This window comes from Kouleothrix sp., from assembly GCF_046328425.1.
Taxonomy (GTDB): Bacteria; Chloroflexota; Chloroflexia; order Chloroflexales; family Roseiflexaceae; genus Kouleothrix.
Window position 1 is genome coordinate 1 of record NZ_JAXLWP010000036.1, and the last position, 57,274, is coordinate 57,274.

Consider the following 57,274-nt stretch of genomic DNA (forward strand, 5'->3'; position numbering starts at 1 on the left):
TGCTGATCCTCGAGCTTGAGCTGGCCCGGCCGCGCGCCGAGCCCGCGCCCGACTTCTACCGCATGATCAAGCTGATCATCGCCAAGATCCAGCGCACCTCCGGCATCACGCCTTTCTGCGACGCGGTCGCGCGCGAGACGCGCGCGCTGACTGGCTTTGACCGCGTGATGATCTACCGCTTCGACACCGACGGCCATGGCACGGTGGTGGCCGAGGCGCTTGCCGATGGCCTGACGCCCTACCTGGGCCTGCACTACCCGGCCTCGGATATCCCCAAGCAGGCCCGCGCGCTGTACCTGTACAACTGGCTGCGCCTCATCCCCGACGCGAGCTACACGCCAGTCGATATCGTGCCAACGCTCACGCCGGGCAGCGGCGCCCCGATCGACCTGAGCTACTCGGTGCTGCGCAGCGTGTCGCCGGTGCACCTCGAGTACCTGGCGAATATGGGCGTCGCCGCGTCGATGTCGATCTCGCTGGTGAAGGACGGCGAGCTGTGGGGCCTGATCGCGTGCCACCACGGCGCGCCGCGCTATGTGCCCTACGAGGTGCGCGCCGCCTGCGAGTTCCTCGGCCAGGCGGTGTCGCTGCAGCTCGCAGCCAAGGAGAACGACGAGAGCTACGCCTACAGCATCCAGATCAAGGACTTGACTGCCCAGCTCATCCAGCGCATGCTCCAGGCAAACCCCTGGCACAGCGCGCTGCTGGCCGAGCCGCCGAACCTGCTCAACCTCATCGACGCGACCGGCGCGGCGCTGTGCTTTGAGGATCGGATCGAGCGGATCGGCGCCACGCCCGACGCGCACGACATCCGCGCGCTCGTCGACTGGCTGGCGGTGCGGCCGGAGTTTGATATCTACGCGACCAGCAGCCTCGGCGCCGACAACCCGGCCCTGGCGCACTGCAAGGACACCGCCAGCGGCGTGCTGGCCATCCCGATCTCGCGCGCGCAGAACGAGTACCTGCTGTGGTTCCGGCCCGAGGTCATCCAGACAGTCAGCTGGGGCGGCGAGCCGGCCAAGGCGGTCAGCCGCAGCGAAGACGGCCTGCGCGTGAGCCCGCGCAAGTCGTTCGCCGCCTGGCAGCAGGTGGTGGCGCAGCGCTCGCCGCCGTGGCAGCCGGCCGAGATCGGCGCGGCCGTGGAGCTGCGCAACACCATCCTGACGATCGTGCTGCGGCGCATGTCCGAGCTGGCGCAGATCAACGCCAACCTCGAGCGCAGCAACGCCGAGCTGGACGCGTTTGCCTATATTGCGTCGCACGATCTCAAGGAGCCGCTGCGCGGCCTGCACAACTACGCCTACTTTCTGCTCGAAGATTACCACGAGCAGCTCGACGAAGGCGGGCGGGCCAAGCTCGAAACAATGATCCGCCTGGTGCAGCGCATGGATACGCTGATCGACTCGCTGCTGCACTACTCGCGGGTTGGGCGCGTCGACCTGGCGGTGCAGCCGACCGACATGACCGAGCTTGTGCACGAGATCCTCGACACGCTCTCGCCAAGCCTCGCTCGCGCCGAGGTGCGGATCGCCAGCCCCTTGCCGGTGGTGCGCTGCGACCGGGTGCGCATCCGCGAGGTGTTTCAGAACTTGATCGTCAACGCGATCAAGTACAACACCCAGGACACTAAGCTGGTCGAGATTGGCTACCTTCCGCCTGCCAGCGGCGCGGCGCGCCAGCCGCGCTGGCACACGTTCTACGTGCGCGATAACGGTATTGGCATCCGCGAGAAGCACTTCGAGACGATCTTCCGAATTTTCAAGCGCCTGCACGGGCGCGACCAGTTCGGCGGCGGCACTGGCGCCGGCCTGACGATCGCGAAAAAGATTGTCGAGCGGCACGGCGGCGGCATTTGGGTCGAGTCGCAAGTGGGGGTCGGGTCGACATTTTTCTTCACGCTGCAGGAAGAAGAGTAGCGCCCGGCGCAGCTCGTTTCCGGCGGCCGCCTTGCCGCCGGAGACCACATCTGGTGTTGTCAATATGATCGAGCAGCGCCCCACATCTCGGTTGCTGGTGGTCGAGGATAGCGATGAAGATTTCGAGGCGATCGTGCGCTCGCTGAACAAGGTTGGCCCGGTGCCCGAGATCTCGCGCTGCGTCGATGGCGACGACGCGCTCGATCATCTGAACGGCCGCGGCGCCTACGCCGGGGCGCCGGTTTGGAAGCCGCCCAGCCTGATTCTGCTCGATCTTAATCTGCCGGCCACCGATGGCCGCGAGGTGCTGGCCGAGATCAAGCACGACACGCGCCTGAGCACCATCCCGGTGGTGGTGCTGACAACCTCTGCCAACCCCAAGGATATCGAGGCGTGCTACCGCGCCGGCGCCAACAGCTACATGATCAAGCCGGTGAACATGAACGAGCTGAACCGGATCCTGCATCTGCTGTGCGAGTACTGGTTCACCAGCGTCGTGCTGCCCCGCCCGGCAAGCTAGCACCCTATGCTTTATCGTGGGGGTTCGCGGCGGCATTGCCGCCGCGAAGTTTCTGTGTGACCGCCCCAAACCCCCGCCAAAGTGTAAGCGATCATTGGCGCTATTCTATGGGCGTGGGCCGCCGGTGAGCCTCGATCGTGGCGAGCAGCGCGCTAAGGCCGATCGGCTTGGTCAGGTAGTCGTCGGCGCCGGCCTCGATGCAGCGCTCGCGGTCGCCGGGCATCGCCAGCGCGGTCAGCGCGATCACCGGGATCTCGTGCAGCGCCGGGTCGGCGCGGATGCGGCGGGTGGCCTCGAGCCCGTTAATGCCCGGCAGGTGGATGTCCATCAGGATCAGCTCGGGCCGCAGCTCCTGCGTGCGCGCAATCGCCTCGCTGCCGTCGCGCGCCAGCGCCACGCGGTAGCCGCGCACGCTCAGGTACTCGGACAGCATGCTGGCGTTCTGCGCGTTGTCTTCGGCCAGCAATATCAGCGAGCCTGCGGCCGGCGGCCTGGGGTTCGCCGCTGCGGCAGGCTGGGCCGGGTGCGCCGCCGCTAGCACCGTATGGCCGTGCGGCAACTGCGGCGCGCGCATCAGCGTGACCGAGAAGCGGCTGCCGTGGCCGGGCGTGCTTTCAACGCGGATGCTGCCGCCGTGGGCCTGAACCAGCTGGTGCACCAGCGCCAGCCCGAGCCCGCTGCCGTCGAACTGGCGGCTCAGGCCACTGTCGAGCTGGGTGAATGGCTGAAACAGCCGCGGCAGATCCTCGGCCTTGATGCCGATCCCCGTATCCCACACGCTAAACGTCACGGTGTCGAGCTCGGCGTCGGCGCGCACGTCGAGCCCGACGCTGCCGCGCGCCGGCGTAAACTTCACCGCGTTGGAGAGCAGGTTGACGAGGATCTGCTTGAGGCGGCGCGCGTCGGCCCGAATAAGCTCGACGGCGCCGTCGACGCTTGAGTTGAGCACGATCTGTTTGCTGAGGGCGATCTGCGACACCATGCGCAGCGACTGGCGGCAGATCATCTCGATCGGCGTCGCTTCCAGCTCGAGCGTGAGCTTGCCGGCCTCGATCTTCGAGAGATCAAGGATGTCGTTGATCAGCGAGAGCAGGTGGCGGCCGCTCTCCTCGACGCTCTGGAGCGCCGCGTGCTGCCGCTCGGACAGCGCGCCGTAGATCTCCTCGCGCAGCGCCTCGGTTCGGCCCAGGACGGCGTGCAGCGGCGTGCGCAGCTCGTGGCTCATATTCGCCAGAAATTCGTCCTTCAGGCGCAGCGCGCGCGCGAGCGCGGCGTTGGTGAACCGCAGGTCGGCGGTGCGCTCTTCGACCCGGCGCGCCAGCAGGGCGCGCTCCTCGGCCAGCGTCGCCACCGTCTGGCGTAGCTGCTCGTTGCTGGCCTCAAGGTCGCGGCGCTGCTGCTCGACCTGGCGCTGCAGGCTGGCCTTCTCGATCGCGCTGGTGAGCGCGAGGCTCAGGTGCTGCTCGAGCTGCAAGCCCTTGACCAGGTAATCCTGCGCGCCAAGCTTCATGGCCGCGGCGGCCACCGCTACGTCGCCGATGCCGGTGATCATCACCACGGCGAACACGTGCGGGCCGTGCTCGGCGATCAGCTCGACCAGAAACTCGAGCCCGTCGTCGTCGGGCAGGTGGTAGTCGAGCAAGACGGCGTCGAAGCGGCGGGCGCGGCAGAGCGCAAGGCCCTCGGCTACGCTGCTGGCGCTGTAGCACTGGTAGTCTGCCTCGGGGTCGCGCCGCAGAAAGCGCTCGAAGCTGGTACAATCCTCAAGGCAGTCGTCGACAATTAAGATCGAGCGCTGTAGGGTGCTCATGGCGCTATCATACGCTTGCTATGGGGCCGAGGCTGGGTGCCGCCAGGGGTGTGCAGCCGTAGCGCGGGCGTCCTCTGGCGCATTTTCGCAGCCGGCCGGGGTTCGCGCGGGCTGGCGCGCACCCTCGCCTCACTCTGCAACCTGCACGCGGCGCTTCCTGCGCGTGCTGCTTGGCGGGCGCTGCCGGCTAGCGTACGGCCGGCGGCGCTTTTGACAAACCGCCCGTGCAAGCAAGCGGCCGCCCGCCCGAAATGCACAGGCATGCTTCGCGTAGCAGCCGAAGTGTACCATATCCCCTAGCCTGCTGCAACCACCCTGATGTAGCGCATCACGCTTCGGCCCAACCTGGGGCGCGCGCCTGCTCGCCCAGATGTATTTCGCCGACGACGCGCTGTTCTTCCAGGATCCGATCTACAATAGACTTTATTGGAAATAACAATCGTGGGGATCTGAGGGCCGCAGGCCCCACAATCTCCTCTCGGTGGGGGCGGGGCGGCTTTGGCGCCCCCGCAGATGCTGTTTCGCGCTCTGGCAAAGCGCGAAACGGATACCTTTGGCGGGTCGCAGACCCTCCAAGCCTTCTGTTGCATAATGACCAATTTCCAAGTCCCTAAGAGCCTGTTTGAAAAGGGGGTGCGCGAGGAGCTATGCCCCTCGCACTTCCCTTCTGGCAGGTGGCGGCCACATTCGTGGCCGCCGCCCGCCAGAAGATGGAAACTTGGAGGGACGGGGTCTAAAACCACCCTTTTCAAACAGCTTCTAAAGTCTGATAGTGTGCCCGAGTGGGCGCTCGGCTGGCGCTGGGATAGTGTGCTGGGTGGCCCGGCCGCCGCGCCATTCGAGAACGACGCGGAGAATAGCATGACCGAAGTGTTATCGCTGCCCGAGGCGATCGGCAGGTATGTTCACGACGGCATGAGCGTGGCGCTTGAGGGCTTCACCCACCTCATTCCGTTCGCGGCAGGCCACGAGATCATTCGCCAGCAGCGGCGTGACCTGACGCTCATACGCATGACGCCTGACCTGATCTACGACCAGCTGATCGGCATGGGCTGCGCGCGCAAGCTGATCTTCTCGTGGGGCGGCAACCCTGGCGTCGGCTCGCTGCACCGACTGCGCGACGCAGTTGAAAACCGCTGGCCGCGGCCGATCGAGCTCGAGGAGCACAGCCACGCGGCGATGGCGAATGCCTACCACGCCGGCGCGGCCGGGCTGCCCTGCGCCATCCTGCGCGGCTACCTTGGCTCCGACCTGGTGGGCGTAAACCCGAATATTCGCTTCATCACCTGCCCGTTCAGCGGCGAGCAGCTCGCGGCGGTGCCGGCGCTGCGCCCCGACCTGGCGATCGTCCACGCTCAGCGCGCCGACCGCCAGGGCAATGTGCTGATCGAAGGCATCACCGGCGTGCAGAAAGAGGTGGTGCTGGCGGCCGGCCGGGCGCTCGTCACCGTCGAGGAGATTGCCGACGACCTGCGCGCGCCCAGCCCGAACAGCTGTATCCTGCCGCACTGGGCGGTGAGCGCGATCGCCCTGGCGTCGGGCGGCGCGCGGCCATCCTACGCCCACGGCTACTATACGCGCGACAACGCCTTCTACACCGCGTGGGATGCAATCGCCCGCGAGCGCGAGACGTTCCTGGCCTGGATGCAGGAACATGTCTTGATGAAAGACGAGGAGCTAAGCGCCAAGAACGCCCGCTAGTCATTTGTTCTAGAACGTACGCGGTTCGCGCGCTCAGCCTTCGGCAGAGCGGCATTTGTATCCATTTTCCGCGCGAAGCGCGGAAAATGGATACACAACAATCAATGGCTTGGTCAAGCATACGATAGGCGACTATGATGAGCTACACCACCAGCGAAATGATGGCCGTCGCGGCAGCGCGCGCGCTCACGAGCGACGACGTGTGCTTCGTGGGCATCGGCGCGCCCAGCCTGGCCTGCAACCTGGCGCGGCTCACCCACGCCCCCGGCATCACGCTGATCTACGAGTCGGGGACGATCGGCGCCCAGCCCGACGTGCTGCCGCTCTCGATCGGCGACCCCGAGCTGTGCGAGACGGCGCGCACGACCGTGTCGGTGCCCGAGATGTTCCAGTACTGGCTGCAGGGCGGCCGTATCTCCGTCGGCTTTCTCGGCGGCGCGCAGCTCGACAAGTTCGCCAACATTAACTCCAGCGTGATCGGCGGCTACGCCGCGCCGCAGGTGCGGCTGCCTGGCGGCGGCGGGGCGCCCGAGATCGCCAGCAGCTGCCGGCAGGTGTATATCGTGATGCCGCAGACGCGCCGCTCGTTTGTCGAGAAGGTCGATTTCGTCACCTCGTTCGGCCACGGCGCGGGCGGCGACCACCGCCAGCGCCTGGGCATCCGCACGCTCGGGCCAACGCTGGTGATCACCGATCTGTGCATCATGCGGCCCGACCCGGCTACCAAGGAGCTGGTGGTGGCCGCGCTGCACCCAGGCGCGACGCGCGAGCAGGTGCAGGCCAACACCGGCTGGGCGATTCGCTTCGCCGCCACGCTGGCCGAGACGCCGCCGCCAGGCGAGCGCGAGCTGGCGGTGCTGCGCGATGTTCAGGCGCGCACCGCGCGCGCCCACGCCGGCGAGGCCGCCAATCGCTAAGCTGTGCGCCCGCAAGGCGCGGGGCGGCGTTGGCCTGCGCGCTCGCTTTTCCTACAGCTTCTCAGGAGGAAATTATGGCTACACCGCACGAGGCGTGGATCATCGAGGCCGTGCGCACGCCGATAGGCAGGCACGGCGGCGCGCTCAGCGCCGTGCGCCCCGACGACCTGGCGGCGCTTGCGCTGCGCGCGCTGATGGAGCGTGCCGCCGTGCCGCCCTCCGAGGTTGAGGATGTGTACATGGGCTGCGCCAACCAGGCCGGCGAAGATAACCGCAATGTCGCGCGTATGGCGCTGCTGCTGGCGGGTTTTCCGGCCGAGACCGGCGGCACCACGATCAACCGGCTGTGCGGCTCGGGGCTCGACGCGGTGATGGGCGCGGCGCGCGCGATTATGCTTGGCGAGGCCCACGTCTACATCGGCGCGGGCGTCGAGTCGATGAGCCGCGCGCCCTGGGCGCTGCCCAAAGCCGAGCGCGCCTTCGCGACCGGCCACCAGACGCTGTACGACACGACGCTGGGCTGGCGCTTCGTCAACCCTGCCATGGAGGCGCTAGGCCACACCGACGCGCTCGGCGTCACCGCCGAGCATATCGCGCGCGGGCAGCACCTGGCCCCGCCCGGCGAGCATGCGCCCGACGCAGTGGCGGCCGAGTACCAGATCAGCCGCGCGGCCCAGGATCGCTTCGCGCTCGCGAGCCACCAGAAAGCCATCGGCGCGATCGACGCCGGGCGCTTCGCCGCCGAGATCGCGCCGGTGACGGTGCAGGGCCGCAAAGGCCCGGCGCTGGTGGTCGACGACGAGGGGCCGCGCCGCGATACCACGCTCGAGCAGCTGGCCGCGCTCCGGCCGGCGTTCCTCAAGGGCGGCACCGTCACGGCCGGCAACTCCAGCAGCCTGAACGACGGCGCGGCGGCGGTGCTGCTGGTGTCGAAGGAGTACGCGCTGGCCCACGGGCTCAGGCCGCTCGCGGCGATCCGCGCCATGGCCGTGGCGGGCGTGCCGCCGCGCGTGATGGGCATCGGGCCGCTGCCGGCGACGCAAAAGGCGCTGCAGCGCGCCGGGCTGGCGCTCGACGCGATCGGCCTGATCGAGCTGAACGAGGCCTTCGCCGCCCAGGCGCTGGGCGTGCTGCGCGCCTGGCAGATCGACGAAGACGACCCGCGCGTGAATGTCAACGGCGGCGCGATTGCGCTGGGGCATCCGCTGGGCTGCTCGGGCGTGCGGATCCTCACCACGCTGCTGCACGAGCTGCGGCGCCGCGCCGATGTGCAGTTTGGCCTGGCGACGATGTGCATCGGCGTGGGCCAGGGCATCGCCGTGGTGCTCGAGCGCGTCGATTGATCCGGCCTTCCGCGCCGCCGCTCTCAAAGCTCAGGCGCAATCAGGGCCGATTACGGCCGCATTTGGTGCGATACTTTTAGAAAGTGTCTGAGAAGTCACCACCAAGACACGAAGACACCAAGATCGTGTATGTCGTGTTGGTGCTTCTCCGCAGAGTACCGCTTGGTGCCTTGGTGCCTTGGTGGTACATAGGCTTTTCAGACAGCCTCTTAGCGACTCGGAAAGCGATTCGATGCTCCGTATCGTGTGCGGTTGTTTCGCGCTCCGCGCGGAGCGCGAAACAACCGCACACAGAGTACCATGCTGCCGCAGGCTCAATCGCGTACCTGCAGGAAGCCGAGGCACGCAAGTGCGTAACTCCTATGAATATCGAATTTAGTGGCGCAATCTGGTTCTGGCGCGGCCCGGCGCCCTGGTATTTCGTTTCTGTTCCGGCGCAGCAGTGCCGCGAGATCAAGGCGATATCCCAGGCGGTGACGTATGGCTGGGGAATGATACCGGTGCGCGCGCGGATTGGCGGCACCGAGTGGCAGACGTCGCTGTTCCCCAAGGATGGCCGCTACATCGTGCCGATCAACGCGCGCGTGCGCAAAGCCGAGGGCCTTGCGGAAGGCGACGACGTGAGAGTCCGGCTTGAAGTTCGTTGAGGAGGTTGCGTATGGATTTTGGCGAAGCGATCGCCTCGCAATATCGCGCCGCGCTCGAAATGCTCGAGCAGGCGATCATTGCCTGCCCCGAAGCGCTCTGGCATCGCCAGGATGATCCGAACCCATTCTGGCAGGTCGCGTATCACGCGCTGTTTTTTACGCACCTGTACGCCCAGGGGTCTCAGCAGACTTTTCGCCCCTGGCCGGGGCACCGCGAAGAGTACCGCTTCGAGCATAGCACACCGGCGGCGCCGGCCGAGCCGGCGACAAAAGCGGTTGTGCTCGAGTACCTGGCCTTCTGCCGGCAGCAGGTCGCGGTACACGTGCCGGCTATCGCGCTCGACGCGCCGTCGGGCTTCGCATGGCTGCCTTTTACCAGGTTCGAGCTGCACCTCTACTCGATCCGCCATCTTCAGCAGCACGTTGGCGAGCTTATGGAGCGCCTGGGCGCGCTAGCGGGCGAGCTCGCCTGGATCAGCTCGGCGCCTGCGGGGCGCGCGCCCCAGCCGCCAGGCGCGTAGCCCGCGCCGCGCGATCATTGCCCGCCGGCACGCTCTTCGCGCCGGGCCACGCGCTGGGCGATCAGATCGCGCGTCAGCTCGCGCAGCACGTCGCTGCCCACCCAGCGCGCCGCCCGCGCATCCGACTCCTCGAGGCGCTGCGCGGCCGCGATCGCCGCCGCGTTGAGCGCGGCGCCGCGCTGCCCGATCTCGCGCATCGCCCAGCTGACCGCCTTCTTCACGAAGTTGCGCTCGTCGCCGGCCGCCTGCTCGGCGCGGGCAAGGTAGCGCAGCAGCAGCTCGGCGCCGGCGCCCCGATCCTTGCTGGCCACCTGCGCCATCAGCACAAAGCCGGCGCGCTTCACGAACTCCTCGCTGCGGTCGCTCCAGGCGAGCGCCTGCTCGCGGGCGAATGGCGTGCGCACCCACAGGTTCGTGCAGCACTGGTCGCAAAGATCCCACGAGTCGAGGTCGATCGCCCAGCGCTCCATCTGCGCGAGATCGATGCGCTTTGGCTCGGCGATGATGCTGGCGAGGATGCGCGCCTCGTGGATGCCCGAGGCCCAGAGCGCCTCGGCCAGCACGTGGCTGCGCCCGGTCTCGCGCGCGATCGTGCGCAGTGTCTTCACTGGAACGCCGAGCACACGCGCGCCGTGGATGCCGAAGCGCGCCATGCCGGCGGCATCGGCGGGGCTCGCCAGCGCCTCCAGGCGCGCGACGATCGCCGCCGCGTCGGGTGATTCGGTTGCCATGTGCCTGCTCCTTGCTCTGCAGTGTGTGCTTCTTGCTGCTAGTGTAGCACAGCGGTGTGATACGAAATCCGGCTGATCGCTTGGATTATGGTGGGGGTTCGGGGGGGGGGGGGCCGCCCCCCCCCAAATTCTTTTCTTGTGCGGCGCCCGGCACAAGCCGGGCCCGAAAACACAAGTAATCAAACGGAGTTGGTATGAGCCGGCTGCGCTGCGGTTGTGCGCAAAGCGCGCCGCCGCGTGCCGTATTGCCAGTGGCGCATGCCTCGTGGCGCCGAATGAAGTTGTGGGATGCCCTGAGGCATGCGCGCATGGCGCTAAGGCTGGCACGGCTGCATGTTTGCCGCCATCGGCAAAGGCGTTTGAAGCAGCCATTGCACGAAAGGAATCAGCCGCCGCTCGAAGCGTGCAGCAGCTGCACGAACGGAATCAGCCGCCGCTCGAAGCGTGCACGCGCTGCAGGAAGCGTGCACGCGCTGCAGGAAAGGAATCAGCCGCTGCTCGAAGCGTGCACGCGCTGCACGAACGGAATCAGCCGGCGCACGAAGCGTGCAGCCGCTGCACGAGGCCTGATTTCGGTGAAAACCACATATTGGTGCTACGCTGGTAGATGGTACAATGGGCGGCGGCACTGATCGTGCGAGCGCAATGGCCGAGCTTCATCGACACAAAGAGCAGGTTACGGCAGGTTCGATTCATGTTTTCAAGACGAAGGACGAAAGACAGAAGACAATCAGCGCTGTCTTTCGTCTTTCGTCTTTCGTCAAACCCGGTTCGGATGTGTGATAGCCTGCAAGAGGGCGATACGGCTCGATAACCACCTCGTGATGTTTCGACGTGGCAAGGCATGTGCGCCAGGCAGCGCAAATTGATGAAAGGACAGGAAACCATGTTGAAGGCGATGCAGCTCGCGATCACGCGCACGCCCACGCGCCGCTATGGGCCGCTCGTGCTGCTCAGCGCCACGGTGATTGTGCTCGGCCTGGGGTTGCTGCTCAGCGGCGGCGCGGTGCGTACGTGGTGGGAAGTTGTGACGCTCGGCGTCGTCGAGGGGGTCACCGAGTTTCTGCCGATCTCTTCGACCGCGCACCTGCTGATCGGCGCGCGGCTGCTGCACTTCTCGCAAGATATCGGCGGCACGTTTGAGATCTTCATTCAGCTAGGCGCGATCCTGGCGCTGGTGGTGTACTACGCGCGCGATCTGCTGGCCCAGGCGCGCGCGCTGCCGACCCGCGCGCCCACTCGGCGCTTCTGGCTGAATATTCTGCTGGCCTTTTTGCCGGCAGCGATCGTCGGGCTGGCGCTGCGCAAGTGGATCAAGGCGGTGCTGTTCGCGGCGCCGGCGCTGATCGCCACCTCGCTGATTGTCGGTGGCCTGGTGCTGATTGTGGTCGAGCTGCGGCTGCGCCGCCGCGTTACGGCCAGCAAGCTCGAAGATGTGTCGTCGCGCCAGGCGCTGGCGATCGGCGCGGCGCAGATCTTCGCGCTGGTGCCGGGCGTGTCGCGCTCGGCCGCATCGATCGTCGGCGGCCTGCTCGGCGGCCTCGACCGCTCGACGGCGACGATGTTCTCGTTCTACCTGGCGATCCCCACGCTCGGCGCCGCCACGATCGTCGATCTGCTCGGCAGCATACACCTGGTGACGGCCGACGACCTCGGGCGGCTGGTGGTTGGCACGCTGGTGGCGTTTGTGGTCGCGTGGCTGAGCATTGGCTGGCTGCTGCGCTATGTCGCCAGCCACAGCTTTCTGGCGTTTGGCGTCTACCGTGTTATCGCGGGGCTGCTGATCCTCGGGCTGCTCGGCGCCGGCCTGCTGGCATAGCCGCGCGGCCTTTAGCATGGCGCTAGCTCGATCTTGCCGTGGCCGAACACGCAAGCCTTGCCGGCGTGCGCCAGGCTGCCGGCCAGCAGCAGCGCGCGCACATCCGGCGGCACGCCGCGCAGCACGGCCCCGCCCACCAGCCCGCCCAGCGTCATCGTTCGCGGCTCGCCGCCGCGCGTCGACGTGCGCTCCCAGTCGATCCACGTCAGCCGCGGCTGCTCGACCACAATCGCGCGCGCCTGCTCGGCGAGCTGCCGGTGCTCGATTGCCCACGGCCCGCCGCCGTGGAACGTCGCCAATGCGTTCAGCCGCCAGCACAGCGCCTGCGCCAGCGCCGGCACGTCGAGCTGCGTCAGGAATGCCCCGCGCGCCTTGACCCGCAGCGGCGTCGGGAACTGCACCCGCAGGTCGGGCGGCAGCTGTGCGGCGCGCGCGGCGATCACGCTGGCGTCGTAGCGCGAGCCGGCCGCGTCGGTCTCGAGCTGCGCGGCCTCGGCGGTCACCCGCCCGTCGAGGTAGATCGCCACGCCGGTGGGCTGCCAGTGGCGCAGCGCCTCGACGCGCTCGAGCCGCGCGCGCGCCTGTGCGCGCCCCAAGCCCATGCGCCCAAGCTGCTCGAAGCTGGAGAGAAAGTACGGCAGGTGGTCGATCGCGCTGCCGAGCAGGATGAGGCCGAACTCCAGCGCGTCGCCGGCGGCGTACTGGCGCTTGTGGTCGAGCGGCGGCTCGATCACGAAGGGCCGGGGGATGTCCTGCAGGTCGTGCAGGTGCGCGACGCCGCGCGGGTGCGGTGGTTCGAAGATCGCGCGGTAGGGGCAGAGCGCGCCGACAGCGCAGGTGTCGGCGTGGCCCCAGCAGGGCTGGGGGCAGGCGGCGCGCTGAAAGGCGTAGCCAAAGCCGCCGCGCAGCAGCGCGCCCTTGTACGCGGGCAGGGTGGTGGCGTCGAGCAGGCGCAGCGTCACGCGTGTGCGCAGGATCGGCAGATCCAGCCCCGCCAGCACCCCATCCGCCGCCCGGTGCGTCTCGGTCATTCGATGCCTCGCTTTCGCGCGCCCCCTTAGCCACTATCTGGCCGGCGGCTCGCCACGCCTGCCGCGCGGCAGGCCACCGCATTCGCTTGATGACTGACACTTGGTGGGGGTTCGGGGGCGGCTTCGCCGCCCCTGCTCTTTGTGTTGCACCGTGCGGCGAAGCCACGCAGTGCAACACAATCGAATAAGTGATCAAGCGGAAGATCGTATCACTTATAGAACGGAGCTGGCGGCATTTTTCGTACGCGCGCCGGGCGAAGTCGCAGCGCGCGGCAAAAACGCGCCAGAAAGTCTCGTGACAAACGCCACTTTCTCACAAGCTGCTGGAAATTGAGCCTGCAACCCGCATTATGGGCTTTCCGTGTCGGCGTCAGTGGTGGACATTGTCAGGGCTCGTGCAACGTCTGTCGACCCTTCCCCCTACCCCTTCCCCTGTCAGGGGAGGGGTGAAGACATTCGGTTAGGGCGACCGCCGCCGCGACCGCACCACACAGCCAACAATACCTCTCCCCTCCCTCGCGGGAGAGGGGAAGGGGGGGTGAGGGCCGACATTGCACGAGCCCTGCAGTGGCGGAAAACGTTCTTGACAAAGTACTAAGAAGTATGATCAGATATAGCTTCAGTCAGCAGAGAGGAACAGGATGCCAGTTGACGCGCCGCTCACCCTCAGTCTCAGGCGCTTCAGCGCCCTGCTCGCAGCACTGCGTGATGGGCCGCTCAATCGGCACGCGCTGCTGGAGCGGCTTGGTGACGCCTACCCGCGCACTGCGAGCGCTCGCCCAATGGTCGATCGCGATGTCAAGCACCTAGCGGAGCTGGGGATTGTGATTGAGATCAGCCGCACTCGCCCACCGATCTACACCCTGCGCGGCGGCGCGCCAGCATTCGATAGCGCGGATCTGCGCGCACTCGCGCTCATCCGCGATACATTTGGCGAGCGGCACCCACAGGCCGGGCAGATCCGCGCGCTGCTTGAGCGCCTGACCAGCCAGCTTGGCGCAGCTGACCGGCACACATACCAGCGCCATCAGGCACTACGCGCCCCGGTGCAGCCGGCGATTGACTACACACCATACGGCGCGCTGATCGCCGAGCTGGAAGATGCGATCGGCAAGGGCCAAATGGTGACGTTCGCCTACCATGCCGGCGGCGGCGCACGCGCGACACTTCATCACAAAGTCGAGCTGTACGAGATCGAGTTCTACGAGCGCCATTTCTACCTGGTCGCCTACACGCACAATAGCCGCCAGATGCTCGACTTTCGCATTGATCGCATTCAGCGCGAGACGTTTCAGCGCCTAGAGCGCCTGCCGCCCGACATGGCGCATGCGCGCCAGGGCGTCAGCTTCCGCTATCGGCTTGCCGCCGTGCTGGCGCGTGGCGAGATCAGCCAGCGCTTCGAGCAGCAGCGGATCGTTGAGCGCCTGCCCAGCGGCGACGTGATCATTGAGGCCGAGGGCCGCAGCGACTTCTTCATCGTCCAGACGCTGCTGCGCTACCGAGGCAACGCCGAGCTGCTGGAGCCGGCGTGGCTGCGCGCGAAGATGATCGAGGAGGTACGGCGGCTCGGCGCAGTGTACGGCATCGCCGCAGAAGGCGGCGTTTGAACGGCGCATCGCGCAGGCGCGCAGCATGGCAATCATTGGCGCGTATAGAGCCATCCAGGAGGATCGCAAGCTGATCATCACGCTGTTCGACAACGGCGGGTACAAGAGCATCGGCGCGCTGAGCCGCTCGCTGGGGCAGGCGGGCTTCGGCACGCGCTACGCATACCCGCAGAATGGCGTGCTGCCGGGCGACGAGGCCGAGGAGATCGCGCCGCTGCCGGCGGATCTCGCGGCGAACGCGGCCAGCCTGGGGGCGCGGGTGATCCGCTGCGCAACCTACGAGGAGTTTGTGGCCGCGCTGCGGGCCGCGCGCGATGCCGACCGCACCACGGTGATCTACATCCAGAACGACCGGCTGCACGGCGTGCCAGGCTACGAGAGCTGGTGGGACGTGCCGGTGGCCGAGGTGAGCGATAGCCCGGCGGTGCGCGAGAAGCGCGCCGAGTGGGAGACCATGCGCGCCAAAGAGCGCGATTTTCTCTAGGGCGCAGGGGCGCGAGCCATACCGCATACAATTCACCCGGCTCGGATTTGTGATAGCCTATGCCTAGCGTCGGTCTTTAGCCAATCTTCATACACATGGCGCAGATCTTGGTGTAGCATACGCTGGTTGTTGTTCGGCTTCGGCGCCAGCACGGCGTATGCCCTAGCATCAAGGAGCACCCTATGTGCAAGCAACCAGGCCAGTGCCACGGGATCTTCTGCATTCTGCCGCCGCATATTCTTCACGCGATCGCGCTGAATGGCTCGCCCGAGGAGCGCGCCGCCGCAATACGCACCATCGCCACCGACCAGTCGCTGCGCGCGCTGCGCGCCGAGCATCGCTGGGCCGGCGCGCCGCCGCAGCGCCCGTCGTCGCTGCTGGCGGCCGAGGGCCACAAGCAGCGCGCGATCTACGATGCGCGGCACCAGCAAAGCCTGCCGGGCGCGCTGGTTCGCGCGGAGGGCGCCAAGCCCACCGGCGACGCGGCGGCCGACGAAGCCTACGAGGGCCTGGGCGCCACGTTCGACTTCTACTGGAATGTCTTTCAGCGCAACTCGATCGACGACGCCGGGCTCGCGCTCGACGCGACGGTGCACTTCGGCCAGAACTACGACAACGCCTTCTGGAACGGCGAGCGTATGGTGTTCGGCGACGGCGACGGCAAGCTGTTCAACCGCTTCACGATCGCGCTCGACGTGATCGGCCACGAGCTAACCCACGGCGTGACGCAGGACGAGGCGCGCCTGGCGTACTCGGGCCAATCCGGCGCGCTGAACGAGTCGGTGTCGGACGTGTTTGGCTCGCTGATCAAGCAGCGCGCGAGCAAGCAGAGCGCCGCGCAGGCCGACTGGCTGATCGGCGCGGGCCTGCTGGCGCGCGGCGTCAAGGGCGTGGCGCTGCGCTCGATGAAGGCCCCCGGCACCGCCTACGACGACCCGGTGCTGGGCAAGGATCCGCAGCCGGCGCACATGCGCGACTACGTGCACACGCTCGAGGACAACGGCGGGGTGCATATTAACTCCGGCATCCCCAACCATGCCTTCTACCTTGCCGCCAGCACGATCGGCGGGTTCGCGTGGGAGAAGGCCGGCCGGATCTGGTACGAGACGCTGCGCGACTCGAACCTGCGCCCGACCTCGGGCTTCCGGCGCTTCGCGCGCCTGACGGTGGTGAACGCGGGGCACCTGTTTGGCGAGGGCGGCGCCGAGGAGCAGGCGGTGCGCGCCGCGTGGAACGCCGTCGGCGTGGCAGTGCCACCCTCGGCCAAAGCCCATAGCGGAGCGCAGAGCGATTGAGCGCTTGGAGCGAGGAGCGGGAGAGCGTTGGAGCGGAGAGCGAGTGAGCGCATTGCCCCATCCATGTAGGGCGCGCATCGTGCGCGCCGCCGCCGTTAAAGCAGGCCAGGCCACCATCAACGCCGTACGCTCATGCCTCAGGCCAAACCCACACCTGTGTCCACGCCACGAGGCATGCGCCACCGGCGTCGCGAGAGCGAAGGCATTCATTACGGGGTCTCGGGCAGCGCCGCAGCGGGGGAGTGCAGAGGGCGGGAGCGCGAAGCCCGCGAACGCCCTCGCAGGGCGAGAGCATGGCGCGCACGATGCGCGCCCTACGGGAAGGCCGTGCCAGCGGCAACGTCAGGCGCGTAGGCCCTGTGGTGCGGGGGGGCGCGAAGCCCGCGAACGCCCTCGCAGAGGGGGAGAAGGCGCGCAGGATGCGCGCCCTACGGGAAGGCCGTGCCAGCGGCAACGTCAGGCGCGGATGCGTGGTGGCGCGGAGCCGGGAACGAAGGCCGTGCCAGCGGCAAAGTCAGGCGCGTAGGCCCTGTGGTGCGGGGGGCGCGAAGCCCGCGAACGCCCTCGCAGAGGGGGAGAAGGCGCGCAGGATGCGCGCCCTACGGGAAGGCCGTGCCAGCGGCAACGCCAGGCGCGCATGCCCCGTGGTGCGGAGTGATGTGTCGGTTTGCCACGAGGCATGCGCCACCGACGTCGCGAGAGCGAAGGCATTCATTATGGGGTCTGGGGCAGCGCCGGGTACCCTCGTATAATGAAAGTGTTCCGGGTGGTGGTGAGGCAGTGGGTACCCGTGCGGCTTTGACCGCGTCCCAGAGATTGTGCCCCCACCACCTTGGATAGCCTCACTCAGAACCGTATCGTGTGGCTCTGACCACGTATCACGAGGAACGAGGGCGCTATCCGTGGAATTGATTTCCTTTTCAGCTTTGGTGACCTATGAATGCATCTGCTTCTGACTATTGCCTGTTTGTCGGCGTCGACATTGCTGCCGCCTCCTTCGCCGCGACCTGGAGCCCAGCTGGCTCGCCGCCTCAGCGTGCGCGTACCTTTCCCCAAACTCCTGAGGGCTTTGCCGCCTTCAAGCCGCACTCGCCAGCACGGCTGTCCCGCCAGCCCAGACGCTGATTGTGCTCGAAGCCACTGGCAGCTACTGGATCACGCTGGCGGTCACGCTTCACCAAGCTGGCTATGCGGTCAGTGTCGTCAATCCCGCCCACGTCCACGCTTTCGGCCGCTCTCTGCCCCGGCGCGCCAAAACCGATGCGCTTGATGCTCAGCTGTTGACCCTGTTTGCTGTTGAACGTCAACCGTCGCGCTGGACACCGCCTGAGCAGGTCTATCACGAGTTGCGCCAGCGGCTGCTGGTGCGCGATGGCTTGCTGACGATGCGTCAGCAGGCACGCAATCAGGGCCATGCGCTTGAGCAGTGGCCAGTGACGATCCCAGCCGCACTCGCGGCTTTGGACACGGTTGTGACAGAATGTGAGCGGCAACTGGAGACGCTGGAGACGGAGATTGCGACGGTGTTGCAGGAGGGTGCTTGGGCAGAGAGTGCCGCATTGCTGGGGAGCATCAAAGGTATCGGGCTGATCACAAGCGCCTGGCTGCTGGTCGGCACGCTGAACTTTACGGCCTGTGTGTCGGCCGAAGCGGCAGCCGCCTACGCCGGGGTGGTGCCGCTGGCGCGAAGTCGGGCACAAGTGTGCGCGGACGACGGCAGATTGGGCACGCTGGAAACGCGCGCTTGCGAACCGCCTTGTATATGGCAACGTTGAGTGCTGCACGGCACAATCCAGTGATACGTGGGCAGTATGAGCGATTGCGAGCAGCGGGCAAGCCGACGAAAGTGGCGCGCTGTGCTTGTGCGCACAAGCTGCTGCGACTGGCGTATGCGGTAGTGACGAAAGGACAGGCGTTTGACCCGCACTACGGGAGGCAAAGCGGGTGAAGCGAGCGGATGAGGTGAGCGCGGCAGAGCAACGCCTGCGCGGAGCTGTCCACAACCCAATGGCACAGCACTGAAGGCGTGCCGAGCGATTGCTCGCTGGGAGAGCTGGTTGTGGTCAGGTCGGCGCGGGCTGCCGCAGGCAAAATGGAAAAGCATCTCAAAATTCCTACTTGACAAACAATACCGTATCTCTGGGTGTCGCGGAGGTGCAGGAGGCCGGCGGGGGCCTCCTGCCGCGGGGCACGGGGGCGGGTAGCCCTCAAAGGGTTTCACTTGACAAAAGGAGGTGGTCAGGACGCCAACTTTTGGTATGATCACGCGTGCCAAGACCTGATCAGCCAAAGGAGGAATCCATGCCCACCTCACCGCTGTATGATAGCACGTCCCAGCAGTTGACCGCGCAGCTGCCAAATGCGCTCGCCAGCCAGATCGAAACCCTGGCGTTGCTGGTGGTCGCGAGTAGCCAAAGTGTCTCGGCCCAAATTGGGAAACTTGCCCGAGCGATGCCGCTGGACACCACCCAAGCCGCCAAAGAACAACGCATTCGGCGCTTGCTCGATAACGAGCGTATCACGCAGGAGGAACACTATCAGCCGGTCGCCAAACTGGCGCTCCACGGCTTGAAAGGGCAGCGGGTGCAACTGCTGATCGACCGCGTCCTGCTGCGCGATATCCACAACATTCTGGTGGTAAGCATCGGTTTTCGCCGACGCTCGCTCCCATTGGCCTGGCTTGCGTTGCCCCATCGCGGACAGAGTGGATTGGCTGACCAAAAGAAGCTTCTGGGCTCCGCGCTGGCGCTGTTGCCCGAACGGGTGCGCGTGAGCATCCACGGCGATAGTGAGTTCCGCAGCCAGGAGCTGTTTGCCTGGGTGCGCGAGCGCGGCCATGATGGTTTGTTGGGCATCCTGGGCACACGCTGCTCGCGCTCACCCCAGATGGTGATGCGACGGCGCTTTCGAAGTGGCTGCCCAATCGCGACACGGTTGCCTATCTCAATGGCGTGTATCTGACCGAGGAACGCATTGGGCCGGTGAATATCCTGGCTTGGTGGGCCAAAGATACCGAGGGCAAACCAATCGTGCATGCGGTGATGACAAACCTGCCGGCGAATTGGCAGACCTACCGGCTTGGCAGTCGGCGCATGTGGATCGAGACGGTCTTTCGTGACTGGCAGAGCGGGGGCTTTCACCTGGATGAGAGCGGCGTCACTGACCGCGAGCGGTTTGCGCGATTGTTGCTGCCACTGGTGATTGCATATGTGTGGCTGGTCGCAGTCGGGCGCTGGGTCGTAAAGCGTGGCTACCGTCATTTGGTCGATGATGGTGCGGCGCGCAGCTGGAAGTACAGCCTGTTTCAGATTGGTGTGGCCTGGAAGGAGCGCTTGGGGAGTTACACCCAAGCGCTGCCAATGGTCTGGATTCTGTACCGGTAATCCTCCCATGGACTGATACCCTTTGAGGGCGGGTAGCCCCCGAAAGCCCTCGCAGGGCGAGAGCATGGCGCGGGGGCGCGTAGCCCCCGAAAGCCCTCGCAGGGCGAGAGCATGGCGCGGGTGCGCGAAGCCCGCGAACGCCCTCGCAGAGGAGAAGGCGCGCAGGATGCGCGCCCTACGGAAGGCCGTGCCAGCGGCAACGTCAGGCGCGTAGGCCCCGTGGTGCGGAGTGATGTGTCGGTTTGCCACGAGGCATGCGCCACCGACGTCGCGAGAGCGAAGGCATTCATTATGGGGTCTGGGGCAGCGCCCCAGCGGGGGAGTGCAGAGGGCGGGCGGCCGCCCTCTGCCGCAGGGCACGGGGGCGCGTAGCCCCCGAAAGCCGCTCAGGGCAGGAGTGGGCACAGGGGCGCGAAGCCCCGGAAGCCCTCGCAGAGGAAGCAAACAATGCGCGTACAGCTGAGCAGCGACGGCGGGCTAGCCTATTTCCCCGGCCTGCGCCGCTCCCAGGTGGTCGATACCGCCGACCTGAGCGACGAGGCGGCGGCGGCGCTGCGCCGGCTGGTGGCCGAGGCCGGCCTGTTCCAGCGGCCGGCCAGCAGGCCCGCGCTGCCAAAGGGCGCGGCCGACGCGCGGCAGTACACGCTCACGGTGGAGGATGGGCGGCGCCGCCGCGCCATCCGCCTGGCCGACCCGATCGACGACGCGCGGCTGGCGGCGCTGGTGGAGTTTGTGCGCGCGCACGCCGCGCCCGGCGCCGGCGGAGTGTAGCTGCGCACTTCGGAAGGGCTAGCCGCCGTGTAGCTGCAGCCATTCGGCGGCCTGCTGGCGCGTGTCGAACACGCCGAAGTACGGGCCGCGCCGCTCGTCGGCTACCAGCTCGCCGAAGCGGTGGCTGAGCTTCACGCTGCCGGGCGGGCAGACCACGGCCAGGCGGATGCGGTAGGTGCGCAGCTTCTGAAGGATCGCGCCGGCATCGCCCGAGCTAATATCGAAAAAGCTGGCGGGTAGGTTGGGCGCGTACAGCAGCGCGGCGCTGGCAGCCTTGGCGAAACACGCCTCGATCAGCCGGTCGACATCCTGGGCGCGCGCCAGGAGCGGCGCGCCGGGCGGGCCTTCGACGCAGCGTACCCCGGCGGCGTCGCTCAGTGTCAGCTCCATCTCCCCTCTCTTGCCACGTCAGGTGGCGTGCTCGTCGAGCCATACGCGCGCCGAGTTCCACACCGCCGCGCGCTCGGCCTCGCGCGGCAGCTGGTGGCCGCTGCGCTCGAACCAGACCAGGCGCGTATCGCGCGCGGCGACGCCACTCGCCACCAGATCGGCGCTGCGTGGGTCGACGGTGGTGTCGAGGCGGCCCTGCATGATCAAGGTTGGCGCGGCGACGCGGGCCATGTCGCGCCGGGCGGCGCGCTGCAGCCGCGCCAGCTGGTAAAGCGAGCCGATCGGCACGCGCGCCTCGCGGCGGAGCGCCTCGACCACCGCCGGGTCGTCGAGGTTGGCGTCGGGGGCGCGCTCAAGCACCGCCGCGCGCACCGCAGGGTCGGCGAAGTTGGCGCGCGCGAGCGGGTAGTACCACGGCACCACGTACTGCAGCAGCCCGGCCAGCGGCAGCAGAGCGCCGCCGCGCAGCCGCAGCGCCGGGGCCAGCAGGATGATCCCGGCCAGCGGCTCGCGCGCCGCCAGCCGCAGCGCCAGCAGGCCGCCGGCCGAGAAGCCGCAGACAAACAGCGTGCGGCAATGCGCGCGCAGCCGGTCGAGCCCCTCCGCGGCCGAGGCCAGCCAGTCGTCGCTGGTGGCGCCGAGCAGGTCGCTGGGTGGCCCGCCGTGCCCGGCCAGCAGGGGGCCGTGGGTGGTGTAGCCGGCGCTGGCGAGGGCCTGGGCCATGGGCAGCAGCTCGGCCGGGGTGCCGCTGTAGCCGTGCAGCATCAGCACGCCCACCGGGCCGCGCCGCTCGAAAAATGTGCCGGCGGTTTGTTCAGCCATTACGCAATCACCACGTTGCCAAAGAACTCAGGGCAGCGGCAGCACCAGCGTAAACGTGCTGCCCTGGCCGAACACGCTCTGCAGCTCGATCTCGCCGCCGAGCAGCCCGGCCAGCCTGCGCGACAGCCGCAGCCCCAGCCCGGTGCCCTCGCGGTCGCGCGCCGCGAGCGAGTGCACGCGGCCGAACTCCTCGAACAGCCTGGCCTGATCCTCGGCGCGGATGCCAATGCCGGTGTCGTGCACGCGCACGATCACAGCGCTGCCCTGGCCCGCCGGCGGCAGTCGCGCGGCAAGCTCGATCCGCACCTCGCCGGTGTCGGTGAACTTGATCGCATTGTTCACCAGGTTGATCAGGATCTGGCCGAGCACGCGCGCGTCGCTGGTGATCGTCAGCCGCTCGTCGGGGGCGTCGACGGCGAAGCCCAGGCCCTTTTGTGCGGCCAGCGGGCGCAGGCTGGCGGCCACCTCGTCGATCACTGCCTGGCACTCGATCGGCTCGAGCCGCAGCTCGACCTTGCCGGCCTCGATGCGCGCCAGGTCGAGAATATCGTTGATCAGCGCGAGCAGGTGCTTGGCGCTGCGCTGCACAGTCGTGAGCTGGCGCTCCTGGTCGGCGGTGAGCGGGCCGGGCAGGCGCATGAGCATCGTGCCGGTGAAGCCAAGGATGGCGTTGAGCGGCGTGCGCAGCTCGTGCGAGATGCTTGCCAGGAACTCGCTCTTGGCGCGGTTGGCGCGGTCGGCCTCGGCGCGGGCCTGGCGCGCCGCCGCGAACAGCTGCGCGTTCTCGATGGCGAGGCCGGCGCGGTCGGCGAGGTCTTGCAGAAACGCCACATCCTCGGCGCAGTACGGGTGGCCGGGCCGGTCGCGCGAGACGCCGAGGGTGCCGAGGATGCGCCCACGCGCACGCAGCGGCACGATCAGCAAGCTGTGCAGGCCGTAGCGCTCGAGGTAGGGCAGGTACGCCGGCGTGAGCCACTCGTTGGCCTGCTCGGCGCTGATGCTTGGCAGCAGCAGCGGCTCGCCGCTCTGTACCACCTTGACAGCCACGCCCTGGCTTGCGGGATACCACGAGCTAAACAGGGTACGTATAAACACAATGGCCTGCGGGTCCGGGTGGCTGATCCCCACGGCCTGCATCGACTGGCGATCTTCGGAAAGCACCGTGAGGATCGTCGCGTCGCCGATCAGCAGCGCGACGTGCTCGGCGACGGTGTCGAACAGCGGCTGGAGCTCGTGGCCGGCTTCGGCCAGCGCCTTCGACAGCGTGGCGAGCGCGGTGGCGCGGCCGGCGCTGGCCTGCACCTGCTGCTGCAGCTGCAGCCGCTCGGCGATCTGGATCTGCAGCGTATCGTGCGAGCGCGCCAGGTCGGAGGTGCGCGCGGCCACGCGCCGCTCGAGGTCGGTGTTGAGCTGGTGCAGCTGGGCCTCTGCGTGCTTGCGCGCGGTGATGTCGAGGATAATGCCCTGCAGCAGCAGTGGCTGGCCGCTCTCGCTGCGCACCAGCACCGCTTCGTCGGCGAGCCATACCGCCTTGCCGTCGGGCGCCAGTATCCGAAACTCCGAGAGCTGCGGCGTATCGCTTGTGGCGCGCGCCATATCGGCGATCGTCTGGTCGATATCGCGCGGGTACACCTGGGCCAGCCAGCGGCGCGGCTCGGCCACCCACTCCGCCGAGGCGAAGCCGAGCGCCTGGGCGATCTGTTTGCTCACATACAGCAGGCTGTCGTAGCCATCAATGCCGATCTGGTAGACAATCGCCGGAATATGCTCGATCAGCGTACGGTACTTCGTATCGGCCTCGTGCAGCGCCTGCTCGGCCTGGCGGCGCTCGGTAATATCGCGATAGTTAAACACCATCGCGCCGATGCCGGGCTCGGCCAGCAGGTTGCTGATCGTGCTTTCGATCCAGCGCCAGCTGCCGTCTTTATGGCGGAAGCGGTACTGCGTGGTGATGTTCTGGCCGGGCTGGCGCATCAGCCCGATCAGCGCCTCAAGCAGCGCCGGCAGGTCTTCCGGGTGGGTCAGCTCGGACGGGTCGCGGCCGAGCATCTCGTGGGCCGGGTATCCGGTGATGCGCTCGGTCGAAGCGCTCACGTACAGTACCAGGCCGCGCGCATTGATCATGGTAATGCCGTCGGGCGCGTGCTCGATCAGCGCGCGAAAGCGCTGCTCGCTCTGGCGCAGCTGCTGCTCGGCGTAGCGCTGCGCGCGGCGCAGGCGGCGCTGCTCGATCGCCTGGGCCACGGCAGTGCCGAGGCGCGCCAGCCGATCTTTGAGCAGGTAGTCGGTCGCGCCCTGGCGCAGGGCGTGCACGGCCAGGTCCTCGCCGAGCGTGCTCGACAGCACAATAAAAGGAATATCGAGGCCGCGCGCGCGCAGCAGCTCAAGCGCGCGCAGCGCGCTGAACCCCGGCAGGGCATAGCTCGCCAGGATCACGTCGAGCGCCGGGTTGAGCGCATCCATATATTCGGCTTCGCCCTCGACCACGCGGTAATTGGCGGTAAAGCCGGCCTGGCGCAGCTCGTGTGCGATCCGCTCGGTGTCGGCGGGATGATCTTCGAGAATGAGGGCGTGGAGCGGTGTATGCATCGAAGCCTCCGGCACTGGCATGGTGTGGATCGGTCGCCGATACGAATCTTGATGCGGCAGCTAGCCCGCATGGTGTACCGAACGGTGCAGCGAACATCCAGGGCCGCTGGGGGATGTCTGGTGCCGTGCACTGCCGCGCATTGCACGGCGGTAGCTGTTCGCCAAAGGCGGGCATGAGCGCAGAGCGCAGAGCGATGGAGCGTAGAACATTCGGCCGTCCTGGGGCGTGTTAGGGTGACCTCACGATCAGCATCTCCGCTCTTGTAGCATAGGGTATAAGTATAAACCATTCTTTGCGTGCTGTACATTGCGTTACAAAACCATTACAGCCGGGCTGGTTTGGCGGGAAATCCGGCGGTTGGCAATTGACAAGCACCTATGCGGCGGCTACGATCAGGTATATCGCGCTGATAGACCAGCGCCATCCCTGCGAAGCAACGGCGCCGCACACCTCTGAGGGTGTACAATTCACACCAATCGTTGGCGTAGACGCTATCACCCTCTGTGCATCTGCGGATGATCGCTCTATGAGAAGCCGATGTCGCTGCGCTTTCAGCAAAAACTGATCATCCCGGCCGATCGGCGCCCGCTAATCGAGCGCCCGCGCCTGCTCGGCGAGCTCGAACAGGCGATCAGCGCGCGCCGCGTGGTGGCGCTGGCCGCGCCGGCCGGCTGGGGCAAAACCACGACGCTGGCGCAGTGGGCGGCGGTGAGCAGCCTGCCGGTGGCGTGGTACACGCTCGACGCGAGCGACCGCGACCCGAAGCTGTTTCTCGACTACCTGCTGCACAGCGTGGCGGAGTTTGTGCCGGGCGCGGCCGACCTGCTGGCGCGCCTGGCCGCCGCGCCGCCGCAGGGTCTGCCCGAGCTGATCCACGCCGCCGCGCTGGCGATCTCGGCGGCGCGCGCGCCGTTCGCGCTGATCCTCGACGACTTCCACGTATTCGACGACGCGCCGCCGCAGGGGCTGCCGGGCGCGGTGCTGATCTTCGACCTGCTGGCCTCGGTGGCGCAGTACGCCGCCAACTGCCACCTGGTGCTGGTGTCGCGCACGCTGCCGGCGCTGCACGGCCTGGTACGCATGGTGGCGCAGCAGCGCGCGGCGGTGTTCGACTATACCGCGCTGCAGTTCAGCGCGGCCGAGATCCAGCAGCTGGCCGGCCAATCGTACGCGCTGACGCTTTCCGACGCGCACGCCGAGCAGCTGCTCGACCGGCTGGGCGGCTGGGTCACCGGCATTGTGCTGTCGCTCGACCGTGTATCCCGGCCGGGCGCGGTGCAGCCCGGCGTGCCGCTGGCGGCGGTGCCGATCGAGGCCGACACCGGGCAGGTCTACGCGTTTTTCGCCGAGCAGATCATCGCGCCGCTGGCGCCCGAGCTGCGGCGCTTCCTCGAAGACACCAGCGTGCTCGAAGATCTCTCGCCGCAGCGCTGCGAGGCGCTCTGCCGCAGCGGCGACGCCGCCGACCTGTTCGACGAAGTCAAGCGCTACGGGCTGTTTGTGTCGAGCCGCGCCGGCTGGCTCTCGTACCACAGCCTGTTTCGCGAGTTTCTGCGCTCGCGGCTGGCGCGCGACCCGCAGCGCGAGCGCCGGCTGCTGCTGCACGCCGCCGAGCTGTACCGCGAGGAAGACGACCTCGAGCGCGCGATCGGCTGCTTTCTGGCCGCCGGCGCCGACGAGCAGGCTTTTGCGCTGCTGCGGCTCTCCATCCCGCGCTTCCGCCAGCGCTCGCGCCAGATGACGCTGCTGGCCTGTTTCGAGCGCCTCGGGCAGGGGCTGGGCGAGGGCGCATGGGAACTGGCGCGCCAGGTTGCCGGCAATCCGCCGCTTGTAAACCCTGGCGCCACGCTGCTGCCTGCCGATCTGCTGCTGGCCCAGGCGCGGGTCTATAGCGACCTGGCGCTGTGGGAGCGGGCCTACCTGGCGATCGAGATGGTCGAGGCCACCGGCGACGCGGCCACGCGCTGGGAGGCGCTGATGCTGCGCGCCGATTTCCTGAACCTGCAGGGCGACTACGCGCGCGCGCGCGCGGCGCTGGCCGAGCTGGACCCCACCGATCTGCCGCCGCGCCTGCAGCTCGAGTTTCATATCATCGACGGGCGCGTGCGCATTCTCAGCGGCGAGCTGCCTGGCGCAATCGCGGCGCTCGAGCAGGCGCGCGTGCTAGCGCCGCTCGACGACCCGGCCGTGCTCGCCGATATTCACGACAACCTGGGCTGGGCCTATGCCACGCAGGGCGACCGGCCGGCGGCGCTGCGGCACTTGAAGCAGGCCGACGCGTGCTGGCAGGCCTCGGGCAACCAGGGCCGCCGTGCGCTAACGCTGAATAACCTCGGCGCGCTGGCTACCGAAGAGGGCCGCTACGACGAAGCCCGCGACGCGATCGAGGCCGGGCTGCTGATCGCGCGCCAGACCTCGCGCCGCCGCGAGGAAACGTTGCTGCGCTGCAGCGTGGCCGATATCGACCTGGCCGAGGGCGATCTCGACCAGGCGCTGGCGCGCTTCACCGAGGCGCACACCCTGAGCATGCGCATGGATGTGAGCAGCAGCGTCGAGGCCGCTGCCGTGGGCGCGCTGTGGGCCGCTGCGCTGCAGGGCGATGTGGCGGTGGCGCAGGCCTGGCTCGATATTGCCTCGTCGCTTGGCTTGCCCGGCCAGCCCGAGACGCGCGGCCGCCTGGCGCTGGGGCACGCGCTGCTGTGCATGCGCCAGCGCCGCCCGAGCATAGCGCAGGTGGCCGAGCTGGCGGCCGATGCGGCGGCTACCAGCACGTTTCTCAGCGCGGCCGAGCTGGCCTACCTCGCGCTGCTGCAGGCGGCGCTGCGCTTCGAGGCCGAGGGATGGCCGGCGGCGGGGCAGCTGTGGGCGCTGTTCGCCGAGCGCGCGCGCCGCGTGCCCGAGCTGCTGCTGGTGCGGATGGGTAGCGCGCACCTGCCGCTGCTGGCCACCGCCGCCAGCGGCGACGCGCTGGCGCGCCGGCTGCTGGGGCTGCTGCGCCAGCCCAGCCCTACGCGCTGGCGCGTCGGCGCGCTCGGATCGTTTGTGTGCATGGTCGACGGCCAGGAGTGCGAGCTTTCGTCGCTGCACCGCGCGCTGCTGGTGCGGCTGCTCGACGCCGGCCCCGGCGGGCTGGCGGTCGAGCGGCTGTGGGAGGCGGTGTGGGGCGAGGGCGAGCTGTCGATGCCGGCGCTGCACCAGGCGCTGCGTCGCCTGCGGGTGCAGACGGGGCTGGCGGTGGCGGCGCGCGACGGGCACTGCGCCATCCGCAGCCCGTGGGAGGCGATCGACTACGACGTGCGCCGCTTCGAGCAGGCGCTCGCGCCGCCGATCGAGCGCGAGGCCGTGCAGCGTGCAATCACGCTGTATCGCGGCGAATTTCTGCCTGGCGCGCCGCTCAGCGCCGCGCTGTGGGTCGAGCCGCGCCGGGCGCACCTGCAGGAGCGCTACCTCGACGCGCTTGAGCAGCTGGCGCGCGCCGTCGAGCGCGACGCGCCGCAGCTGGCGATCCACTACTACCAGCAGGTGCTCCAGGTCGACGGCTGCCGCGAGCAGACGGCGGCGCAGCTGATGCGGCTGGCCGCGCGCTTCGGCAACCGCTCGCTGGTGAACGCGACGTTTGAGCACCTGAAAGGCGCGCTGCGTAGCCTCGGCGCCGCGCCCGAGCCGGCCACCGCCGCGCTGTACCAGCAGCTGCACTAGGGCTTGGAAGCCCGGCGGCTATGGCCCGGCGGCCGGCAGCGTAAAGTAGAACAGGCTGCCGTGGCCCGGCGCGCTCTCGACGCCGGCAGTGCCGCCGAGCTTGTCGACCACGCGCTGCACGATCGCCAGGCCCAGCCCGTGGCCCTCGGATGGCGAGGCGTACAGCCGGCTGAACGGCACAAACAGCTTCTTCAAGTCGTCGGGCGCGATGCCCGGGCCGCTGTCGCGCACCCAGAAGCGCACCATCCCACCGGCGGCGCGGTCGGCGCCCAGCGTAACCCGTGGCGCGCTGCCGCCATACTTCAGCGCATTGCTGAGGTAGTTATCCCAGATCTGCTCAACCCACGGCGCGTAGCCGATCGTCTCGGGCCAGGCGTCGGGCAGCGCGACCGTGGCCCCGGTGGCGGCGATCAGCGGAGCCTGGTGCTCGAGCACGGCCGCGACGATCGCCGTCATCGGCACCGGGCCGAGCGGAATATCGCGGCGCGCGCGCACATTCGCCAGCAGCATAAAATCGTTGATAATCGCCGCCATCTTGTCGCTCAGGCGCGCGATATCGGCCAGGAAGCCCTGCACCTCCGCGCCGCTCAGCGTGGCGTAGTCGGTCTGCAAGATCTCGTTGTAGCCGATCAGGCCAGTGAGCGGGGTTTTCAGGTCGTGGGCAACCATGTAGGCAAATGCGTCGAGCTCGGCGTTGTGGTTTTGCAGTGCCAGCTCGGCCTGCTTGCGCTCGGCGATCTCGTGAAGCGCGGTGGCGTAGAGGTTGGCGTTGTCGAGCACCAGCGCGGCCAGGTGCGAGAAAGCCATGCCCTTGCGCACGTCGTCGGCCGTGAAGTGCTGGCCGGGGCGGGTGCGGCCCATGGCCAGTACGCCCAGGCACTCGCTGCCGATTAGGATCGGGAAATCGGCTACCGCGCGCAGGCCGATCGCGTCGTAGATCGAGCGGTGGCTGGCCCAGGCTGAGTAATCCTCGAGCACGGCGGGCTGGTGCGTATCGTAGGCCTGCCACGAGAGCCGCGCCTGGCTGCGCGAGACGCGATCGCCGGCGAGAAACGCCTGGTTTGCAGTGAACGCCTGAACCGCAAGCTCGTCGCCCTCTCTGAGCAGCAGCTCGCCATACGGCGCGTCGAGCACAATCGCGGCGCGGTCGACAACCGCCTGCAGCAGGTCGGCGAGCGTGCGCCGGTCGAGCAGCTCGAGGGTCGTCTGGTGCAGCAGCGTGAGGAACTCTTTCTGCTCGGCCTCGTAGCGGCTGGCCGCCAGCGCCTGCGCGTGAGCCTGCGCCAGCGCGGCGGTGCGCTCGGCCACGCGCCGCTCAAGATCGGCGCGCGCGGCAGCTTCGAGCTGCCAGGCTGCTTGGAGGTGGCGAAGCAGCACGGCGACGCCAACCTGCATCGAGCCGACGGTGAGTATAAACACCAGGCAGGTGGTGAGCACCGACGAGTGCGAGAGCGGGCGCAGCGCGCCGCTGATCGGGCTGAACAGGCCGAGCACGAACAGCTCGCCGACGGCGACCAGCGACAGGATGGTCAGCGCCAGCGCAACCGCGCCGATCTTCCAATCGAAGAACAGCAGCCCCGAGAGCGCGAAGGCGAACAGAAAGGCGTGCGCGTCTTCGCTGTAGCCGAAGTTCAGCAGCTCGTTCAGGCCCAGCAGGTAGATACCGGCCAGCACCACCCCGGCGCGCACGCGGTAGTCGAGCCCGCGCCACAGCGCCAGGCAGCCGATCAGCGCGAGGATGAAGGACTGCAGCACGATCAGGCTATACAGGCGGGCGTTGTAGAGTGTGGCTGCGGTGAGCAGAAATGTCAGCAGGCCGAACAGCGCCTCGGCGCGCAGCAGCAGCGTGAGCAGCTGCTCGCGGGCCTGCCAGAAGCTTGCTGGCAGGCCCGGCAAGGCCAGCCCTGGCAGCGGATTTGGCATGAGAACATCGCGCAGGTGTATGCGCGGTGCGGAGCGAGTGGCGCCAACATCCTCCGGCGTCGCGGGCGAAGGCATAGTTTCTTCCTCGTCAGCAGTGCAAGGAAACGCATTATACATCGGGCCGGGGGCGCTCAAACAAACGCGCCGCCGTCGAGCGTCCACTCGGCGCGGCGCAGCCACTCGGCGAAGGCTGCGGGCTGATCGGCGACGCGCGCCAGGATGCAGCCAATCTGGCCGATCGCCAGCGCCCGCGCGTCGGCCGGGCTGACGTGCGGGGCGGTGGGGTTGCCGGCGCGGTAGCGCTCGGCGAAGTGCGGCCACAGCTCGCCGGCCGCGCGCCAGCGCAGCGTCCATCCAACCCATGCCAGGTCGATCAGCGGGCTGCCCCACCCGGCCCACTCCCAGTCGAGCAGCGTCGCGCTATGGGGATGCCAGAGCAAGTTGTGGGCCCCGGCGTCGCCGTGCACCAGCGCCGCGCCCGCGTACCAGGCCGGGTGGCTCAGGCCGGCGGCCAGCGCGTCGCGCAGCGCGGCGGGCAGCCCCAGCTCCGGCAGGCGTAGCAGCGCCTGGCGCGCGCGCGCGGCCAGCAGGAGATCGGGCGTGGGCGGCGGCAGCGCGGCCTGGTGCACCTGGGCGAGCAGCTCGGCCAGCGCGCCCACGGCGGCGTAGCGCTCGGCCAGCGGCGCGGCGTAGAGCGCGACCCCCGGCGCGCCGGGGCGCGCCAGCGTCAGCGCGATCGTCCACTCGGCGTCGTCGAGCAGCGCCAGCAGTGTGGGGGCAGGCAGGCCGCGGCCGGCAAGCAGGCGCAGCACCGCCGCCTCGCGGCGCAGGTCGGCGCGCTTGGCGGGCAGTGCGGCGGCCTTGGCAACGCAGCGGTGCGCGCCGATCGTGGCGAAGGCGCTGTGGTGTGAGAAGCCGCCGCTTGTTGGCGCCATGTCGGCGGGTGGGCTAGCGGGAAACGCGGCGGCGATGCGCGCGAGCACTGGTTCTGGTAGAATCATAGTGGCAAGAAAACGCTCCTGTGGCGGCCGCCACAAGAGCTTCAGTGACTCTAGTATAGCACAGGCGCGCGCAAAAGAAAACCCTCAAACGTCTGATGTTTTCGGCACGCCCGTGCGATATTCTGTGGCAGTGCGCGTGGCAGCGCCACGCCAGCGTTCGAGCATGGAGGAGCTGGAACCCGATGCGATCGACGAATCGCGCATATCGGCCACCGCCGATCCCCGACGACCCCGCAATCATCCAGAATGAGCTGACCGAGGCCCACGAGACGATCCACCGCCTGCTGCGCCAGATCAGCAAGGAGCAGTCGCGCTGCGCTGAGGTGACGCGCGCCTACAACAAGACGGTGTCGAGCCTGGTCGAGGCGACGCGCGAGAACGCGGCGCTCGAGCACGAGCGCGACCTGTGGAGGGCCCGCGCCGAGAGCGCGGCGGCGCCGTTCCAGATCGGCGGGCTGACGCTCGATCTGACGCCGGCCGAGGTCAGCGCGATCCGCAAGGCGATGGCCCGGCTGCACCACCCCGACGCCGGCGGCGACATCGAGCGCATGAAAGCCTGGAACGCTGCGCTCGACCCGCTCGACGACTAGTACGGCGCTGAACACTTGCTGTATGTGGGGGTTTGGGGGCGGCAAAGCCGCCCGCCTTCTTATTGTGTTGCACTACGTGGCGACGAGCCACGTAGTGCTAACATAATCTATACGTGTAGGAGTTACGCACTTCCGTGATTGGCATCCTCACAGTACGCGATTGAGCCTGCTGCAGCTCTTTTTGCAATGCTCTGCCCAGCGAAGCCGGGCAGAGCATTGCAAAAGAAAGAGATCAAGCGGAGCTGCTAGACCGGCGTGAGCCCAGCTGGTGGCGGTTGCTGGCCGCCGAGATAGTAGCGGCGGTTCTCGTCGATGTAGAAGCGGAAATCGGCCGCCCAGGCGCCGCGCGGGTCGTAGCCGAGCAGCGCGGCCAGCCCGCCGAACAGCGTGGGGTTCATTGCGGCGAAGGCGTGTGGGCTGCGCAGGAACAGCTCGAGGTAGCCGGCGATGAACTCGGTGTCGTTCTGGAACACGTAGGGGTGGCCGATCGGCAGATCGGCGTCGCCGGACGCGCCCGCGCGGCGGCGGTTGTAGCGCTCCAGCTCGGTGCGCTTGCCCGCCAGAAACAGCTCGCGGGCGCGCGGCGTGTAGCACGCGCCGTCGCTCGGGCGCATGCCCGGCAGCAGCCCGGCGCTGCGGCCGAACGCGGCGCGCCCGGCGTCGAAGTGATCGAGCATGTGGCCGAACTCGTGCAGCAGCGGCGCGACGCCCGGCGCGCGGCCGTAGAACCCCTCGTAGACGCGCGCCAGCAGCAGCTGCACCGCGCCGGTGGCGGCGTTGTAGCAGCCGCCGGCCACGCCGCCGCCCTCGGCGAACGCGCGCGGCGTGGTGTAGAGCCGGAACGGCCGCGGCGACGCCAGCAGGCGCGCCAGGATATCGCGGCGGAAGAAAAAGATCTCGGCCACCTGGCCGGCGACAATCCAGCGCGTGTCGCGCGGCAGATCGTGCGTGGCCTCGCGCCGGCCCTCGCCGATCAGCCGCAGGTCGAAGTGCGGGTGATCGGCTAGCGCGCCGGCCAGGGCGTAAAGCTCGGCCTGGCCTGCAGCGTCGAGCATGGTCGTGAGCGGGAAGTAGCCCGCGAGCGCGGCCGGCGCGCCGGCGATGAAAAACGCCAGCGCGGCCAGCTGGGGCTGGTAGCCGCCGCCGCTGCGCCGCGCGTACTCGGCCAGCGCCTCGCGCAGCGCCGCGCCGCTCAACGCGCCCGCGCCCGGCACACCGGCCACCGCGTCGCCGGGCGCGAGCAGGGTGGTGCCAACCCGCGCGCCGCGCGCCTCGGCGGCGACCGGCTGGTAGAAACAGTCGGCGAAATCGAGCATGGCCTGCACCCCGTGCTGCTGAAAAGCTGCCCCACCATTATGATACGCCAAGACGGCCGATCGCGCGCGGCGCAGTGACTTTTGCGGCTGCTCCGCGTCTTTTGCAACAACCGCGTGGCGCGCAGCGTCGAAGCGGAGAGAACATTCGTTTCATTGTCGAGCTTGCTGGCGTGCTCAACCTTCGGCTGAATTGTATGCGGTTGTTCCGTGCTAAGGCGGAACAACCGCATACAGAAGATGAAGAAGTACCATGCTGCCGCAGGCTCAATCTTGTCGCTTGAGGCAGCCGAAGTGCGCAACTGCGTAGCTCCTAATTGTATTGAAGAGGCAGCATGAACCCAGCCGACCTGACCAACTTTCTCGGCACGCTGGTGCGCAGCCAGCTGAAGCTGAGCACGATGATCTGGGGCCCGCCGGGCATCGGCAAATCGAGCATCGTGGCGCAGGTGGCCGCCGCGCACGGCCTGGAATGCATCGACCTGCGGCTCTCGCAGCTGGCGCCGACCGACCTGCGCGGCCTGCCGGTGGCCAAGGCCGGGCGCTCGCACTGGTACCCGCCCGAGTTCCTGCCGGGCGCGGGCGCGGGCGTGCTGTTTCTCGACGAGATCAACATGGCCCCGCCGACGATGCAGGGCATGGCCCAGCAGCTGATCCTCGACCGCAAGGTTGGTAGCTACAGCGTGCCCGAGGGCTGGTTTATCTGGGCGGCCGGCAACCGCGAGGAAGATCGCGCCGCCGTGTTCGACATGCCCGCGCCGCTGGCCAACCGCTTTCTGCATGTCGAGGTATCGCCCGACTTCGAGAACTTCAAGGCGTACGCCCTGGCGCGCGGCCTGCACGAGCACGTGGTAGCGTTTCTGTCGTTCCGGCCGGCGCTGCTGCACAAGAGCGAGGCGCTGCAGCCGGCGTGGCCCTCGCCGCGCTCGTGGGAGATGGCCAGCCAGCTGCATGCGATCGGCCTGGACGTGGCGGCGGCCGTCGGCGCGCCAACCGCCAGCGAGTTCAACGCGTTTGTCGGGCTGTATGGGCGCCTGCCCGACATCGAGCAGATCCTGGCGGGCCACGGCGACGGCATCGCCTTCCCCGACGAGCCTTCGGTGCGCTACGCCACCACCGTGGGCCTGACGGCGCGCGCGGCCGACGCGCAGGCGGGCTACCACGCGCTGCGCTGGCTGGCACGCGTGGCTGCCGGCGAGTGGGTGCAGCTATGCGCGGCCGACCTGTTCAAGCTGATGCGCGCCAAAGGCCAGTGGCGCCGGCTCAAGCAGATCATTGGGCAGGACGCCGAGCTGCGCGCGTGGTTTGCCGAGCACCAGCGCCTGCTCGAAGAGCCCTCGGCTGGGGCGGGCGACATCGCCTTCTTCCGGTAGTACACTGCTGCCGCAGGCTCAATCTCGTCGCTTGGGGAAGCCGAACAGCGCAAGTGCGTAACTCCTAAGAGCCTCTTTGAAAAGGTGCGCGAGGGGCTATGCCCCTCGCCTGCCCTTCTGGCGGGTGGCGGCCACATTCGTGGCCGCACCCGCCAGAACAAGTGGATACGTGGATTTGGTATCTGTGTTCTCTGTGTCTCTGTGGTGAGTAAAATCCCGTTGTAATACCAAGCCCGGAGCCTTTATGCAGCTCGACCCGAACACCGCCCAGATCGTAAGCGCCTCGCTGCTGCGCATGCACGCCCGCAGCGCGTTCTTCACCTCGCTGGCGCTGTTCGCGCGCTTCGAGGTGAGCTTCGAGATCCCCACCGCCGCCACCGACGGCCGCACGATCTTCGTCAACCCGCGCTTCTTCGACACGCTCACCACCGCCGAGCAGGACGCCGTGCTGGTGCACGAGGTGCTGCACGCCGCGCTGCTGCACGTGCCGCGGCGCGGCGGCCGCGACCCGCGCCTGTGGAACATCGCCGCCGACTACGTGGTGAACGGCATGCTGGCGCACGAGGGCTACAGCCTGCCGGCCGGCGGGCTGCGCAACCAGCAGCTCGAGCACCTGAGCGTCGAGGAGGTGTACGAGCAGCTGCTGCGCGATCAGCAGCAGGAAGACGAGCAGCCGCAGCCCGACCTGCTCGACGCCCGCCCTGCCGACGCGCAGTCCGGCGACGAGCCGGGCGAGCCGGCCGACGCCGAGGCGCGCAAGCGGGCGCTCGAGAAGCACTGGGGCCAGGCGCACGAGCAGGCGAAGATCGTGGCCGAGGGCACCACGATCGGCAAGGCGCCCGCCGGGCTGGCGCGCGAGCTGGGCAGCCTGGTGCCCTCGAAGCTCGACTGGCGCAGCTACCTGTGGCGCTACCTGGTGCAGACGCCGACCGACTTCCAGCACTTCGACCGGCGCTTTGTCGGGCGCGGCATGTACCTGGAAACGATTTCGGGCGAGCACCTCAATGTGCTGCTGGCCGTCGATACCAGCGGCTCGATCGACCGGGCAGCCGTCGAGCTGTTTCTTGGCGAGGTGCGCGGCATCCTGCGGGCCTACCCGCACCTGCGCTGCGACCTGTACTACGCCGACGCGGCGCTGTACGGCCCGCACCGGCTCACGCCAAGCTCGCCGCTGCCGCCGGTGCAGGGCGGCGGCGGAACCGACTTCCGGCCATTCTTCGAGCGCATCCCGAAATACCGCCCGCCGTGGGAGCCGTCGGTGGCGATCTACCTTACCGACGGCTATGGCGAGTTTCCCGAGCGCCCGCCGCGCTGCCCGGTGCTGTGGGTGGTGACGCCCGGCGGCATGGCGCTGGATCGCTTCCCGTTCGGCCAGACGGTGCGCCTGCTGCCGAGCGCAAAGTAGCACGCCGGGCGGGGGCAAAGCTGCGCTTTCGCCTACTCCTCGGTGGGGAGCCCTGCGGTGTAGCGCAGCCACACCTCGTAGGCCTGCAGCTCGGCCACGCCCGGCCGCGAGAACACCACATCGTAGTGCGGGCCTACGCCGCCGCGCGTGTCGTTGGTGTCCCACGCGCGAATCACAAAGTGCTGCGACCCAACCAGCACCGCCAGCTTGTCTTCGAGCGCGAACGCCGGCACATCCTCAAGCGCCCTGGCGTGCAGCCGCGCGCCGCGCGCCTCGCCCTCCCAGCGCGTGTCGATCGTCAGGCTCTGGCCGCTCGCCGCGATCTCCCAGACGTGCGCCGGCGCATCGTAGCCCTGCGTCTCGCCGATCCAGCGGCCGGCAAACAGCGCCGCGTGCTTCTCCGCGTTGCTCATATGCTCACTCCCATGTCGCGTCGCCAAAGAACTCGCCGTGGTCGCGCGCGAGAAACGCCTCGATCGCCGCGCGCTTGTCGCCCAGGCGGAACTCGGAGCCGTGGCCGGGGTAGCACACCGTGTCGTCGTGCCAGCCCAGGATCACGTCGCGCAGGACGCGCAGCGTGGTCTTGAAATCAGCCGCCGAGGTGGTGCGGCCCGGCCCGCCGTCGAAGATCGTATCGCCGACGACGACGCGGCGGTCGCCCTCGATCGCATAGCACAGCATGTCGGGCAGGTGGCCGGGCGTGGCGATGGCGCGCAGCGTGTGGCGGCCAACCGCGACCGTGTCGCCGTCGGCCAGCACGCGGTCGGCGGCGAGCTGCAAGCTTTTGAAGTACGGCCCGGCGTGCGCCAGCAGCGGCACGCCCAGGCGCGCGCGCATCGGCTCAAGCGCGCCGACGTGGTCGGGGTGGGTGTGCGTGAGCAGAATGGCCACCGGCGCGCTGCCGGCGAGCATCGCGTCGAGCGCCGCAGGGTCGGCGCCGGGGTCGATCAGCACGCTGGCGCGCGTGTCGGGGCACACCAGCGCGTAGCTGTTCATGGACCAGGGCCCGACCGCGCGAGTGCGCAGCTCCATGGCGTTCTGCTGGGGCATATAGGCTCCTCTCTCAAACAGCTTCTGAGTAAACTTATACCAACTCCGTTTGATTACTTGCTTGTGCGGCGCCCGGCTTTGCCGGGCGCCACAAGAAAAGAATAGGTGGCGGCGAAGCCGCCCTGAACCCCCACCATAATCCAAGCGATCAGCCGGATTTGGTACTAGGAGTTACGCACTTGCGCTTTTCGGCTTCCTCAAGCGACGAGATTGCATAAACTATTGTATCATAGCGCCATCCCGAACGAGCAGATGGCGGAGGCGACGATGAGCACATTCGACCCGCAGGCAAGCGTGTGCCCGCGGTTTTCGGCGGCCGAGGCGCAGGCGCTGGCGCGCGAGCACTACGGCGTGAGCGCGCTGAAGGTCAGGCCGCTGGGCAGCTTTCAGGATCAAAACTTCCAGCTTGTGGGCGACGACGGCCGCGAGTTCGTGCTGAAGATCGCCAACGCCGCCACAAGCTTCGACGAGCTAGATCTGCAGAACCGTGCGCTGGCGCACCTGGCCGCGCGCGACGCCGCCTTCCCCACGCCGCGGCTGATCGCGGCGCGCGGCGGCGACGATATGCCGGTGGCCGAGCGCGACGGCGAGCGCTACTTTGTGCGCCTGCTGACGTTCATGCCCGGCCGGATGCTCGCGCATATCACCAGCGCGCCCGGCCCGGCGCTGCTGGCCACGATCGGCCAATTCGCCGGAGTGCTGGCGCACCGGCTGCGCGGCTTCGACCACCCGGCCGGTGCGCATGTGAGCCAGTGGGACATGCGCCACGCGCCCGAGGTGGTGCGCGCGTTTCTGCCGTACGTGGCCGCGCCCGAGCACCGCGCGCTGATCGGGCTCATGCTCGAACGCTACGAGGCTCACGCCGCGCCGCTGCTGGCCCGGCTGCCCACCAGCATGATCCACTGCGACATCACCAGCTACAACCTGCTGCTGAGCCACGACGACACCGGGCGGCTGGCGGTGTCGGGGCTGATTGACTTCGGCGATATGGTGCGCAGCTACACCATCGGCGAGCTGGCGGTGGCCGTCTCGGAGGGTGCGCTTTCGGGTGCGTATGAGCCGCTGGCCGCTGCCGCGCCGATGGTGGTGGCCTACCACCGCGAGCGCCCGCTCGGCGACGACGAGCTGGCGGTGCTGTTCCCGATGGTGTGCCTGCGCCGCTGCGTGGTGGCTGTGAGCGTGGCCCAGCAGCTGCACTTCGAGCCCGAGAACGCGTATGTGCGCGAGCTGAGCGAGCAGGACTGGCCGGTGCTGCGCCAGCTGCGCGACATCGCGCCCGAGCTGGCGCTGGCGAGCCTGCGCGCGGCCTGTGGCCTTGAGCCATACGCTGGCGCTGCGGCGGTGCGGGGCTGGCTGGCCGAGAACCACGGCCGGATGGCGCCGGTGGTGCCGCCCGAGCTGCTGGACGGCGCGCCCGCGCTCGACCTGGGCGTCGGCTCGGAGCTGCTGCGCGACGGGGTGTGGCAGCAGCCTCGGCGCTGCGCGCCGCGCTCGGCACAGGCCCCGCGCTCGGGCGCTACGGCGAGGTGCGCCTGCCCTACAGCCGGCCCGACACGCCCGACGAGCCGGCGGCGCTGCACCTTGGCGCCGACATACTGCTGCCGCCGGGCACGCCGGTGCGCGGCGCTGGCCGGGTAGTGGAGCGGGCCGACGCGCGCGAGCTGATCGTGCGGCACGCGCCGGGGCCGGGCGTGGCGTTCTTCACGCGCTACGCCGGCGTGCTGCCGCGCGCCGAGCTGCCGGCCGGCGCCGAGATCGCCGCCGGCGAACCTATCGCGGCCGTGGCCGAGGCAGGCGACGAGTCGTTTCTGCCCCCGCACCTGCACCTGCAGATCGGCTGCGCGCTGCTGGATGGCCGGCTGCCCGGCCTGGGGCAGGCGCGCTCGCGCGCCGCCTGGCTGAGCCTGTGCCCCGACCCAAGCGCCGTGCTGGGCCGCGCCGCGCCGGCCGCGCCCGCGCAGGCCAGCGCCGCCGAGCTGCTGGCGCGGCGCGGGCGCGTGGTGCAGCGGGCGCAGGAGTACTACTACCAGCAGCCCATGCGGATCGTGCGCGGATGGCGGCAGTACCTGTACGACGACGCCGGGCGCGCCTACCTCGACGCGATCAACAACGTCGCGCATGTTGGCCATGGCCACCCGCGCGTGGTGGCGGCGGCGCACCGCCAGATGGCGCTGCTGAACACCAACTCGCGCTTCCTCTACGGCAGCATGGTCGAGTACGCCGAGCGCCTGACGGCGCTGCTGCCCGATCCGCTGCGGGTGGTGTTCTTTGTGTGCACCGGCAGCGAGGCCAACGACCTGGCGCTGCGGCTGGCGCGCGCCTACACCCGCCAGCACGACGTGATCGTGATCGACGGCGAGTACCACGGCAACACCACCGCCGTAGACGAGATCAGCACCTCGCTGCTCGACAACCCGGCCGCCAAGGACACCCGGCCGTGGGTGCACGCCGTGATGCGGCCGAACACCTACCGTGGCCCCTACGGCGCCGACGACCCGGCGTGCGGCGAAAAGTACGCGGCCGAGGTGCGCGCCGCGATCGAGCGCGTGCGCGCGCAGGGCCGCAGCCCGGCGGCGTTCTTCACCGAAGGGCTGCTTGGCTCGTCGGGCGGGATCGCCCTGCCCGACGGCTATCTGCCGCACGTCTACGCCGCAGTGCGCGCGGCCGGGGGCGTGTGCATCGCCGACGAGGTGCAGGTGGGCTTTGGCCGCGTCGGCACGCACTTCTGGGCCTTCGAGACGCAGGGCGTCGTGCCGGACATTGTGACGATGGGCAAGCCGATCGGCAACGGCCACCCGCTCTCGGCCGTGGTGACGACGCCGGCGATCGCCGAGGCGTTTCGCGCCACCACCAGCTACTTCAACACCTACGGCGGCAACCCGGTGTCGTGCGAGGTGGGCATGGCCGTGCTCGACGTGATCGAGCAGGAGGGGCTGCAGGCCAGCGCGCTGGAGGTTGGGCGCCACTTCAAAGCCGCGCTGCGCGACCTGATGGGCCGGCACGCGCTGATCGGCGCGGTGTACGGCCTGGGCATGTATATGGGCGTCGAGCTGGTGCGCGACCGCGACACCAAGCAGCCTGCCACCGCCGAGGCGCTGGCGCTGGCCGAGCGCATGCGCGAGCTGGGCGTGATCGTCTACCCCACCGGCGATCACTACAACATCTTGAAGATCAAGCCGCCGCTGGTGTTCAGCCGGGCCAATGCCGAGTTCTTCGCGGCGATGCTCGATCGCGCGCTGCGCGAGGGCGTGGCGGTGTAGCCGCCTGCAGCAGCATGGTGGGGGTGTGGGCGCGGCTTCGCCGCCTCCGAAATTCCTTACGGGTTACGCACGTGCGTGATTCGGCTTCCTCACGGTACGAGATTGAGCCTGCGGCAGCACGGTACGTGTGCATCTTCTGTGTCCATTTTCCGCGCGCAGCGCGGAAAATGGACACGATACTATGGATATACTATCGCCGGAGGCTGTATCATTCGCTGTCGCGCCGGGCCTGCTCGCGGCGCGGGCTCAGCCCCAGGCTAAACACCTCGGGCCCCTTGAAGATCCGGTACAAAAAGTACAGCGACGGGAACAGCAGCAGCGCGCCCACCGCGAGCGCGATCAACAGCAGCCGCAGCGTCACGGGCGGGGCGGCCGCGTCGGCGATCGTGATATGCGGCTCGACCAGGTAGGGGAACTGCGCCGCCGCCCAGCCAAGCATAATCAGCGTGATCTGCGCGGCCGCCAGCCCGCGCGCCAGCAGGTAGTGCCGCGTCCACAGCGCGCCGATTGCGCCCACCGCCGCCACGCCGGTGGCGACCTGCAGCGGCAAGGCCCAGGCGCTGGCGCTGATGCCGGCGCGGATGCGCGGCGCGCCGGCGCCCGAGAGCAAGAACACCAGCAGCGCCAGCACGCCCACAGCCACCGCCGCGCCGAGCGCGCGCCGCCGGAAATCCTCGCGCAGCGCCGTGTCGGTCGCCTCGACGGTAAGGTACACCGCGGCCAGGAACGCGAACAGCACCAGCGCGAAGCCGCCGACCGCCCACGGGAACGGCGCCAGCCACGCCGCGAAGAAGCCGCTCGTCACCACGCCACCCTCGACGGTGATCGTGCCCGAGGCGATCGCGCCGATGCACACCCCCAGCATGATCGGCGTGATCACGCTGGCGATCGCGAACACCCGGCTCCAGCGGCGCTGCACCGCGTCGGCCTGCGAGTCGTAGGTACGAAAGGTGAAGGCCGCGCCGCGCAGCACAATCCCGATCAGCATGATCGTCAGCGGGATGTGCAGCGCGGTCATGATCGCCACGAACGCGGGCGGGAACGCCGTGAACAGCAGCACGATCACCAAGATCACCCAGACGTGGTTGGCCTCCCAGATCGGGCCGATCGCGCTGGCGATCAGCGCGCGCTGCTGCTGCGCGCGCGGCCCGCCGGCCAGCAGGTCCCACACGCCGCCGCCAAAGTCGGCGCCGGCCAGCAGCGCGTAGAAGATCAGCGCGGCCAGCATGATCGCGGCGACCACCAGCTCAAGCGATGGCATGCCCGGCCTCCTCGTGCTGGCCGTGGCCTTCGGCGTGCGGCGCGTTGATGATCTGCGTCCACATCAGCCAGGCGACCACGGCCGCCAGAAACAGGTACAGGATCGTGAAGGTGGTGAACGTCACCGCCAGCCCGGGCATGGGCGTGACGGCGTCGGCGGTGCGCACCAGGCCGTAGATCACCCAGGGCTGGCGGCCGACCTCGGTGACCACCCAGCCGGCCTCGATCGCCACGAAGCCCAGCGGCCCGCCCAGCACGATCAGCCAGAGCAGCCAGCGCTGGCGCGGCAGCCCGCGGCGGCGCCAGGCCAGCAGCGCGCACAGCAGCCCCAGGCCCATCAGCGCCATGCCGGCCGCCACCATGACCTGGAACGCCAGGTGCACCACCACCGGGTTGGGCCGATCCTCGGGCTTGAACTGGTCGAGGCCTACCACCTCGGCGTCGAAGTCGCCGTGCGCCAGGAAGCTCAGCCCGCGCGGGATCTCAAGCGCGTAGCGCGTCGTCTCGCTCGCTGGGTCGGGCAGGCCGCCGATCCGCAGCGGCGCGCCGCGCTCGGTGCGGAACTGGCCCTCGAGCGCGGCAAGCTTGGCCGGCTGGGTCTTGGCCACCACCTTGGCGCTGTGGTCGCCGCTGATCGGCTGGAGCACGGCGCTGATGGCCAGCACCCACAGCGCGATGCCCAGCGCCCGCCGGTGAAAGCGATCGGCGGGGTGGCGCAGCAGCATAAAGGCGTGGATGCCGGCCACGGCTGCGGCGGTGGCCAGGTAGGCCGCGATGGTCATGTGCAGCGTCTGCTGGAACCAGCTGGGGTTGAACATCGCCGCCACCGGGTCGATGTCGGCCGGCTGGCCGCCCTGCATGCGGAAGCCGGTGGGCGTGTTCATCCAGGCGTTGGCCATCACCACGAACACGCCCGAGATCGCGCCGCTGATCGCGGTGAGCGCGCCCGCCAGCCAGTGCACGCGCGGCGACACGCGCTTCCAGCCGTACAGGTACACGCCAAGAAAGATCGCTTCGGTGAAGAACGCAAAGCCCTCGAGCGAGAACGGCATGCCGATGATCGGGCCGGCAAAGCGCATGAAGCCCGGCCACAGCAGCCCCAGCTCGAACGACAGCACCGTGCCCGACACCGCGCCCACCGCGAAGAGGATGGCGGTGCCTTTGGCCCAGCGCTTCGCCAGCGTCAGGTAGGTTTCGTCGCGCGTGCGCAGCCACAGCCCCTCGGCCACCACCATCAGCAGCGGCATGCCGATGCCGACCGCCGCGAAGATAATGTGGAACGCCAGCGACATGGCCATCTGCGAGCGCGCAGCTAGAAGATCGGACATATGCTCCCCTTTCCCCCTGTATCCCTCGTGCCCGCCGGTAGATGGGCAGCGGCAGGCCCCCGACCATTATAGCCAGGGCGCGCTGCTGCCGCAAACCGCCGACCGCACCCGTATCGGGGCAGGCGGGAAGGGCCGACGCTGCACGAGCGGCGGCCCAGGCCAAAACAGAGTATGCTATACTCTTGCGCAGCGGCACGCGGCATAGCGCAGGAGGAACCCGATGACCGACCAGCAGCATATTCCGTCGCAGGTGCTCCGGCAGGTGTGCGAAAGTATCATCGACAACCTTGGCGAGCGCAGCCTGCGCCTGCTGTTCGCCCAGGCCGGCCTGGCGCGCTTCTACGCCGGCGGCGAGCTGCCCCCGGCCGACGATACGCCCTCGGCCACGGTGGCCGAGCTGAGCCATCTGTTTGCCACGGCCTTCCGCATCTTCGGCGACAAGGGCATGAAGCCGATCCTGCTGCGTGCCGGGCGCAACTCGCTCAAGCACTTTCGCGAGACGAACAAGGGCCTGGCGGCGCTGGCCGGCGCGGCGTTCAAGGTGCTGCCAACCGACGCCAAGGTCAAGCTGGTGCTCTCGCGCTCGGCCAAGATCGCCGAGGATCTGCTGCGCACGCCGCACCGCACCTACGACGACGCCGAGGGCTTCTATGTCGAGATCAGCGCCTGCCCGTACTGCGCCGGCAGCCAGGCCACCCGCCCGATCTGTTACTTTCCGATCGGCTTCTATGGCGAGGCGCTGCGCTGGGCCACCGGCGAGAGCTACCCCGTCGAAGAGACCGAGTGCATCGCCAGCGGCGGCCAGCTCTGCCGCATTCGCGTCGGCCGCTCGCCAGCGTAGGCGCCGAGCACGTAGAGGCAGAGAATGATCGCCGCGAAACCCCGCGAATTGAACCAACCCGTACGCAGCGGTATGGTCGTAATACAGAAGCAGGTGTCGCCGTGCCCTGAGTCATGCGCGCGCCACGCGCTGGCTGGTGTGGCCTCGCTTCCCGCAAGGTGGCTGCGCGGCTGCCCGCCAAACACAGCCCCATCCGATCTCGCAATAGCGCAGGACGCACCGTGACCACAATCTTTGTCTCCGGCCTGATCAACATCGAGACGACCGTGCAGGTCGATCGCTTTCCGATCGAGTACTCGCCGGTGCGCTACCCGTTCTTCGGCGTGCGCAGCACCGTCGCGGGCGTGGGCTACAACGTGGCCAAGGCGCTGGCGACGCTGGGCGACAGCGTGCGCCTCGCGTCGATCGTCGGCCGCGATATGCCCGGCGCGCTGGTGGACGCGCAGCTGCGCGCCGACGGCCTGCCCGGCGCGGATGTGCTGGCGCTGGCCGAGGCCACCGCGCAGTCGGCGATCTTGTACGACCCCGCCGGGCGCCGGCAGATCAACACCGACCTGAAAGACATTCAGGAGCTGCGCTACCCGCCCGAGCAGCTCGAGCGCGCCCTCGACGGCTGCGCGCTGGCGGCGCTGTGCAACATCAACTTCTCGCGCCCGATGCTGGCGCGCGCCAAGGCGCGCGGCATCGCGGTGGCCACCGACGTGCACGCGATCGGCGACCTGGACGACGCCTACAACCGCGATTTCATGGCCGCCGCCGACCTGCTGTTCATGAGCCACGAGCTGCTGCCGTGCGACCCCGAGGCGTGGGCGGCGCGCGTGCAGCAGCGCTACGGCACGCCGATCGTGGTGGTGGGGCTGGGCGCCGGCGGCGCGCTGCTGGCGGTGCGCGCCGACGGCTTCGTTGGGCGCTTCGCGGCCCACGCCGCGCGCCCGATCGTCAGCACCATCGGCGCGGGCGACGCGCTGTTCTCGGCGTTTCTGCACTCCTACGCCGCCGCCCCCGACCCCTACGCGGCGATCCAGCGCGCGATTGTGTTCGCCGGCTACAAGATCGGCTCCATCGGCGCGGCCGAGGGCTTCCTGAGCCACGCCGCGCTCGAGGCGCTGCTGGCCGAGCTGCCGGGCTAGGGCGCGCCTGGCTAAGAAGCTGGTGTGTGGCGGGGGCGGCTTGCCGCCCCCGCTTTGCTGCGCCGCGCCGGCGCATCTTTATGGAATTTTTATACCCCGCGCCACAAATCCCAACGCTATCTTTATACCAACCTCGCTATGATCAGCGGCAGCAGCGATGCGCGCCGGCGATGCGGCGCGCCGGAAACCAAAGGAGCTAGACGATGGATCTGCTGTACCTGGCCGCGGCAGTGCTGCTGTTCGCCCTGTCGTGGGGGCTTATCAAGCTATGCGAGCGACTATAGGAGCACGCCAATGACCGCGCTGTATCTGGTTGGGGCGATTGTATCGCTGGCCTTGCTGGTGTACCTGTTCGTGGCGCTTTTGAAACCGGAGCTATTCTGATGACACTCAACGGCTGCCTGCAGCTGCTGCTGTACCTGGCGGTGCTGATCGCGCTCGCCAAGCCGCTTGGCTGGTACATGGCCCGCGTCTACGACGGCCAGCCGGTCGGCATCGACCGCGTGCTTGGCCCGCTTGAGCGCCTGCTCTACCGGCTGTTCGGCACGCGCGCCGACGCCGAGATGGACTGGAAAGCATACACGGTCGCGATGCTGCTGTTCAACCTTGCTGGCTTTCTCGTGCTGTACCTGCTGCAGCGCGCTCAGGCGCTGCTGCCGCTCAACCCGCAAAGCCTCGGCGCGGTATCGCCCGACTCGGCCTTCAACACTGCGGCCAGCTTTGTGACCAACACCAACTGGCAGGGCTATGGCGGCGAGACCACCATGAGCTACCTGACGCAGATGCTCGGCCTGAATGTGCAGAACTTCGTTTCGGCCGCGTCGGGCATGGCTACGCTGGTGGCGCTGATCCGTGGCCTGCGCGCGCGCTCGGCCGCGACAATCGGCAACTTCTGGGTCGACATAACACGATCGACATTGTACATCCTGCTGCCGCTGGCGCTGCTGCTCGCGCTGGCGCTGGTGTCGCAGGGCGTGGTGCAGAGCTTCGGCAGCTACGCCGATGTGCCGCTGGTGCAGCCGCAGAGCTACCAGCAGCCCAAGCTGGATGCCAACGGCAACCCGCTGAAGGATGCTAGCGGCAACGACGTGGCCGAGACCGTGCCAGTGACGCGGCAGACGCTGCCGATGGGGCCGGCGGCCTCGCAGATCGCGATCAAGCAGCTCGGCACCAACGGCGGCGGCTTCTTCAACGCCAACTCGGCCCACCCGTTCGAAAACCCGACGCCGCTGGCGAACTTCCTCGAGCTGCTGGCGATCCTGCTGATCCCCGCCGCGCTGTGCTACACGTTCGGCAAAATGGTGGGCGACACGCGGCAGGGCTGGGCCATCCTCGCGGCCATGACGATCATCTTTGTGCCGCTGCTGCTGGGGGCGGTGCTGGCCGAGCAGAGCGGCAACCCGCAGCTGGCGCGCCTCGGCGCCGACACGGCCGCCAGCGATGCGCAGCCCGGCGGCAACATGGAGGGCAAAGAAACGCGCTTCGGCATTGTCAACTCGGCGCTGTGGGCCAGCGCCACCACCGCAGCATCAAACGGCTCGGTCAACGCCATGCACGACTCGTTCACCCCGCTAGGCGGGCTGGTGCCGATGTTTCTGATCAAACTTGGCGAGGTGATCTATGGTGGCGTCGGCTCGGGGCTGTACGGCATGCTGGTGTTCGCGATCATCGCGGTGTTTGTGGCCGGGCTAATGGTCGGCCGCACGCCCGAGTACCTCGGCAAGAAGATCGAGGCGTACGAGATGAAGATGTCGTCGCTGGTGATCCTGATCCCCGGCGCGCTGGTGCTGATCGGCACGGCCGCCGCGCTGATGACGCGCGCCGGCACCGCCACGATCTACAACCCCGGCCCGCACGGCTACAGCGAGGTGCTGTACGCCTTCGCCTCGGCCGCCAACAACAATGGCAGCGCCTTCGCCGGGCTTGGCGCCAACACGCCGTTCTACAACACCGCGCTGGGCATCGCGATGTTCTTCGCGCGCTACTGGCTGGCCATCCCCACCCTGGCGATTGCCGGCTCGCTGGCGAAGAAGAAGCTCGTGCCGGCTGGCCCTGGCACGCTGCCAACCCACACGCCGCTGTTTGTGGCGATGCTGGTGGGCGTGGTGCTGATCGTCGGCGCGCTCACGTTCATCCCGGCGCTGGCGCTCGGCCCGATCGTCGAGCACTTAATGATGGTTCAGTAGAATTAATTAAGGCTTACGCAGTCTGCGTTTTTAGCCTTCGGCAGAGCGGTACTTCTTTTCTCGTTGTGTAGATTTTCTGCGCGTAGCGCGGAAAATCTACACAAAGAATCGGCAAGCACCATGCTGCCCCAGGCAGATCATGCGCGAAATGCGGGCAGCCGCGTAAGCCCTGATATTGAGGAAACTATGACCCTTCAACCCAACAAGGCCCGCCCGCTGTTCGACCCGCCGATTGTGCGGCGCGCGCTGGCCGACTCGTTTAAGAAGCTCAGCCCGCGCCATCAGCTCAAAAACCCGGTGATGTTTGTCGTCGAGGTCGGCAGCGTGCTCACCAGCGCGCTGGCGCTCCAGGCGCTGCTGGGCCAGGGCGAAGCGCCGGCCGGCTTTATCGTGGCGATTGCGCTGTGGCTGTGGTTCACCGTGCTGTTCGCGAACTTCGCCGAGGCGATGGCCGAGGGCCGCGGCAAAGCCCAGGCCGACACCCTGCGCAAAGCCCGGCGCGATGTGCAGGCGAAGCGACTGACGAACGACGAACGGCGAAAGGTGAAAGATGGCAGTGGTGATGACGCGAGCCTTCGCCCCTCGCCATCCATCCTCCATTCCCATGAAGTGGTAGCGGCTTCGGAGCTGCGCAAAGGCGACGTGGTGCTGATCGAGGCCGGCGACTTCATCCCCATGGACGGCGAGGTGATCGAGGGCGTCGCCTCGGTCGACGAGAGCGCGATCACCGGCGAGAGCGCCCCGGTGATCCGCGAGAGCGGCGGCGACCGCTCGGCGGTGACGGGCGGCACGCGCGTGCTGAGCGACTGGCTGGTGGTGCGGGTGACGAGCAACCCCGGCGAGACGTTTCTCGACCGCATGATCGGCATGGTCGAGGGCGCCAAGCGCCAGAAGACGCCCAACGAGATCGCGCTGAACATCCTGCTGGCCGCGCTGACGATCATCTTTCTGCTGGCCACCATCACGCTGCTGCCGTTCTCGATCTACAGCGTCACGGCCGCCGGCCAGGGCAGCCCGGTGACGGTGACCGTGCTGGTGGCGCTGCTGGTGTGCCTGATCCCCACCACGATCGGCGGGCTGCTCAGCGCGATCGGCATCGCCGGAATGGATCGCATGATCCAGGCGAATGTGATCGCCATGTCGGGCCGCGCGGTCGAAGCAGCCGGCGACGTAGACGTGCTGCTGCTCGACAAGACCGGCACGATCACGCTGGGCAACCGCCAGGCCACCGCATTCCTCCCGGCCAATGGCAACGACCCGCGCGCGCTCGCCGACGCGGCGCAGCTTTCGAGCCTGGCCGACGAGACGCCCGAGGGGCGTAGCATTGTGGTGCTGGCCAAAGAGCAGTACAACATCCGCGAGCGCGCCATCCACGAGCTCGGCGCCGAGTTTGTGCCCTTCACCGCGCAGACGCGCATGAGCGGCGTGAACCTCGACGGCCACCAGATCCGCAAGGGCGCGGCCGACTCGATCGAGACGTATGTGCGCGGGCTGGGCGGCGACTTCCCGCCGGCCGTGCGCGAGACGGTTGAGGGCATCGCCAAGGCCGGCGGCACGCCGCTGGTGGTGGCCGACGGCGCGCAGGTGCTCGGCACCATCCAGCTCAAAGACATCGTCAAGGGCGGCATCAAAGAGCGCTTCGGCGAGCTGCGGCGCATGGGCATCAAAACCGTCATGATCACCGGCGACAACCCGCTCACCGCTGCGGCAATCGCCGCCGAGGCCGGCGTCGACGACTTCCTGGCCCAGGCCACGCCCGAGGCCAAGCTCAAGCTCATCCGCGAGTATCAGCAGGGCGGGCGGTTGGTGGCGATGACCGGAGACGGCACCAACGACGCGCCGGCGCTGGCCCAGGCCGACGTAGCCGTGGCGATGAACAGCGGCACCCAGGCCGCCAAAGAGGCCGGCAACATGGTCGACCTCGACTCGAACCCGACCAAGCTGATCGAGGTGGTGGAGATCGGCAAGCAGCTGCTGATGACCCGCGGCGCGCTGACGACCTTCTCGATCGCCAACGACGTAGCGAAGTACTTCGCGATCATCCCGGCGGCATTTGCCAGCACCTACCCGGCGCTGAACCGGCTGAATGTGATGGCGCTGGCGACGCCCGAGAGCGCGATCTTGTCGGCGGTGATCTTCAACGCGCTGATCATTATCTTTCTGATACCGCTGGCGCTGCGCGGCGTGCGCTACCGCGCGGTGGGCGCGGCCACGCTGCTGCGCGATAACCTGCTGATCTACGGCCTCGGCGGCATTGTCGTGCCGTTTATTGGCATTAAGCTCATCGACATGCTCCTGGTGGCGCTGCGGCTGGCGTGATGATTGACAAGCGACCAAAGACGAATGACCAAAGACGAAGGACAAGTGACCAAAGACGAAGGACAAGTGACCAAAGACGAAGGACAAGTGACCAAAGACGAAGGACCAAAGACGAATGACAAGCGACCAAAGACGAATGACGAATGACAAACCGTCGCCCTCCGTCCTGCGTCCTCCGTCCTGCGTCCTCCGTCCTTCGTCCTGCGTCCTCCGTCCTGCGTCCTCCGTCCTTCGTCCTCTGTCCTCCGTCCTGCGTCCTGCGTCCTCCGTCCTTCGTCCTCCGTCCTCCGTCCTCCGTCCTGCGTCCTCCGTCCTGCGTCCTATATAGGAAAGAAGACACTCAGATGGCAACTCTCCGCTCTCAGCTCCGCCCGGCGCTTGTGGCGCTGCTCAGCCTGACGCTCATCACCGGCGTGATCTACCCGCTGTTGGTGACCGGCGTCGCGCAGGCGCTGTTTCCGTACCAGGCCAACGGCAGTATAATCACCAACGCGTCCGGCCAGCCGGTTGGCTCGGCGCTGATCGGCCAGCAGTTCGACGACGCGAAATACTTCTGGGGCCGGCTCTCGGCCACCGCGCCGGTGCCCTACACCGCATTCAACGCCGACAGGCTCACCGGCTCGTCGGGCTCGAACTACGGCCCGCTCAACCCGGCGCTGCGCGACGCGGCGCAGGCGCGCGTCGACGCGCTCAGGGCCGCCGACCCCGGCAACACCGCGCCCATCCCGGTCGATCTGGTCACAGCCTCGGCCAGCGGCCTCGACCCGCAGATCAGCCCGGCCGCTGCGGCGTACCAGGTGGCGCGGGTGGCGCGGGCGCGCGGCCTCGATCAGGCGCGCGTGCGCGAGCTGGTGGCGAAGCACACCGAGGGCCGCACGCTGGGCCTGCTGGGCGAGCCGCGCGTGAATGTGCTCGCGCTGAACCTCGATCTCGATACACTGAAGTGAGCAGCATATGCGAACAATCGAACTTGCCGGCGACTCGATCGACTGGACGGCGGCGGTGGAGGCTGTAAGCGCAAGCGGCGAGCCGGCCGTGCTGACGCTGCATGGCGTGGCGTGTGGCCTGCTGCTGCCCGAGCACACCGCCCGCCGCCTGGCGGCGCGCTACGCGCCGGCGCCGCCCGCCGCCCACGATACTGCAGTGGCCTGGATGGGCGAGGCGCGCAACTACCTCGAGCTGCTGCGCGCCGACCCGACCATGGTGCCGGTGGTCGACGGCCAGCCGCTCGAGTTCGTCACCATGATGAACTCAAGCTACATCGACCCGCAGCAGCTGTACCAGTTCAAGCACCCGGTCACGCGCCAGATCTACATCTATCGCTCGGGCGAGCTGCAGCGCGCGATCGGCCATACGTTCGTCAGCGTCGATTTCGTGCCCGACAACCCCAAGGGCTTTGTCGAGGGCAAGGGCTAATAACTCACCGCTCTGCCGAAGGCAAAACGCGCACCGCGTAAGTTCTACCTATAAGAGGCGGGCCGCGAGCCTGGGGCTCGCGCCCGGGCTGGTATGCAGCAACGACCCGATTCCGACGCGATCCTCGACCAGATGCGTCAGGAAACCCACGCCCCGGCGCGCGGGCGGCTGAAGATCTTCTTCGGCGCCGCGCCGGGGGTTGGCAAGACCTACGCCATGCTCAGCGAGGCCCGCGAAAAGCAGGCCGCCGGCGCCGACGTGCTGGCCGGCGTTGTCGAAACCCACGGCCGCGCCGAGACCGAGGCGCTGCTGCAGGGCCTTGCGCTGCTGCCGCGCCGCGAGATCGCCTACCACGGCATTGTGCTGCGCGAGTTCGACCTGGACGCAGCGCTGGCCCGCCGCCCGCAGCTCATCCTGGTCGACGAGCTGGCGCACAGCAATGCGCCCGAGTCGCGCCACGCCAAGCGCTGGCAAGACGTCGCCGAGCTGCTCGACGCCGGAATCAGCGTGTACAGCACCGTGAACGTGCAGCACGTCGAAAGCCTGAACGACGTCGTCGCGCAGATCACCGGCGTGACCGTGCGCGAGACCGTGCCGGACTCGATCCTCGAGCGCGCCGACGAGATCGAGCTGGTCGATCTGCCGCCCGACGAGCTGCAGGAGCGGCTGCGCGAGGGCAAGGTGTATGTGCCGCAGCAGGCCGACCGCGCGATCAAGAGCTTTTTCCGCAAGGGCAACCTGATCGCGCTGCGCGAGCTTGCGCTGCGCCGCACCGCCGACCGCGTCGACGAGCAGATGCGCAGCTACCGGCGCGACCAGGCGATCACCGCCGTGTGGCCGGCGCAGGAGCGCGTGCTCGTCGGCGTCCACGCCGGCGCCACGGCCAGCCGGCTGGTTCGCACCGGGCGGCGTATGGCCATGCAGCTGCGCGCGCCCTGGTACGTGGTGTATGTCGAGGCGCCGGCCGAGCTGCGGCTGCCCGCCAGCGCCCAGGACGAGGTGCTTCAGGCGCTGCGCCTAGCCGAGCAGCTCGGCGCCGAGGTAGCGACGCTCAGCGGCGAGCATGTCGTCGATGAGCTGCTGGCGTTCGCGCGCACCCACAATGTCACCAAGATCGTCGTGGGCAAGCCGCGCCGCCCGCGCTGGCGCGAGCGCCTGTTCGGCTCGCTCGTCGGCACGCTGATCCGCCAGAGCGGCGAGATCGACGTGTATGTGATCAGCGAGGAGCCCGAGCCCGCGCCCACGCGCCTGCGCGCGCCTGAGGAGCCGGCCGGCTGGAACGGCTACCTGGCGAGCATTGCCGTGCTGGTGCTGATCACCGGCCTGGGCTACCTGGCGCGCGTGCTGTACCCATCGTTTGCCGAGGCGAATGTGATCATGGCCTACCTGCTGGCGGTGATGGCTGTGGCGCTGCGCTACGGCCGCGGGCCGTCGATCCTGGCGGCGGTGCTCGGCGTGCTAGCGTTCGATTTCTTTTTTGTGCGGCCCTTCCTGACATTCGTGGTCTCCGACACGCAGTACCTACTGACATTCGCGGCGCTGCTGTTTGTGGCGCTGGTGGTGGGCACGCTGACGGTGCGCCTGCGCCAGCAGGCCGACGCGGCGCGCCAGCGCGAGCGCCGCACCGCCGCGCTCTACGCCATGAGCCGCGACCTGGCGAACGTGCGCGAGGCCGCGCAGCTGCTGCGCGCGGCGGTGCGCCACCTGCACGAAACCTTCGAGAGCCAGGTGGTGCTGCTGCTGCCCTGCGGCCCGGCCAGGCGCCTGCAGCCGTGGGGCGATGTCAGCGGCTGGTGGCGCGAGGATGTCGAGCAGCGCATGGTGTTCGTGCCCGACGCGCGCGACGTCGGCGTGGCGCAGTGGGTGTACGACCACGGCCAGATCGCCGGCATGGGCACCACCACGCTGCCGGCCTCGCAGGCGCTGTACCTGCCGCTGCTCGGCGTGCAGGGCGGCGTGGGCGTGCTCGGGTTGAAGCCGGCCCAGCCGCAGCGCGTGATCGCGCCGCACCAGCGCCACCTGCTCGAGACATTCGCCAACCAGATCGCGCTGGCGCTCGAGCGCGCCCAGCTGGCCGACGAGGCCCAGCGCCAGCGCGTGCAGGCCGAGACCGAGCGCCTGCGCAGCACGCTGCTCAGCACGATCTCGCACGATCTGCGCACGCCGCTGGCCAGCATCACCGGCGCCGCCAGCGTGCTGGCCGATCAGGAGGCTATGCTGCCGCCCGCCACCCGCCAGGAGCTGGCGCTGGCGATCTCCGACGAGGCCGACCGGCTCAACCGCCTGGTGACCAACCTGCTCGATATGACGCGGCTGGAGGCCGGCGCGGTGCGGGTGGTGAAGGAGTGGCAGCCGCTCGAAGAGGTGATCGGCACCGTGCTGCAGCGCCTGGAGCAGGCGCTGCGCGACCGCCCGGTCGCCGTCGAGCTGCCGCCGGGCCTGACGCTGGTGCCGCTCGACGGCGCGCTGATCGGCCAGGTGCTGGCGAACCTGCTCGACAACGCCGCCAAGTACGCGCCGCCCGGCAGCCCGATCGCGATCAGCGCCACCAGCGGCCCGCGCGAGGTGCTGGTGGCCGTGGCCGACCGCGGCGCCGGGATCGCGCCCGGCGACGAGCAGCGGATCTTCGAAAAATTCTACCGTGGCCAGGGCAGCGCCGGCGCGGCGGGCGCGGGGTTGGGCCTGGCGATCAGCCATGGTATTATCACCGCGCACGGCGGGCGTATCTGGGCCGAGAACCGCCCCGGCGGCGGGACGGTCATCCGCTTTACGCTGCCGCTTGAAGGCACGCCGCCGCAGCTGCAGGATGAGCCCGATGCCTGAGCCGAAACATACGATCCTGGTGATCGAAGACGAGCTGCAGATCCGCCGCTTTCTGCGCGCCACGCTGCTGGGCCACGGCTACCGCTGCCTCGAGGCTACCACCGGGCAGGAAGGGCTGCTGCTGGCCACCAGCCAGGCGCCCGACGTGATTATTCTCGACCTCGGGCTGCCGGATATCGACGGCCTGCAGGTGACGCGGCAGCTGCGCGAGTGGGCGCGCATGCCGATCATTGTGCTTTCGGCGCGCGGCCAGGAGAGCGATAAGATCGCCGCGCTCGACGCCGGCGCCGACGACTACCTGACCAAGCCGTTCGGCGTTGGCGAGCTGCTGGCGCGGCTGCGCGTGGCCCTGCGACACCAGCAGCACCGTGGCTCCGAGCACGACGACCCGCTGTTCCGCGTCGGGGCGCTGCAGGTCGATCTCGCGCGCCGCCAGGTGTCTGTGGGCGGCAGCGAGGTGCACCTCACGCCGATCGAGTACAAAATGCTCACCGAGCTGATCCAGCACGCCGGCAAAGTTGTGACGCACCAGCAGCTGCTGCGCGCGGTGTGGGGCCCGAACTACACCACCGAGACGGCGTACCTGCGCGTGTATATGGGCCAGCTGCGCCACAAGCTCGAGGCCGACCCGGCCCGGCCACGCTACCTTGTGACCGAGCCGGGTGTCGGCTACCGGCTCAGGCTCGAAGAGTGAGCCGTGGCTGCCTTAGCGGCCGACGTAGCGCAGCCGGAAGATCCGGCCGCCCAGGTCGTCGGATATCAGCAGGCTGCCGTCGCGGTCGGCCAGCAGCCCGGCCGGGCGGCCCCACACGTCGCCGTTCGCATTCCAGCCGCGCACCAGGTCCTCGGTCGCGATCGGCCTGCCGCTCTTGAAGCGCACGCGCGCCACGCTGTAGCCGCCCAGCGTCTGCACCTGGTCTTTGGCGGTGCCGTGGAACGCCACTAGCGCGTCGCCCTGGTAGGCCGCAGGAAAGCCGAAGCGGTTGTAGAACACCAGGCCCAGCGGCGCCCAGTGCGGCGGGAAGTTCAGCGCCGGGGCGATTGTGGCGGCGCACTTGCCGGGGTCGGCAAACTCCGGGTTGGGCACGCGGTCGTCGTAGCAGTACGGCCAGCCGTAGTTGCCGCCCTGCACGATCTGGTTCAGCTCGTCGTGCACGCGGTCCTGGCCCAGGTTGTTGCGGCCCATGTCGGCGCCCCACAGCTCGCTGGTGCCCGGCCGCCAGTCGAAGCCCACGGTGTTGCGCAGCCCCGAGGCGTACACCTCTAGCCCGCTGCCGTCGACGTTCATACGCACAATCGCCGCGCGCAGCGGCGTGTCTTCGACGCACACATCGCACGACGAGCCGATCGAGACGTACAGCTTGCCGTCGGGGCCGAGCGCCACCGTGCGCGTGCGGTGGCCGTACAGGTCTTTGGCGCCGCTCGGCAGCGCGGCGATCTGGTCGACCTGGCGCGCCGCGCCGCTGCTGTCGAAGTTGCTCAGGCGCACCAGCCGGTCTTCGGCGGCGGCGAGCAGCTGCCCGCCGACAAACGCGACGCTGTGCACGGCCGCCAGCCCGCCGGCGATCGTCTGGGCCTGGTCGAAGCGGCCGTCGCCGTTCCAGTCGCGCAGCCGCACCACCTGGCTGGTGGTATGCGATCCGAACACAACCGAGCCGTCGGCCGGGTCGATCGCCATGAAGCGCGGCGTTGGCATGCCGGCGGCGGCCTCGCTGATGGTGAAGCCGGCGGGCACCTCGAGCGGGTGCGGCCAGCCGGGCTGCTGCACCGCGTGGTACTGGGTCGGGCCGGTGCCGGCATTCACGTCGTACAGCTCGGCGCCGAGGCGGCCCAGCAGCACCTTGAACGGATCGGGGTTGGTAGGCACATACTCAAAGCGCGCGCGCTCGAACCACTGCGTCAGCACGCTGAAGCCCGAGCTGTTGGTCTCGGTCGCCGGCTCGGAGAGCGGGTAGCCGAACAGCGCCAGGCTTTCGTCGAAGCTGGTGCCGCGCCGGCCGTCGAACTCGAGGCCGTGGCCGCGCCAGTAGCTCAGGAACGGCTCGCAGACGCTGTGGCCGGTGGCCGCGAAGAACTCGCAGCCGGGCTGCGGCTGGCCCTTGGGGAACGTCTGCCAGTCGCGGCCCTGGCGGCGCAGCGCCTCGTCGCCGAGGCGGCCCAGCAGCACGTCGTAGGGCGGCTTGTTCGCCGGGTGGGCCTCGAAGCGCTCGCGCTCGAGCCACTGCGCCACGAACTGGCCCTCGGCGCCCTGCTCGGAGCGCTGCTCGCCGATCGGCAGGCCAAACACCGCCAGGCCGCCGTTGGCCGCCCAGAACTGCTCAAAGCGCCCGGCCAGGCACTGGCCGGTTTCGGGGAAGCAGCGCTCGGCCGGCGCGGCCTGCGCGGCTGGCGCTAGCGCTGCCAGCAGCAGCGTGCCCGCCAGCAGGCTCAGTATCGCTCGGATCATTGGTCGCTCGCTTTCGTGTGTGTCTTCTCTGCGCTTATGCTAGCTGCGCCGCGCGGCCGCGCATATGATAGCCCGCGAACGCGCGGCTGAGATCCTTCGGCAGGTCGATTTCAGATGGCGGGCGCAGTCGCGCCGATGTGCCCTTTTCGGGCGGCTTCTGGGTGGGAAAAGGCGATCCGCCGCGTGCGCAACGCCGGTGGCGCATGCCTCGTGGCATGCACGCGCGTGCTGGTTTGCCCTGAGGCATGCGCGCCGGGCATCGCTCGCCAGCACAGCGCTTGTTCAACCTCAAGCGGCAGGCTCGGCCGGGCTGAGCGCCACCACGCGCGCGGCCAGCGCGGCCGGCCAGGGCCAGCCATGGCGCGCGGCGATTGCGCCGCACACCTGCTGGGCCAGCAGCGTCGCCGCGCCAAACGCCCGCGCAAGCTCGTCCGGGTCGGCGCCGGCGAAGCAGCGCTCGAGCGCGGCGAGGCGCGCGGGCGCCAGCGCCTGCTCGATGCCGAGCATCGCCGAGCTATTGCGCCAGCGCTCGGTCGCGCCGGCCTCGAGCCGCAGCAGCGCCGCCAGGTTGCCCAGCACGATCGCGGTGTACTCTTGGTGCGCCACCAGCCACTGCTGGCGCAGCAGCTTGGCCCAGGTGCGCAGCGCGTAGTACCAGAAATCGCCGCAGACCTGCTCGAAGGCCGCGTGCGCGTCGGCCGGGCCGAGCGGCCGGCCGACGATCCGCGCCACGCGCTCGCCGATCGCGCCGCCGGTGGCGTCGTACAGCAGCATATGGCCAACCGAGCGCGGCGCGCACGGCCACTCGAGGATGCGGTCGAGCTCGCTGGCGGGGTAGAAGTTGAAGTCGACGCGCAGCGGCAGCGGCGCGGCGTCGAGCGCGGCCCAGGGCTTGCCCAGGCCGCTGGTGTAGGCCAGCAGCACCGTGCCGAACTGCGCCAGCCACTCGCGCCAGCCGCGCTCGAACGCCGGCAGGTCGGCGTCGCGCACAAATAGCACAATGTCGGCATCCGAGAGCGCGTCGCCGCGCCCTTCGCTGGTCGAGCCGTAGTCGAGCACGCCGGCAATGCGCGCGTCGGCGGCGGCGGCGGCCAGCAGCCGCGCCACAAATCGCTCGCGGGTAAGCATATCCGTCACGGCGCGCTCCTTCTGCCCGAGAGGTATAGGCCTCGCTAGCTCTTGGTTTCGACGACCAGCACCTGCTGGAGCGGCGGGTCGGGCGGGAGCGTCACAATCAGCGTCAGGCCGCGGCCGATCGGCGCGGGCACCCCAAGGTCGAACGATGTCGACTGGTTCGGGTCGAGCGTGGCGCCGCCGCTGCCGGTGGTAGCGTAGGTGATGCCGGCGCTGTCGCGGAACGCGAACGCGCCGGGCGGGATCGTCAGCGGCGCGCTGGTGATATTGGTGATCGTCCCGCTGATCTGGGTGTGGTCGCCGGCGCGCTGCACCTGGCGCACCTCTATGCGCGCGCGCGGCCCGCTGGCCACCGGCGTGAGCGCCGGCACCGCCTGCCCGCCCAGCAGCCGGTCGCGCAGCCCGGTGAGCTGCTGCTGCACGGCGGGCGGCAGGCTCGGCAGGTGCACCTGCGGCAGCTCGAAAGGTTGCGCCGTCGG

Annotated in this window: 46 protein-coding genes and 1 pseudogene (1 of these 47 cut by a window edge); 31 read left to right on the forward strand and 16 right to left on the reverse strand. The window is 68.7% G+C overall.

Annotated elements, in window-relative coordinates; genetic code table 11:
• Positions 1-1,916, forward strand: a 1,916-nt coding sequence (locus U0177_RS25435) for an ATP-binding protein (RefSeq protein ID WP_409573480.1), incomplete at its 5' end; no start/stop codon positions are given.
• A gap of 64 nt (positions 1,917-1,980) precedes the next feature.
• Positions 1,981-2,436 (forward strand): response regulator, encoded by a 456-nt coding sequence (locus tag U0177_RS25440; protein ID WP_409573481.1) that lies wholly within the window; start codon positions 1,981-1,983, stop codon positions 2,434-2,436.
• Between the two features lie 100 nt (positions 2,437-2,536).
• On the opposite strand, the gene U0177_RS25445 is transcribed toward U0177_RS25440, so the two are convergent.
• Complete coding sequence (locus U0177_RS25445) at positions 2,537-4,246, reverse strand: response regulator (protein ID WP_409573482.1); 1,710 nt, start codon at positions 4,244-4,246, stop codon at positions 2,537-2,539.
• Between the two features lie 861 nt (positions 4,247-5,107).
• Here U0177_RS25445 and U0177_RS25450 point away from each other — a divergent pair.
• From U0177_RS25450 to U0177_RS25470, 5 genes are all read left to right on the forward strand, one after another.
• The gene (locus U0177_RS25450) at positions 5,108-5,947 is read left to right on the forward strand and encodes a CoA transferase subunit A (protein WP_409573534.1); all 840 of its coding nucleotides are present in this window, start codon (positions 5,108-5,110) and stop codon (positions 5,945-5,947) included.
• A 134-nt stretch (positions 5,948-6,081) separates the two neighbouring features.
• On the forward strand, positions 6,082-6,864 hold the full coding sequence (locus U0177_RS25455; protein ID WP_409573483.1) for a CoA-transferase subunit beta: 783 nt from the start codon (positions 6,082-6,084) through the stop codon (positions 6,862-6,864).
• A 74-nt stretch (positions 6,865-6,938) separates the two neighbouring features.
• Positions 6,939-8,207 carry an acetyl-CoA C-acyltransferase gene (locus U0177_RS25460; RefSeq protein ID WP_409573484.1) on the forward strand — a complete coding sequence of 423 codons (1,269 nt, stop codon included), beginning with the start codon at positions 6,939-6,941 and terminating at the stop codon, positions 8,205-8,207.
• Between the two features lie 362 nt (positions 8,208-8,569).
• Positions 8,570-8,854, forward strand: coding sequence for a DUF1905 domain-containing protein (locus tag U0177_RS25465; RefSeq protein ID WP_409573485.1), 285 nt, complete (start codon positions 8,570-8,572; stop codon positions 8,852-8,854).
• Positions 8,855-8,865: 11 nt separating this feature from the next.
• On the forward strand, positions 8,866-9,375 hold the full coding sequence (locus U0177_RS25470; protein WP_409573486.1) for a DinB family protein: 510 nt from the start codon (positions 8,866-8,868) through the stop codon (positions 9,373-9,375).
• 14 nt (positions 9,376-9,389) lie between these two features.
• On the opposite strand, the gene U0177_RS25475 is transcribed toward U0177_RS25470, so the two are convergent.
• Positions 9,390-10,106 (reverse strand): DNA alkylation repair protein, encoded by a 717-nt coding sequence (locus U0177_RS25475; RefSeq protein WP_409573487.1) that lies wholly within the window; start codon positions 10,104-10,106, stop codon positions 9,390-9,392.
• Positions 10,107-10,992: 886 nt separating this feature from the next.
• Between U0177_RS25475 and U0177_RS25480 the strand changes: the two genes are divergently transcribed.
• On the forward strand, positions 10,993-11,925 hold the full coding sequence (locus U0177_RS25480; RefSeq protein ID WP_409573488.1) for an undecaprenyl-diphosphate phosphatase: 933 nt from the start codon (positions 10,993-10,995) through the stop codon (positions 11,923-11,925).
• An 11-nt stretch (positions 11,926-11,936) separates the two neighbouring features.
• Here U0177_RS25480 and cas6 read toward each other — a convergent pair whose 3' ends face one another.
• Positions 11,937-12,956, reverse strand: a complete 1,020-nt coding sequence (gene cas6, locus U0177_RS25485) for a CRISPR system precrRNA processing endoribonuclease RAMP protein Cas6 (RefSeq protein WP_409573489.1) — start codon at positions 12,954-12,956, stop codon at positions 11,937-11,939.
• A 641-nt stretch (positions 12,957-13,597) separates the two neighbouring features.
• Here cas6 and U0177_RS25490 point away from each other — a divergent pair.
• The 7 genes and pseudogenes from U0177_RS25490 (at position 13,598) to U0177_RS25520 (ending at position 20,496) form a co-directional block, all read left to right on the forward strand.
• The gene (locus U0177_RS25490; RefSeq protein WP_409573490.1) at positions 13,598-14,563 is read left to right on the forward strand and encodes a helix-turn-helix transcriptional regulator; all 966 of its coding nucleotides are present in this window, start codon (positions 13,598-13,600) and stop codon (positions 14,561-14,563) included.
• Positions 14,564-14,588: 25 nt separating this feature from the next.
• Positions 14,589-15,047 carry a thiamine pyrophosphate-dependent enzyme gene (locus tag U0177_RS25495; protein WP_409573491.1) on the forward strand — a complete coding sequence of 153 codons (459 nt, stop codon included), beginning with the start codon at positions 14,589-14,591 and terminating at the stop codon, positions 15,045-15,047.
• Positions 15,048-15,229: 182 nt separating this feature from the next.
• Positions 15,230-16,342, forward strand: a complete 1,113-nt coding sequence (locus tag U0177_RS25500) for a M4 family metallopeptidase (RefSeq protein ID WP_409573492.1) — start codon at positions 15,230-15,232, stop codon at positions 16,340-16,342.
• A gap of 1,127 nt (positions 16,343-17,469) precedes the next feature.
• Positions 17,470-18,290, forward strand: a pseudogene (locus U0177_RS25505) (IS110 family transposase).
• A 353-nt stretch (positions 18,291-18,643) separates the two neighbouring features.
• Positions 18,644-19,303: a hypothetical protein gene (locus U0177_RS25510; protein WP_409573493.1), complete on the forward strand. Its 660-nt coding sequence runs from the start codon at positions 18,644-18,646 to the stop codon at positions 19,301-19,303.
• A gap of 20 nt (positions 19,304-19,323) precedes the next feature.
• On the forward strand, positions 19,324-19,725 hold the full coding sequence (locus U0177_RS25515; RefSeq protein ID WP_409573494.1) for a hypothetical protein: 402 nt from the start codon (positions 19,324-19,326) through the stop codon (positions 19,723-19,725).
• A gap of 447 nt (positions 19,726-20,172) precedes the next feature.
• The gene (locus U0177_RS25520; protein WP_409573495.1) at positions 20,173-20,496 is read left to right on the forward strand and encodes a protealysin inhibitor emfourin; all 324 of its coding nucleotides are present in this window, start codon (positions 20,173-20,175) and stop codon (positions 20,494-20,496) included.
• Between the two features lie 18 nt (positions 20,497-20,514).
• Here U0177_RS25520 and U0177_RS25525 read toward each other — a convergent pair whose 3' ends face one another.
• From U0177_RS25525 to U0177_RS25535, 3 genes are read right to left on the reverse strand one after another with little or no spacing between them, the layout of a single operon-like run.
• A complete protein-coding gene (locus U0177_RS25525; protein WP_409573496.1) occupies positions 20,515-20,886 on the reverse strand; it encodes a DUF4180 domain-containing protein in 372 nt (123 codons plus the stop codon).
• Between the two features lie 18 nt (positions 20,887-20,904).
• Entirely contained in the window at positions 20,905-21,708 is an 804-nt protein-coding gene (locus tag U0177_RS25530; RefSeq protein ID WP_409573497.1) for an alpha/beta hydrolase, read from the reverse strand.
• A 27-nt stretch (positions 21,709-21,735) separates the two neighbouring features.
• Positions 21,736-24,297, reverse strand: a complete 2,562-nt coding sequence (locus U0177_RS25535) for a PAS domain S-box protein (RefSeq protein ID WP_409573498.1) — start codon at positions 24,295-24,297, stop codon at positions 21,736-21,738.
• A gap of 538 nt (positions 24,298-24,835) precedes the next feature.
• Here U0177_RS25535 and U0177_RS25540 point away from each other — a divergent pair.
• On the forward strand, positions 24,836-27,997 hold the full coding sequence (locus U0177_RS25540; RefSeq protein WP_409573499.1) for a transcriptional regulator: 3,162 nt from the start codon (positions 24,836-24,838) through the stop codon (positions 27,995-27,997).
• 18 nt (positions 27,998-28,015) lie between these two features.
• On the opposite strand, the gene U0177_RS25545 is transcribed toward U0177_RS25540, so the two are convergent.
• Both U0177_RS25545 and U0177_RS25550 read right to left on the reverse strand, forming a co-directional pair.
• Positions 28,016-29,920: a sensor histidine kinase gene (locus U0177_RS25545; RefSeq protein WP_409573500.1), complete on the reverse strand. Its 1,905-nt coding sequence runs from the start codon at positions 29,918-29,920 to the stop codon at positions 28,016-28,018.
• Positions 29,921-30,051: 131 nt separating this feature from the next.
• On the reverse strand, positions 30,052-30,921 hold the full coding sequence (locus U0177_RS25550) for a phosphotransferase family protein (protein WP_409573501.1): 870 nt from the start codon (positions 30,919-30,921) through the stop codon (positions 30,052-30,054).
• Positions 30,922-31,103: 182 nt separating this feature from the next.
• Between U0177_RS25550 and U0177_RS25555 the strand changes: the two genes are divergently transcribed.
• Positions 31,104-31,511, forward strand: a complete 408-nt coding sequence (locus U0177_RS25555) for a hypothetical protein (protein WP_409573502.1) — start codon at positions 31,104-31,106, stop codon at positions 31,509-31,511.
• Positions 31,512-31,756: 245 nt separating this feature from the next.
• Here U0177_RS25555 and U0177_RS25560 read toward each other — a convergent pair whose 3' ends face one another.
• A complete protein-coding gene (locus U0177_RS25560; RefSeq protein ID WP_409573503.1) occupies positions 31,757-32,827 on the reverse strand; it encodes a hypothetical protein in 1,071 nt (356 codons plus the stop codon).
• A 332-nt stretch (positions 32,828-33,159) separates the two neighbouring features.
• Here U0177_RS25560 and U0177_RS25565 point away from each other — a divergent pair, with 332 nt between their 5' ends.
• Complete coding sequence (locus U0177_RS25565) at positions 33,160-34,197, forward strand: ATP-binding protein (protein WP_409573504.1); 1,038 nt, start codon at positions 33,160-33,162, stop codon at positions 34,195-34,197.
• 244 nt (positions 34,198-34,441) lie between these two features.
• Positions 34,442-35,602: a DUF2201 family putative metallopeptidase gene (locus tag U0177_RS25570; RefSeq protein WP_409573505.1), complete on the forward strand. Its 1,161-nt coding sequence runs from the start codon at positions 34,442-34,444 to the stop codon at positions 35,600-35,602.
• Positions 35,603-35,634: 32 nt separating this feature from the next.
• On the opposite strand, the gene U0177_RS25575 is transcribed toward U0177_RS25570, so the two are convergent.
• Together U0177_RS25575 and U0177_RS25580 are read right to left on the reverse strand one after the other, a co-directional pair.
• Complete coding sequence (locus tag U0177_RS25575) at positions 35,635-36,015, reverse strand: hypothetical protein (RefSeq protein WP_409573506.1); 381 nt, start codon at positions 36,013-36,015, stop codon at positions 35,635-35,637.
• Between the two features lie 4 nt (positions 36,016-36,019).
• Positions 36,020-36,652, reverse strand: a complete 633-nt coding sequence (locus U0177_RS25580; RefSeq protein ID WP_409573507.1) for an MBL fold metallo-hydrolase — start codon at positions 36,650-36,652, stop codon at positions 36,020-36,022.
• Between the two features lie 267 nt (positions 36,653-36,919).
• On the opposite strand from U0177_RS25580, the gene U0177_RS25585 reads away from it, so the two are divergent.
• Both U0177_RS25585 and U0177_RS25590 read left to right on the forward strand, forming a co-directional pair.
• Complete coding sequence (locus U0177_RS25585) at positions 36,920-38,290, forward strand: phosphotransferase (protein ID WP_409573508.1); 1,371 nt, start codon at positions 36,920-36,922, stop codon at positions 38,288-38,290.
• A 398-nt stretch (positions 38,291-38,688) separates the two neighbouring features.
• Positions 38,689-39,912, forward strand: a complete 1,224-nt coding sequence (locus U0177_RS25590) for an aminotransferase class III-fold pyridoxal phosphate-dependent enzyme (protein WP_409573535.1) — start codon at positions 38,689-38,691, stop codon at positions 39,910-39,912.
• A 208-nt stretch (positions 39,913-40,120) separates the two neighbouring features.
• On the opposite strand, the gene U0177_RS25595 is transcribed toward U0177_RS25590, so the two are convergent.
• Positions 40,121-41,173 (reverse strand): cytochrome d ubiquinol oxidase subunit II, encoded by a 1,053-nt coding sequence (locus U0177_RS25595; RefSeq protein WP_409573509.1) that lies wholly within the window; start codon positions 41,171-41,173, stop codon positions 40,121-40,123.
• Positions 41,160-42,500 carry a cytochrome ubiquinol oxidase subunit I gene (locus tag U0177_RS25600; protein WP_409573510.1) on the reverse strand — a complete coding sequence of 447 codons (1,341 nt, stop codon included), beginning with the start codon at positions 42,498-42,500 and terminating at the stop codon, positions 41,160-41,162. Before U0177_RS25600 ends, U0177_RS25595 begins: the two co-directional genes overlap by 14 nt.
• A gap of 220 nt (positions 42,501-42,720) precedes the next feature.
• Between U0177_RS25600 and U0177_RS25605 the strand changes: the two genes are divergently transcribed.
• The 10 genes from U0177_RS25605 to U0177_RS25650 all read left to right on the forward strand — a co-directional run bounded on the left by U0177_RS25605 (position 42,721) and on the right by U0177_RS25650 (position 53,909).
• Complete coding sequence (locus tag U0177_RS25605; RefSeq protein WP_409573511.1) at positions 42,721-43,341, forward strand: 4-vinyl reductase; 621 nt, start codon at positions 42,721-42,723, stop codon at positions 43,339-43,341.
• Between the two features lie 221 nt (positions 43,342-43,562).
• Entirely contained in the window at positions 43,563-44,471 is a 909-nt protein-coding gene (locus tag U0177_RS25610) for a carbohydrate kinase family protein (protein ID WP_409573512.1), read from the forward strand.
• A 294-nt stretch (positions 44,472-44,765) separates the two neighbouring features.
• Positions 44,766-44,855, forward strand: coding sequence for a K(+)-transporting ATPase subunit F (gene kdpF, locus U0177_RS25615; protein ID WP_409573513.1), 90 nt, complete (start codon positions 44,766-44,768; stop codon positions 44,853-44,855).
• The gene (gene kdpA / locus U0177_RS25620) at positions 44,855-46,657 is read left to right on the forward strand and encodes a potassium-transporting ATPase subunit KdpA (protein ID WP_409573514.1); all 1,803 of its coding nucleotides are present in this window, start codon (positions 44,855-44,857) and stop codon (positions 46,655-46,657) included. The genes kdpF and kdpA overlap by 1 nt, the downstream gene beginning before the upstream one ends.
• A 186-nt stretch (positions 46,658-46,843) precedes the next feature.
• The gene (gene kdpB, locus U0177_RS25625) at positions 46,844-48,976 is read left to right on the forward strand and encodes a potassium-transporting ATPase subunit KdpB (protein ID WP_409573515.1); all 2,133 of its coding nucleotides are present in this window, start codon (positions 46,844-46,846) and stop codon (positions 48,974-48,976) included.
• 24 nt (positions 48,977-49,000) lie between these two features.
• Entirely contained in the window at positions 49,001-49,123 is a 123-nt protein-coding gene (locus U0177_RS25630) for a hypothetical protein (protein ID WP_409573516.1), read from the forward strand.
• 197 nt (positions 49,124-49,320) lie between these two features.
• Positions 49,321-49,923 (forward strand): potassium-transporting ATPase subunit KdpC, encoded by a 603-nt coding sequence (kdpC, locus tag U0177_RS25635; RefSeq protein WP_409573517.1) that lies wholly within the window; start codon positions 49,321-49,323, stop codon positions 49,921-49,923.
• A 7-nt stretch (positions 49,924-49,930) separates the two neighbouring features.
• Complete coding sequence (locus U0177_RS25640) at positions 49,931-50,392, forward strand: hypothetical protein (protein ID WP_409573518.1); 462 nt, start codon at positions 49,931-49,933, stop codon at positions 50,390-50,392.
• Positions 50,393-50,485: 93 nt separating this feature from the next.
• Entirely contained in the window at positions 50,486-53,215 is a 2,730-nt protein-coding gene (locus tag U0177_RS25645; protein WP_409573519.1) for a DUF4118 domain-containing protein, read from the forward strand.
• Positions 53,208-53,909 carry a response regulator gene (locus U0177_RS25650; RefSeq protein WP_409573520.1) on the forward strand — a complete coding sequence of 234 codons (702 nt, stop codon included), beginning with the start codon at positions 53,208-53,210 and terminating at the stop codon, positions 53,907-53,909. The genes U0177_RS25645 and U0177_RS25650 overlap by 8 nt, the downstream gene beginning before the upstream one ends.
• 12 nt (positions 53,910-53,921) lie before the next feature.
• On the opposite strand, the gene U0177_RS25655 is transcribed toward U0177_RS25650, so the two are convergent.
• The 3 genes from U0177_RS25655 to U0177_RS25665 form a co-directional block, all read right to left on the reverse strand.
• Positions 53,922-55,661 carry a PQQ-dependent sugar dehydrogenase gene (locus tag U0177_RS25655; RefSeq protein ID WP_409573521.1) on the reverse strand — a complete coding sequence of 580 codons (1,740 nt, stop codon included), beginning with the start codon at positions 55,659-55,661 and terminating at the stop codon, positions 53,922-53,924.
• A 288-nt stretch (positions 55,662-55,949) separates the two neighbouring features.
• On the reverse strand, positions 55,950-56,789 hold the full coding sequence (locus tag U0177_RS25660; RefSeq protein ID WP_409573536.1) for an aminoglycoside 6-adenylyltransferase: 840 nt from the start codon (positions 56,787-56,789) through the stop codon (positions 55,950-55,952).
• A gap of 44 nt (positions 56,790-56,833) precedes the next feature.
• On the reverse strand, positions 56,834-57,274 hold the 3' portion of the coding sequence (locus tag U0177_RS25665; protein ID WP_409573522.1) for a hypothetical protein. 150 nt of this gene lie beyond the right edge of the window; only the last 441 of its 591 coding nucleotides appear in the window; its start codon lies off the right edge, out of view; the stop codon is at positions 56,834-56,836.

Bases quoted from the DNA above. Each gene is read 5' to 3' on its own strand.
- U0177_RS25480 (WP_409573488.1), top strand. From the start codon at position 10,993: ATGTTGAAGGCGATGCAGCTCGCGATCACGCGCACGCCCACGCGCCGC.
- kdpB (WP_409573515.1), top strand. From the start codon at position 46,844: ATGACCCTTCAACCCAACAAGGCCCGCCCGCTGTTCGACCCGCCGATT.
- cas6 (WP_409573489.1), bottom strand. From the start codon at position 12,956: ATGACCGAGACGCACCGGGCGGCGGATGGGGTGCTGGCGGGGCTGGAT.
- U0177_RS25495 (WP_409573491.1), top strand. From the start codon at position 14,589: ATGGCAATCATTGGCGCGTATAGAGCCATCCAGGAGGATCGCAAGCTG.
- U0177_RS25460 (WP_409573484.1), top strand. From the start codon at position 6,939: ATGGCTACACCGCACGAGGCGTGGATCATCGAGGCCGTGCGCACGCCG.
- U0177_RS25570 (WP_409573505.1), top strand. From the start codon at position 34,442: ATGCAGCTCGACCCGAACACCGCCCAGATCGTAAGCGCCTCGCTGCTG.
- U0177_RS25565 (WP_409573504.1), top strand. From the start codon at position 33,160: ATGAACCCAGCCGACCTGACCAACTTTCTCGGCACGCTGGTGCGCAGC.
- U0177_RS25630 (WP_409573516.1), top strand. From the start codon at position 49,001: ATGACCAAAGACGAAGGACAAGTGACCAAAGACGAAGGACAAGTGACC.
- kdpC (WP_409573517.1), top strand. From the start codon at position 49,321: ATGGCAACTCTCCGCTCTCAGCTCCGCCCGGCGCTTGTGGCGCTGCTC.
- kdpA (WP_409573514.1), top strand. From the start codon at position 44,855: ATGACACTCAACGGCTGCCTGCAGCTGCTGCTGTACCTGGCGGTGCTG.
- U0177_RS25510 (WP_409573493.1), top strand. From the start codon at position 18,644: ATGCCCACCTCACCGCTGTATGATAGCACGTCCCAGCAGTTGACCGCG.
- U0177_RS25580 (WP_409573507.1), bottom strand. From the start codon at position 36,652: ATGCCCCAGCAGAACGCCATGGAGCTGCGCACTCGCGCGGTCGGGCCC.
- U0177_RS25640 (WP_409573518.1), top strand. From the start codon at position 49,931: ATGCGAACAATCGAACTTGCCGGCGACTCGATCGACTGGACGGCGGCG.
- U0177_RS25650 (WP_409573520.1), top strand. From the start codon at position 53,208: ATGCCTGAGCCGAAACATACGATCCTGGTGATCGAAGACGAGCTGCAG.
- kdpF (WP_409573513.1), top strand. From the start codon at position 44,766: ATGACCGCGCTGTATCTGGTTGGGGCGATTGTATCGCTGGCCTTGCTG.
- U0177_RS25475 (WP_409573487.1), bottom strand. From the start codon at position 10,106: ATGGCAACCGAATCACCCGACGCGGCGGCGATCGTCGCGCGCCTGGAG.
- U0177_RS25470 (WP_409573486.1), top strand. From the start codon at position 8,866: ATGGATTTTGGCGAAGCGATCGCCTCGCAATATCGCGCCGCGCTCGAA.
- U0177_RS25560 (WP_409573503.1), bottom strand. From the start codon at position 32,827: ATGCTCGATTTCGCCGACTGTTTCTACCAGCCGGTCGCCGCCGAGGCG.
- U0177_RS25525 (WP_409573496.1), bottom strand. From the start codon at position 20,886: ATGGAGCTGACACTGAGCGACGCCGCCGGGGTACGCTGCGTCGAAGGC.
- U0177_RS25575 (WP_409573506.1), bottom strand. From the start codon at position 36,015: ATGAGCAACGCGGAGAAGCACGCGGCGCTGTTTGCCGGCCGCTGGATC.
- U0177_RS25455 (WP_409573483.1), top strand. From the start codon at position 6,082: ATGATGAGCTACACCACCAGCGAAATGATGGCCGTCGCGGCAGCGCGC.
- U0177_RS25465 (WP_409573485.1), top strand. From the start codon at position 8,570: ATGAATATCGAATTTAGTGGCGCAATCTGGTTCTGGCGCGGCCCGGCG.
- U0177_RS25660 (WP_409573536.1), bottom strand. From the start codon at position 56,789: ATGCTTACCCGCGAGCGATTTGTGGCGCGGCTGCTGGCCGCCGCCGCC.
- U0177_RS25605 (WP_409573511.1), top strand. From the start codon at position 42,721: ATGACCGACCAGCAGCATATTCCGTCGCAGGTGCTCCGGCAGGTGTGC.
- U0177_RS25655 (WP_409573521.1), bottom strand. From the start codon at position 55,661: ATGATCCGAGCGATACTGAGCCTGCTGGCGGGCACGCTGCTGCTGGCA.
- U0177_RS25595 (WP_409573509.1), bottom strand. From the start codon at position 41,173: ATGCCATCGCTTGAGCTGGTGGTCGCCGCGATCATGCTGGCCGCGCTG.
- U0177_RS25585 (WP_409573508.1), top strand. From the start codon at position 36,920: ATGAGCACATTCGACCCGCAGGCAAGCGTGTGCCCGCGGTTTTCGGCG.
- U0177_RS25535 (WP_409573498.1), bottom strand. From the start codon at position 24,297: ATGCATACACCGCTCCACGCCCTCATTCTCGAAGATCATCCCGCCGAC.
- U0177_RS25530 (WP_409573497.1), bottom strand. From the start codon at position 21,708: ATGGCTGAACAAACCGCCGGCACATTTTTCGAGCGGCGCGGCCCGGTG.
- U0177_RS25450 (WP_409573534.1), top strand. From the start codon at position 5,108: ATGACCGAAGTGTTATCGCTGCCCGAGGCGATCGGCAGGTATGTTCAC.
- U0177_RS25540 (WP_409573499.1), top strand. From the start codon at position 24,836: ATGTCGCTGCGCTTTCAGCAAAAACTGATCATCCCGGCCGATCGGCGC.
- U0177_RS25500 (WP_409573492.1), top strand. From the start codon at position 15,230: ATGTGCAAGCAACCAGGCCAGTGCCACGGGATCTTCTGCATTCTGCCG.
- U0177_RS25440 (WP_409573481.1), top strand. From the start codon at position 1,981: ATGATCGAGCAGCGCCCCACATCTCGGTTGCTGGTGGTCGAGGATAGC.
- U0177_RS25600 (WP_409573510.1), bottom strand. From the start codon at position 42,500: ATGTCCGATCTTCTAGCTGCGCGCTCGCAGATGGCCATGTCGCTGGCG.
- U0177_RS25490 (WP_409573490.1), top strand. From the start codon at position 13,598: ATGCCAGTTGACGCGCCGCTCACCCTCAGTCTCAGGCGCTTCAGCGCC.
- U0177_RS25645 (WP_409573519.1), top strand. From the start codon at position 50,486: ATGCAGCAACGACCCGATTCCGACGCGATCCTCGACCAGATGCGTCAG.
- U0177_RS25550 (WP_409573501.1), bottom strand. From the start codon at position 30,921: ATGATTCTACCAGAACCAGTGCTCGCGCGCATCGCCGCCGCGTTTCCC.
- U0177_RS25520 (WP_409573495.1), top strand. From the start codon at position 20,173: ATGCGCGTACAGCTGAGCAGCGACGGCGGGCTAGCCTATTTCCCCGGC.
- U0177_RS25590 (WP_409573535.1), top strand. From the start codon at position 38,689: ATGCGGATCGTGCGCGGATGGCGGCAGTACCTGTACGACGACGCCGGG.
- U0177_RS25545 (WP_409573500.1), bottom strand. From the start codon at position 29,920: ATGCCAAATCCGCTGCCAGGGCTGGCCTTGCCGGGCCTGCCAGCAAGC.
- U0177_RS25445 (WP_409573482.1), bottom strand. From the start codon at position 4,246: ATGAGCACCCTACAGCGCTCGATCTTAATTGTCGACGACTGCCTTGAG.
- U0177_RS25555 (WP_409573502.1), top strand. From the start codon at position 31,104: ATGCGATCGACGAATCGCGCATATCGGCCACCGCCGATCCCCGACGAC.